Origin of the sequence: Bordetella trematum (genome assembly GCF_900078335.1) — a bacterium.
GTDB lineage: Bacteria > Pseudomonadota > Gammaproteobacteria > Burkholderiales > Burkholderiaceae_B > Bordetella > Bordetella trematum.
This window is the reverse complement of sequence record NZ_FKBR01000035.1, coordinates 57,672-115,342: the sequence shown is the minus strand read 5'-3', so window position 1 is coordinate 115,342 and position 57,671 is coordinate 57,672. Positions and strand designations below refer to the sequence as shown.

Sequence of the window (57,671 nt, the reverse complement as noted above, 5' to 3'; positions counted from 1 at the left end):
TCATGGCGCTGCTGGCAGGCATGTCGGCCAGCGCCATCGGCGCGCTCTCCTCGCTGATGGGCAACCTGACGCTGTTCGCCGTGCTGGTGGCCTTTCTGGTGATCGGCGCCATGCGCAAGGTGCCGGTCTACGAGCAGTTCATCGCCGGCGCCAAAGAGGGCTTCAATATCGCGCGCGACCTGCTGCCCTACCTGGTGGCCATGCTGTGCGCAGTGGGCGTGCTGCGCGCCTCCGGCGCGCTCGATTTCCTGCTCGACGGCATACGCTGGCTGGCCGCCGGCGCCGGCTGGGACACCCGCTTCGTGGACGCGCTGCCCACCGCCCTGGTCAAGCCTTTTTCCGGCAGCGCCGCGCGCGCCATGATGCTGGAAACCATGACCCACTTCGGCGTGGACAGCTTTCCGGCCCTGCTGTCTGCCGTCATGCAGGGCAGCACCGAAACCACCTTCTACGTGCTGGCGGTGTACTTCGGTTCGGTCGGCATCCTGCGCGCCCGCCACGCGGTCGGCTGCGCACTGGCCGCCGACCTGGCCGGCGTGCTGGCCGCCATCGGCGTGTGCTACTGGTTTTTCGGCTGAGCCCGGGGCCGCCCGCCCCGGCCCGCCTCAATTCACGCGCAGGATCTTCATCCCGTTGGTGCCGCCGCTGTCGCGGTGGAAATCCCCCTTGGTCAGAATCACCCAGTCTCCCGAGACCACGCGCCCACGTTGCTTGAGTTCATCGATGGCGGCATCGCTGAGGGTGGCCGCATCGTAGTTCTCGGCATGGAAGGGCACGGTATAGACGCCGCGAAACAGCGCCGCCCGATGCTGGGTGCCCGGATAGGGGCTGTAGCAATAAATCGGCACGCCCGAGCGGATGCGCGACATGATGAGCGGCGTGTTGCCGCTCTCGGTCAGCGCGATGATGGCCTTGACGCCGGGAAAATGGTTGGCCGCGTACATGGCCGCCAGGGCAATCGTCTCGTCGCAACGCGCAAAAGTCTCGCCCAGCCGGTGATGCGATTGCGTGCTGGTCGGATGCTTCTCGGCGCCCAGGCAGATGCGCGCCATGGCCTGCACCGCCTGCACCGGAAACTGCCCGGATGCGCTTTCTCCCGACAGCATCACCGCATCGGTGTAATCCAGCACCGCATTGGCCACATCGGAGACTTCGGCGCGCGTGGGCAGCGGGCTGCTGATCATGGACTCCATCATCTGGGTGGCCGTGATCACCAGCTTGTTGAGCGTGCGGGCATGCTGAATGATGCGCTTCTGAATGCCGACCAGCTCTGCGTCGCCGACCTCCACGCCCAGATCGCCGCGTGCGACCATCACGCCATCGCTGGCGCGGATCAGCGCATCGAGCGCCTCGTCATCGGCCACGGCCTCGGCACGCTCGATCTTGGCGATCAGCCAGGCATCGCTGCCGGCGCCGCGCACCAGCTCCCGCGCCGCCTCGATGTCGCTGCCGTAGCGCGGGAAGGACACCGCCACGTAATCCAGCGCCAGCTCGGCAGCCAGGCGGATATCGGCGCGATCCTTGTCGGTCAGGCTGGGCGCGGAAATGCCGCCGCCCCGGCGGTTGATGCCCTTGTTGTTGGACAGCGCGCCGCCCACCGTCACGATGGTATGCACGGCATCGTCATCGGCGCGCTCGACCTGCAGCACGATGCGCCCGTCATCGAGCAACAGTTCGTCGCCCGGCTTGCAGTCGCGCACCAGATCGGGATAGTCGATGCCCACGATGGTGTCGTCACCGGCATCGCGCGGATGCTGGCGAGACAGCGTGAACGCCTGGCCCTCGCGCAACTGGACCTGGGTGTCGGCAAAGCGCGCAATGCGGATCTTGGGCCCTTGCAGATCGCCCATGATGGCTACGAAGCGACCGCGCTCGGCAGCCAGGCGACGGATCAGCGCGGTGCGAGCGCGGTGATCCTCGGCGCTGCCATGCGAAAAATTCAGGCGGGCCACATCCATGCCGGCATCGATCAGCGCGCCGATCATCTCCGGACTGCTGCTGGCGGGCCCCAGGGTGGCAACGATCTTGGTGCGACGCATCTTGGTCATGAACATCTCCAGGCTATGACGGCGGGCAAGCGCCAATGGTACGCCGTCGCGGTGCACGCGGGTATCATGGCCGCTTGCCGCCCCACAGGAATGCGCACCGTGAAGATCGTCATCGCTCCGGATTCATTCAAGGAAAGCCTCAGCGCCCCCGATGCCGCGCGCGCCATCGAACGCGGCGTCAGGCAGGCCTGGCCTGCCGCGCACACGCTGCGGGTGCCGATGGCCGATGGCGGCGAAGGCACCGTCCAGGCCGTGCTGGCCGCCAGCGGCGGGCAGGCGCGGCAAGTCCGCGTGCGCAACGCCCTGGGCCGCCCGGTCGTGGCCGAATGGGGCGCCCTGCCCGACGGCACCGCCGTCATCGAGATGGCCGCCGCCGCGGGCCTGGAAGCCATTCCGCCCGCCGAACGCGATCCGCTGGTCGCCGACACCCATGGCGTGGGCGAACTCATACGGGCAGCGCTGGATGCTGGCGCCACGCGCCTGATCCTGGGGCTGGGCGGCTCGGCCACCATCGATGGCGGCGCCGGCATGCTGCGCGCCCTCGGCGCCCGTCTGCTGGACGCCCGGGGCCAGGATCTGCCGCCCGGCGGCGCCGCCCTGGCCGACCTGGCGCAACTCGATCTCGACGGGCTCGACCCCCGCCTGGCCGGCCTGGACATACAGGTCGCCTGCGACGTCGACAACCCGCTGTGCGGCGCGCAGGGCGCCGCCCGCATCTTCGGGCCCCAGAAAGGCGCGAGCGCGACGCAGATCCCCCGGCTGGACGCCGCCCTGGCGCGGCTGGCCGACATCACCGAAGCCCGGCTCGGCCAGCGCCATCGCGATACGCCCGGCGCCGGCGCGGCCGGCGGGCTGGGTTTTGCCGCCCACGCCGTGCTGGGCGCGAACTTCCGCCCCGGCGCCGAACTGATCGCCGAACTGGGAGGCCTGGCCCAGGCCCTGGAAGGCGCCACCCTGGCCATCACCGGCGAAGGCCGCCTGGATGCCCAGACGCTGCGCGGCAAGACCCCTGCCGGGGTTGCCCGCCTGGCGCAGCAGGCCGGCGTGCCGGTCGTGGCCCTGGCCGGCGCGCTGGGAGACGGCTACGAAGCGCTGTACGACATCGGCATCCATGCCGCCTTCAGCCTGGTGCCCGGGCCGCACGCTCTCGAAGATGCCCTGGCGAATGCCGATCGCTATCTGGCCGAGCGCGCGCGCGACATCACCCAGCTCTGGCTGGCAGCCGCGCGCCGACGACTCTGATTTCCGTCCACGACAACACTCTGGAGACCCGCATGAACCCTTTGCCCAGCACCACGCTCGCCGTCGACCCGGCCTGGATCGATGCCTACGGCCACATGAACGCCGCGCATTATGTGGGCGTATTCGACGGTGTGGGCTTCAAGCTGCTGCACGAAATCGGCGTGGGCCTGGACTACACCGAGACCACACGCTGCGGTATCTACACGATGAACATCCAGGTGGCCTATCTGCGCGAGGTGCTGGCCGGCGATCCGCTCATGCTGCAACTGCGGGTGCTCGAAGCCGATGACAAGCGTCTGCTGTGCCTGATGGAACTCTGGCAGACGCGCGACAACTATCTCGCCGCCACGATGGAACAGCTCTCGCTGCACGTCGATCTGAACACGCGTCGCGCCACGCCCTTCCCGGCGGAACTGGCTGCCCGCCTGGCCGCCACGGCCCTGGCGCACGCGCAGGCGCCGCTGCCTGCTGGCTACCGCCGCATCCTGCCGCTCAAGCCGCCGCGCTGAGCGCGCCGCGGCCCGGGGCGCGACTCAGGCCGCGATGACGCCTGCGTCCAGCAGGGCGTCGGTCAATTTGATGAAGGCCGGCACACCGACCTCTTCGGCCCGGGCCGTCGGGGCAATGCCCACCGCCTCCCAGGGGACGTGGGCCGCCCAGTCGCCCAGGCCGCGCCGCAACATCTTGCGGCGCTGCGCAAACGCGCGCGCCACCACGGCCTCGAAGGCCGCCTCGCTGCGCGGTTGCGGGCGCTCAGGGCCCAAAGGCACCATGCGCACCACCGCCGACACCACACGCGGCGGCGGATCGAAGGCCTCGGGCGGCACATCGAACAGCTTGGCCATGCGATAACGCGATTGCAGCATGACCGACAGTCGACCGTAGTCGGCCGTGCCGGGCTCGGCCACCATGCGATCGATGACCTCGCGCTGCAGCATGAAGTGCTGATCGCGCACCAGGTCGGCAGCGGCCATCAGATGAAACAGCAGCGGGCTGGAGATGTTGTACGGCAGATTGCCCACCACCCGCATGCCGGCCCCGAACTGGCGGAAATCCACCGTCAGGGCATCGGCCTCGACTACCGTCAGGCGCTCGGGCGGATACTTGCGGCGCAGCCGCGCGGCGAGGTCCCGGTCGATCTCGACCACGGACAGCCGGTCCAGGTGCTCAAGCAGCGGCGCGGTAAGGGCCGACAGCCCCGGCCCGATCTCGACGACGGCGTCATCGCGCGCCGGCGCGATGGCGCGCACGATGCCCTCGACAACGCTGTCGTCGGTGAGGAAGTGTTGGCCGAAGCGCTTGCGCGCCTGGTGTTGCGACATGAGAGGGTCCGTATTCAGCGGTTGTTCTGCTCGATACGTTCCTGCTTTTCCAGGCGATTATCGATAAATGCCTGGCTGCGCAATTGCTCCATCCAGTCCTCGAAGGCCGGGCCGGCACGACGCTCGAACAGGGCCTGGCGGGCACGCATGCGCTGCACCTCGTCGGTGACGTCCTTCTCGCGGCGATCTTCGACCAGGATCAGGTGCCAACCGAAGGGCGACTCGATGGGCTGGCTCACCTGGCCGGGTTGCAGGGCGTTCATGGCGGCCTCGAAGGCCGGCACCATCTCGCCCGGATTGACCCAGCCCAGGTCGCCGCCCTGCGGCGCCGTGCCATCCTGCGAGTACTGCCGCGCCATGTCCTGGAACGTGGCGCTGCCGCTGACGATGCGCTGGCGCACCTGCTCCAGGCGCTGGCGCGCCTGCTCGTCGCTCATGACGGTCGAGGTCTTGATGAGGATGTGACGGGCATGCGTCTGGGTGATGCGCACCGGACCCTGCTCGGCACGCGGCGCGGCGGGTTCGCGTGCCGCCGGAGCCGGGGCCTGTGCGCCACGCGGCGGCGCGCCGGCATCGCTGCGCTGCACGACGCGCAAAATGTGGAAACCGTTGCCCGACTGAATGACATCGGACACCTCGCCCGGCCGCAGGTCGCGTATGGCCTTGACGAACAGATCGGGCCAGCCATCCAGAGGACGCGAGCCCATGATGCCGCCGTTCAGCGCCTCGGGGCCATCCGAACTGGAGGCCGCCAGGCTGGCGAAGTCATCGCCACGACGGGCGCGGGCCAGGATGCTCTCGGCCTTCTGGCGCAACTCGGCCACGGTCTGCGGCGACGAGCCCTCAGGGACGCGCACCAGAATCTGCGCCAGCACGACATCGACCGGGCCATTGGCCATGGGCGGCGGGCTGGCCTGCTGCCCGCCCGCGTAAGCGGGGCGGCCCTGCAAGGCCGGATTGCGCGACTGATCCTTCAGATAGGCATCGACCTCGGCATCCGTGATGATGATGTGATTGTCGATCGTGCGCTGACGCAGACGGTCGGTGCGGATCTCCTCGGCCAGCGACTTGCGGTAGTCATCCCACTTGACGCCGCTCTTCTCGACCTCGGCGCGCAACTGCTGCGCGTTGATCTTGTTGCGTGCGGCCACCATCTCGATGGCCTGGTCGACCTGCCGCGCATCGACGCGGATGCCGAGCCGGTCGGCCTCCTGGCGCTCCAGGCGCTCGTAGATCAGGCGTTGCAGCACCTGCTTCTGCAAGGTGTTGTCGTCGGGCAGCTGAATGCCCCGGCTTTTCAGTTCGCCCTTGGCGCTCGCCGTGGCCTCGCGCACCTCGCGCAAGGTGATCACATCCTTGTTGACGATGGCGGCAATGCCATCGACGAATTGCTCGGCCGGCGCGCTCTGCGCCGGTTTGCCGGCAGGCTTGGCCGACGCGGGCTTTTCGGCCGCGTGCGCCAGAGGCAGCGCCACCCCCAGGGCGAGGGCCAGGAGGCTGCCGCGAAAACGGCGTGTCGATTGCACGCTACGCATCATTCATACCTTTCAAAGGTCGTGCCCGCCGGGGTCGGTTCAGAGACGGGCTGATAGCCCGGAATGCTCTTGTTGAGCAGCTTCAGGGGATCGGTCCCCAGAGCGCCCAGCCCGGTGAGTTCGAGTTGGAAGAAAACTGCCGAGTTGGTGTCGTTGGCCGCCACGGCATACCGCTGGAACACGACCCGGCCGGTCCAGCAGCAATCGCCTTTGTACTCCAGCCCGGCGATGGCCTGCGTGACACGCGGCGAATCGTGGGCGCCAGAGATGCCGCCCGAATCGGTGCTCATCGAATAATCGACGCGACCGACACCATACCAACGATTGGAGAAGGGCCACTGCAGTGCCAGACTGATCTGATTCTGCCCGCGCGGCGCATAGGAAATGTTGTTGACCGGTTCGCGCTGGTAACGATACGCAAGCGCCACCGTGGTCTGGCGCTGCGGCGCCCAGCGCGCGCTGACCATCCCGCGCGACCACTTGTTGTCGTAGGGGTTGTACTGCGCCGCCATGTCGGTGGTCAGGGTGTCGGTCAGGGCTGCGCTGGCCCCCACCAGGAAGTCCGAACGCACGTTCTCGCGCGGCGTCTCGCCAGGCAGGGTGACGCGCTGGTCTTCGAAGTAGATGCGCTGCGCGGCCGACAGGGCCACGCGCTGGAAGCCCGTATTGGCGTCCAGCCAGCGGGTGGTCAGGCCCACGGTCAGCTGGTCGGCATTGACGATGCGGTCCCAGCCGCCGGTATAGATGTTTTCCTGGAAGGCCTGCTCGAAGCTGAAATCGGCCAGGCTGGTGTCATAGACCGGCAGCGCGTTCTGATTGCGGTACGGCACGCGCAGGTAGTACAGACGCGGCTCCAGGGTCTGCATCGACGGCTTGCCAAAGAGCGACGTGTCGCGCTCGAAGGTCATGCCGGCGTCCAGCGAGAAGATCGGCACCGTGCGCGAGGCGTTGCGCTTGTAGGGCGCCAGCCCGCCCAGCCCGTTCCAGTCGCCGTTGTACCAATCGGTGCGGTACTGCGTGTAGTTCACGCCGACCTTGGGCGTGATGTACCAACCGGCGCGCACGATGGGCAGGGCCACGCTGGGGTAGATCTCCAGGCGATCGCCCTGGGGACCGATGCGGTTGCCATTGAACAGCGGACGCCGGAAGCGCACGGCCGTGCCGTCCAGGCGCAGATCCAGGCCGTTCCAGTCGTAGCGGGCGCCCTGCAGGAAGAATTCCGGCACCTTGTCGTAAGGCGGCACGATGGGCGCATCCGGATCCTGCAGCGTGCGGTACTTGTAGACCTGCACATAGGTCTGCCAGTAGTTGTTGGCCCAGCCCACCCGGCCCTGGCGCGGCAGATAGGTGGTCGAGGCGGTGTTCAAGCCCAGCGTGGTCATGTCGCGATAGTAGTTGTCATCGGACACGCCATTCAGGTCCCAGTCGGCATAGAAGCCGTTGCCCAGGAACTGCCGGTGCATGAAGCGATACATGTAGCGGTTGAAGCCGGCATCGCGGTCATTGTGCAGATAGGTGCCGGACACCGAACCCATGTAGGTATCGCCCATGTAGCGGAACTCGCCGCCCATCTGCAGGCCGCGCTTGCCCATGTAGCGCGTGATCAGGGTGGCATCGTAGTTGGGCGCCAGGTTGAAGTAGTACGGGATCGAAAGATCGAAGCCGGTCTTCTTGGAAGTGCCGTAGGTCGGCAGCAGAAAGCCCGACTTGCGCTCCTTGCGCACCGGGAAGGTCAGGTAGGGCGAGGCCAGGATGGGGACATCCTTGAAATACAGCACCCCGCTGCGCGCCACGCCTTCGTTTTCGTCGAAATCCAGGTCGACCGAATCGGCCTTGATGTACCAGGACGGATGCTCGCAGGGACAGCCGCTGTAGACCACCTTGCTCAGGCGCATCTGCGAGCGCCCGAAAATATCGGCATGCTCGGCGCGCGCCGTGCCGCCGCTGGCGCCGATCCAGAAGTTGGGCTCGTCGATCTCGCCGCTGTAGGTGTTCAGGTTCAGGCGCGCGGCCGGGCCGGTCACGACCGTGGCGTCGCGCATGATGCGGGCGTTGCCCTCGATCTTCACGTCGCCGGTGTCATTGCTGTAATGAATGCTGTCGCCCTTGACCACGCCGTCGGCGCGCCGGACCTGGGCATTGCCCTTGAGCAGCACCTCGGAAGACGGCTCGCCCGAGATGTCGTCGGCCTCCATGAAGGCAGGCATCTCGTCGTCGATGAAGCGCCTTTCCCTCAGACCCGGGGAAATACGCAGGCCGGGCATCTGCAACCCGTTCGAGGCCTGCGCCGACCCACCCGCGCCGGCGGTGGTGACATCCGGGCTGCCCTGGGCCTGCACGGCCCCGGCAACGCTGAGAGCGGAGAGGATCAACCACCGGATCATATGCACGAGTAAAAACCAACCTGTCTCTGTGTAGGCATGCCAGCCCGGACGAAGGCTGGATCAACCCGGTATTATAGAGAAGCCTAGACCGCCCGGTTGGCCGGACTGTCCATGGCAGAACACCTGCCTCTGCCAGGCAGGCTCTTCCCTTGAATCGCGCTTCCCGCTAAGACGGCCACCTTGAACTCCCCTCAGACCGACAATCGCCTGGCGGAAATCCACGCCTGGCTGGCCAGCCTCCCCCGCGAGCTGGGCCTGGACCCCGCCACTCTCACGCCGGTGACCGGCGACGCCAGTTTCCGGCGTTATTTCCGCCTGCAGGCCGCCCGCGGCCCGCTGATCGTCATGGATGCCCCGCCGCCGCATGAGGATGTGCGTCCCTTCGTGCACGTGGCCGGCCTGCTGGCCGCCAGCGGCGTGCGCGTGCCCGACATCCTCGCCCAGTCGCCGGACCAGGGCCTGCTGCTGCTGAGCGACCTGGGCGGCCTGAACTACACCCAGCGCATCCGCCAGGGCGTGGACGAGGCGACGCTGCAGCACATGCAGCGCGGCGCGCTGCAATCGCTGCTGCGGGTACAGCAATCCGCCCCCACCGGCCTGGCCGCCTACGACAGCGCCCGCCTGCGCGAGGAACTGGAGCTCTTCCCGCAGTGGTTCGTCAAGGTGCACCACCAGACCGAGCTGGACGACGCCACCCGCCAGAGCCTGCATCAGATGTTCGACCTGCTCTCGAACGCCAACGGCAAGCAACCCGGCGTCCTGGTGCACCGCGACTACCATTCGCCCAACCTGATGTTCAATCCCGACGGCGAACCCGGCGTGATCGATTTCCAGGACGCGCTGTACGGGCCCATCACCTACGACCTGGCCTCGCTGATCACCGATGCGCGCACCACCATCGAAGAGCCGCAACAGTTGGACATGGCCATCCGTTACTGGGAGATGGCGCGCCGGGCCGGCCTGCCGGTGGATCACGATTTTGCCGATTTCCACCGGGCCTACGAGTGGATGAGCCTGCAGCGCAACCTGCGCATCCTCGGCGTGTTCGCCCGCCTGACGCACCGCGACCAGCGCGACAACTACCTGGAGCACATGCCGCGCATGAACGCGTATGTGCGCCAGGTGGCCCAGCGCTATGGCGTGTTCGCTCCCCTGGTGCGCCTGCTCGATCGCCTCGACAAACGCGAAACCACCGTGGGATACACGTTCTGATGCGCGCCATGATTCTGGCGGCCGGCCGCGGCGAGCGCATGCGCCCGCTGACCGACCATACGCCCAAGCCCCTGCTGTCGGTGGCCGGCAAGCCCCTGATCGTCTGGCACCTGGAGCGCCTGGCCGCCGCCGGCTTCACCGACGTGGTCATCAACCACGCCTGGCTGGGCGCCCGGATCGAGGCGGCGCTGGGCGATGGCAGCGCCTACGGCCTGCGGCTGCGCTATTCGCCCGAGTCCCCCGCGCTGGAAACCGCCGGCGGTATCGCCAAGGCGCTGCCGCTGCTGGGCGAGGCGCCCTTTCTGGTCATCAACGGCGATGTCTGGTGCGACTGGGATCCGGCCCAGGCGCGCGCCCGGGTCGCGGACCTGCCCGCCGGCGGCGCCTGGCTGCTGCTGGTGGACAACCCGCCCCAGCATCCCCGGGGCGACTTCCGCCTGCATGCCGACGGCCGCGTCGGCGAGGCGGACAGCGACCGTTTGACCTTCTCCGGCATCGGCATCTACGATCCCGAGTTGTTCGCGGCCCTCCCCGCGGGCGCCGCTGCCCCGCTGGCGCCCCTGCTGCGCCAGGCCATGGCGCAGGGCCGGGTCCACGGCGCCCGTCACACGGGCCGCTGGACCGATGTCGGCACGCCCGAGCGCCTTGCCGCGCTGGCGCAGTCGCTGCAGAACGATTGAACCGGGTCATGGTCTATTTCACAGTATCAACGTCGGAAACCAGAGGTGACCGCCCCGCGGCAGGGCGGGCAGCTCGCGGTATCCTCTGACAATTTGGCTCGCGCACCAGGGCGCGCCGCCGCAGCTGCTATAGGAAGTGTGTTCGCATGGGGATCTTCGGACGATCGCAAAAAACGGTATTCAAACCTTCTCTCTATCAGCCCGGCAAACGCTCGCGGCGCATGCCGCGCTGGCTGGTGCTGCTGCTGATCGGCATTGGCCTGGGCGCAGGCGGCGTGCTGTTCCTGCAGGCCAACTACGGCCCGCAGCGCCTCACAGTCGAGCAATCCGAACAACTGCATTCCGAGCTCAGCGCGGCCAACCTCGACCGCCAGCGCCTGCAGGGCGAGCTCGACAGCACGCAGACCCAGCTCGACAAGACCAAACAGACCCAGGCGCAGAGCAATGAAGAACTGGCCCAGGCGCGCGCGCGACTGGCCGCCCACGACCAGGAGGTCGCGCTGTTCCTCGATGCCATGCCGCCCGACCCGCGCGGCGGCGACATCGGCGTGCGCGCCGCGCGCTTTCAACGCCAGGACGGCAAGCTCGACTACCGGGTGCTCGTGATGCGCGAGAACGACAAGGCGCCGCCCTTCGAAGGCACCATCGATCTTGCCATCGAGGGCACCTATGCCAACGGACGCCGCGACCGCTATACCCCTGATCCGCTGCCGCTCACGCTCAGCAACTACCAGCACGCGGTCGGCGAACTCACGCCGCCCGAAGGCTTCACGCCGCGCACCGTCGTGATCCGCGTGCTCGACGCCCAGAAGCGCCAGCATGCCATGCGCATCTACAACGTGCGCCCCTGAACGGGCGGAGGTGTAACATCTCCGGGATCAGCGCCGCCGCCGGGCGGCGCACCGACCGGAGCCTCCCCGTGAAATACCGCAAACTTGGCCGCACCGATCTGTCGGTCAGCCTGATCGGCCTGGGTACCATGACCTGGGGCGAGCAAAACACCGAAGCCCAAGCCCACGAACAGCTCGACTTCGCCCTCGAGCACGGCGTCAATCTGGTGGACACCGCCGAGATGTATCCGGTGCCGCCCAAGGCCGAAACCCAGGGCCGCACGGAAACCTATATCGGCACCTGGCTGGCCCGGACCGGCCGGCGCCAGGACATCGTGCTGGCCAGCAAGGTCGCCGGGCCGGTGCGCGACGCCAAGCGGCCCAGCCACATCCGCGACGGCAAGACCCACCTGGACCGCAAAAACATCACCCAGGCGCTGCACGACAGCCTGCGCCGCCTGCAGACCGACTACCTCGACCTCTACCAGCTGCACTGGCCGGATCGCACCACCATGACCTTCGGTCGGCCCTTCTACCCCTGGGCCGACGACGCCCATACCGTGGCCATCGCCGAAACCCTGGACGTGCTGCAGGACTTCGTGCGCGAAGGCAAGATACGCCACATCGGCGTCTCCAACGAAACGCCCTGGGGGGTGTCGCAATTCCTCAAGCACGCCGACCAGGACGGCCTGCCCCGCATCGCCACCATTCAGAACCCGTACAGCCTGCTCAACCGCCACTACGAACAGGGGCTATCCGAGTTCAGCCGCTTCGAAGACGTCGGCCTGCTGGCCTACTCGCCGCTGGCCATGGGCATGCTCAGCGGCAAATACCTGGATGGCGCACGCCCCGAAGGCGCACGCCTGACGCGCTACGAGCGCTTCACGCGCTACAGCAACCCGCAATCCGAAGCCGCTACCGCCGAGTACTGCCAGCTGGCGCGCGAGCATGGCCTGACGCCGACCCAGCTGGCGCTGGGCTGGGTCAATGCCCAGCCGTTCGTCACCAGCAACCTGATCGGCGCCACCACGCTGCAGCAGCTCAAGGAGAACATCGGCACCGCCGACGTCAGCCTGTCGCCGGAGATCGTCCAGGCCATCAACGCCATCCACACGCGCTGGCCCAACCCCGCCCCCTAGCGCGGCGCACGCGCCTGCCCGTCCAGGCCTTTCGGCGCCACGCCGAAATGACGCCGGAAGGCGTAGGTATAGGCACTGTGGCTTTCATAGCCGCAGGCCAGGGCCAGCGGCAGGATGGGCTGGCCCGCCACCAGCCCGTCCAGCGACGCCAGCAGACGCGCCCGCAGCCGCCACTGGCCGAAACTCATGCCGGTCTGGCGCTGGAAGTGGCGCTGAAACGTTTTCAGGCTCATGGCCAGGCGTTCGGCCCATTGCGCGGCCTGGCGCTCCCAGGGCGCCTGCCCGCTCGTCAACGCCAGACAGACTTGTTCAATGCGGGAATCGCCGGCCGGCCAGGGCAATTGAAACGCCGGCTCCTGCGGCACGGCCAGTTCTTCACGCAACAGCGCTGCCAGCAGGCGGCCCCGGCGGCTGTGCTCGGCCTGCAAGCCCAGACGGGCCAACTCATCGACCAGCGCCTGCAGCAGCGGCGACACCGGCAGCACCCCATCGCGCTGCGGCAGCCCCCCGGCGCGACGCCCGTCCACAAAGACACAACGCACCCGGGTCGCGCTGCGCATGCGCAGGCGATGCGGCACACCCGGCCCCAGCCAAAGCGCGCGCGAGGGCGGCACCACCCAGCAGGCCTGCGGCGTATCGACCCGCAGCACGCCCGTCATGGTGCACAGCAACTGGCTGCGCCGATGCTCGTGCATGGGCACCAGAGAGCCGGAAGCATAATCCTGCGCCATCCCGGTGATCACAGCGCCGGTGACTTCATGAGCAGCCAGATCGTGAGTCGACAAGCTTGATCCTTTCTCTATAGAAACTGACTCATTCTATTGAAAAAGCCATCGTCGATCTGCCTAAGATGAAGGCTGCCTCCTTCACCGGTTTTTCCCTCGCTTTCCATGTTCGCGCTGCCCCGCCCCGCCCTGCTACCGCTGACCCACGGTCGGGGCTCGCTTGCGCACTGCGCGCCATCGTCTTCCTGATTCCCCCGGGCCCCGACCTCGCACAGCCCCCCCTTTCCGGCAAGGGGAATCAGACCCCACGATTGCGAGGACATCCATGCTGGCCCACCCCCGGAACAAGTACCCCCCTTTCACTCCCGTTGCCCTTGACGCACGCCAATGGCCGGGGCGCACGCTCACCCGCGCACCTGTCTGGCTGTCGACCGATCAGCGCGACGGCAATCAGGCCCTGTTCGAGCCCATGAACCGCCAGCGCAAGCTGCGCCTGTTCGACGAGCTGGTGCGCATCGGCTTCAAAGAGATCGAGGTCGGCTTCCCGTCGGCCTCGCAGACCGACTACGACATCGTGCGCCATCTGATCGAGCACGATCGCATCCCTGCCGACGTCACGCCCATGGTGATCACGCAATTGCGCGAAGACCTGATCCGGCGCACCGTCGACAGCGTGCGCGGCGCGCGTCGGGTCATCGTGCACTTCTACAACGCCATCGCACCGGCCTGGCGCGAGATCGTCTTCGGCATGAGCGTCGGGGAGATCGTGGCTCTGGTACGCCAGCACGTCGCGCTGCTCAAGTCACTGACCGACGCCCGGCCCGAAACCGAGTGGGTGTTGCAGTACTCGCCCGAAACCTTCTGCATGGCCGAACTGGACGTCTCGCTGGCCGTGTGCACGGCTGCGATCGACGCCTGGGACGCCGGCCCGGCACGCCCCATGATCATCAACCTGCCGACCACCGTGGAAGTGACCACGCCCAACGTCTTTGCCGACCAGATCGAATGGATGGACCGGCGCCTGCCTCGCCGCGAGCACCTGATACTGTCGGTGCACCCCCACAACGACCGGGGCACCGGCGTGGCCTGCGCCGAACAGGCCATGCTGGCCGGCGCGCAACGCGTCGAGGGTTGTCTGTTCGGCAACGGCGAGCGCAGCGGCAACCTGGATGTGGTCACGCTGGCGTTGAATCTGTATACCCAGGGAATCGCGCCGGGCCTGGATTTCTCGGACATCGCCGCCGTGGCCCGTATCGCCGAGGAATGCACCGCCCTGCCCATCCACCCCCGCCATCCCTACGTCGGCGACCTGGTCTTCACCGCCTTCTCGGGATCCCACCAGGATGCCATCGCCAAGGGCTTTGCCGCCCAATCCGCCGATGGCCCCTGGCGCGTGCCCTATCTGCCGATCGACCCCAAGGATATCGGCCGCAACTACGACAGCATCGTGCGCGTCAACAGCCAGTCCGGCAAAGGCGGCATCGCCTACCTGCTGGAGCGCGATCACGGCATCGTCATGCCGCGCCGCATGCAGATCGAGTTCAGCGCCATCGTGCAGCGCCACGCCGACGCCAGCGAAACCGAGATCAGCAGCGAGGCCATCTGGCAGTTGTTCCAGCAGACCTACCACCTGCCCCTGATCGAGGGCCCGTTGCGCCATCTGTCCCAGCAACGGGAGGAGCAGCCTGACGGCATGCGCATCCGCTGGCGCCTGCAGGAGGCCGGCGAACGCATCGAACGCGAAGGCGTCGGCAATGGCCCGGTGGCCGCGGCCGCCGCCGCGCTCGACCCCGCCCTGCGCGTGGACAGCTTCAGCCAGCACAGCCTGGGCAGTGGCGCGCAGGCCGAGTCGGTCGCCATCATCGAGGTCGCCCTGCCGGGGCGTGCGGGCACAGCCTTCGGCGTGGGACAGCACGGCAACACCACCACGGCGGCGCTGCTGGCGCTGCTGTGCGCCTATAACCGCGTCTGCGCCTAACGGGTCGCCACGATGAACAGGCGCGGAAACGGCAGCAGCACCGTGCCGTCGGCCAGCGCCGGATAGGCCTGGCCGAGCGCCTGCTCGTAACGCGCCAGGAATTCGCCCTGCTCGGCCTCGTCAAGACGATTGAGATAGGGCAACAGCGCCGTTCCCTTGAACCACTCGACCACCGCCCGTACGCCCGCCAAGGGGTGCAGGTAGGTGGTCCGCCAGACATCGAGGCGGCGGGCCAGCGGCGACAACAGCGCGTAGTACCAGGCGGCGTCGTGACGCGGCGGATGCCCCGCCTGGCCCAGCCTGGCGGCCCAGGGGCCGCTGGCGGCAATCTCGCGCAGCAATTGGTGCGCCGGCTCCTGGAGGTTGTCCGGCGTCTGGATCGCCAGGCTTCCACCGGGCGTCAAGTGCGTCAGCAAACGCGGATAGAGCACTTCGTGGTCTGGCAGCCATTGCAATGAGGCATTGGCGAGAATCACGTCGAACTCACGCTCCGGCTGCCAGCTGGCGATGTCCTGACAGTCGAAGGTCAGGCCGGGAAGCCGGCGCCGGGCCGCCTCCACCATATCGCCAGAACTGTCGATGCCGCTGATCACGGCCTGTGGATAGCTTGCGGCCAGCACCTCGGTGGAATTGCCGGGACCGCAACCCAGGTCCACGGCCTGCCGCACCCGGAACTCGGGAATCGCCGCCACCAGATCACGCACCGGCCGGGTGCGTTCGTTCTCAAAAGCGGAATACTGCTGTGCCGACCAGCTCATGGAAGCTCCAACAAAAGAAAAGGCAGCCCGTCCGGGCTGCCTGGCATCAACATGCCCGAGGGCTCAGGCGGGCGTGCGTGCCACCATCACGCGGCGCACGCATTCGATGGTCCAGATCCAGATTGCCGTGCCGATGATCTCGGAGATGAAACCATCGGTGCCGATCTCCCAGGGCATCGGCCCGGCGCCGATCAAAGGCAGCACGATGCAATGCGCGCCAATCGTGGCCGTCACCCAGGCGAAAGGGATGCCCCACCAGGTGGCGACTTTCGAGCAGGCACGCACCAGAAAACAATACACGATCGCCATCACGATGGAAAACAGGATGTGCACCCCGTTGCCGCCCCAGTTCACTGCCGTCTGGTTGAAGGTGTACACCATGTTGTTGGCATCCGCTCCCATCAGCTCCAGCAGCCGGATGGGAGGCGGCACCGCCGAAGGGGGGCGCGGCACCAGCAAGGTTTCAATGCCCGACTTGACCAGGGCCGAAAAGAACCCCGCCACGATTCCCACCCAGACCAGCCGCCCGCCCGATACGTCATGCCCCGCTTGATGCATCTTCATGGTGTCCCCCAGGATAGAAAAAAAACCCGCCGCGACTGCGGCGGGCCGGTATGAGATGGGGCCGGCGACCCCATCCGCGTTTTAACGACGTCCAGGCTGGCCCTTGGCCTGCTGCTCGCGCGCGTCTTCCTGCGCTTCGAACAACACGCCGCCCATGGCCGCCACCAGCACCATCAGGCCGGTGCCCAGCACCCAGGCCAGGTACCAGGGGCCGTAATCCCCCAGCACCACGCCCAGCAGGATGGCCAGCACGGAGAGGATGCCGGCCAGGATGAACTTCAAGAACAAAGACATGTCGCGTCCTCTCAATAGGCGTGGTCGTCAGATTGAACCTGCTTGACGCTCACCTTGCCGCGCATCACCCAGAAAGCCCAGCTGGTGTAGGCCAGGATCAAGGGGATGAAGACAATGGTGAAGCCCAGCATCCAGCCCTGGGTCAGGGTGCTCGCGCCCGAATTCCAGACCGTCAGGCTGTGCGAAGGATGCGTGACCGACGGCATCAGGAAGGGGAACATGGCAGCGCCCGCGGTGCCGATCACGCAGATCCAGCCCAGCGCGCCCAGCCACCAGGCCAGGATGCGCTGGCGCACGCCCAGCGCCATCATGCCCAGCAGCACCGACACCACCGCCAGGATGGGCAACAGCCACAGCACCGGATGGGCGCTGTAATTGGCCAGCATGCCGCCGGGGCTGCGCTCGACCACCTGCTGCAGCGGCGTCTGCGGCACGCCCGCACCCGGCTGCTTGACCAGCTCGTAGCCGTCCAGATTGGCCGCCCAGAAGCCGCCCACCACGAACAGCACCAGGAACACGCCGCCGCCGATCAAGGCGGCCTTGCGCGCCCGCAACGCCAGCCCCATCTCGGCGCTGCGCATCAGGGTGGTTCCGCCCATGTAGATGGACAGGGCCACCGACGTCAGGCCGCAAAGCACGGCGAAGGGGTTGAGCAGTTCCCAGAAGCTGCCGGTGTAATAGGAGGTCAGGCGCCAGTCGAAATGAAAGGGCACGCCCTGCAGCACGTTACCGATGGCCGCGCCGTAGATCAGCATGGGCAGCGCGCCGGACAGGAACAGCGTCCAGTCCCAGGCATTGCGCCAACGCGGCGACGGCATCTTGCTGCGGTACTCGAAGCCCAGCGGGCGCACGATCATGCTCCAGAGCAGCAGCAGCATGACGATGTAGAACCCCGAGAAGGCCGTCGCATACACCAGCGGCCAGGCGGCGAAGATGGCGCCCCCGCCCAGGATGAACCAGACCTGGTTGCCGTCCCAGTGCGGCCCGATGATGTTCAGCGCCACGCGCCGCTCGTCATCGTTGCGGCCCACGAAGCGCAGCAAGGTGCCCACGCCCATGTCCATGCCGACCATGATTGCCAGGCCCATCAGCAACACGCCCAGCAGCAACCACCAGACTACCGTCAATATCAATGAGAGATCCATGATGGCTTCCTCTTATCCTCAGCGAATGTCGGCCATCGCCACTTGGGCGGTCGGCGCGGCAGGCGGGGGGGCGTCCTCCGGTCCCTTGCGGATCGCACGCAACATGAGGAACAGTTCGACGATGAAGAAAATGGTGTACAGCAGGATGAAACCCACCACCGAGAACACCATGTAAGTCACGCTGTGCGTGGAGGCCGACAGCCACGTGGGCAGCACCTCATAGACGGTCCAGGGCTGGCGTCCCACCTCGGCCACGATCCAGCCGGCCTCGCAGGCGATGAACGGCACGGGAATCATCCATACCGAGAACTTCAGGAAGCGCCTGTAGTGCTGCACCTTGTCGGTCAGCGTCAGGATCAGGCCCAGCAGGAAATAACCCAGCATCACCAGGCCCAGGGCCACCATGATGCGGAACGACCAGAAGATCAGCCAGACCTCGGGGATGGAGTCGCGCGCGGCCTGGTCCACATCGGCCTGGGTCACCCGGCTCAGATCGCCATCAGGCGCATAGCGCTGCACCAGCATCCCGTAACCCACGTCGTCCTTGTGCGCCTCGAACAGCGCCAGGGCCTCCGGATCCTGTGGATTGGCGCTCAGGCGCTCCATGGCCTGCACCGCCGGGATCCCGTTGCGGATACGCTCCTTGGCCTGCAGCTCCAGGGCATCGATGGCCGGCACCGTCCCATCGAGCGAGTGGGTCACCAGCAACGACAGCGCCCCCGGCACCTGCAACTCCCAGAGGTTGCGCTGCTCGCTCTGGGACGGCAGCGCCGCCACGTTGAAGTTCATCGGCGCCTCTTCGGTCTTCCAGAGCGCCTCCATGGCCGCCAGCTTGGTGGGCTGCGCATGGCCGCCGACAAAGCCCAGGGCATCGCCCAGCGTCAGCACACCGGCCGTGCCCAGCACGCCGAACAGCGTCGCCACCCGGAACGAACGGCGGGCAATGTCCAGGTTGCGATTGCGCAGCATGTAGAAGGCGCTCACGCCACAGACGAAAATCGCAGCGGTCACATAGCCGGCCAGCACCGTGTGCACGAACTTGGCCTGGGCATCCGGGTTGAAGAACAGCGTCGAAAAGCTGCTGAGCTCCATGCGCATGGTCACCGGATTGAACACGGCCCCCTGGGGATCCTGCATGAAACTGTTGGCCACCAGAATCCACAACGCCGACAGGTTGGAGCCCAGCGCGACCAGATAGGTCACCACCAGGTGCTGGGCGCGGCTCAGGCGATCCCAGCCGAACACCATCAGGCCCACGAAGGTGGACTCCATGAAGAACGCCATCAGGCCTTCGACCGCCAGCAGCGTGCCGAACGTATCGCCGACGAAGCTGGAGTAATACGACCAGTTCATGCCGAACTGGAACTCCATCGTCAGCCCCGTGGCCACCCCGAGCGCGAAGTTGATCAGCAACAGCTTGCCCCAGAACTGGGCCATGCGGCGATAGACCTCGCGTCCGGTGCTGACGTAGACCGTTTCCATGATGGCAACGATGAACGACAACCCCAATGTCAGTGGGACGAACAAAAAGTGATATAGCGCCGTTGCCGCGAACTGTATTCGCGACAAATCGACGACCAGGTCATTGACGGGCATTATTTAACCTCCCCATGTTGAAACACCGAACCAATCACTGGTCGCGAACGCGCAAGACCCCGCTCTCTGGCGGCAACCCGGCCACGCGGCACGACAAAAGCCGGCCCTTCCTTTACGGAGGCCGGCCATGCAAGACGAAACATTGAGAAAAAACAGAAAATCCCGCGCCGTGCACGGGATGGCGCCGGGGTATGCCTACAGGACGGCAGCGCACGCCAGCCCTGCCAGCCTGCCACGCCGTCGCTGCGAGCAAGCACCGGGCGCGCCAGGCGACGGCACGCGGCACCGTGAAGGCCTGTCACTTTGATGCGAGGTCCCGATGTCGCCGGTTTCGGCATCTGCACTCCTGCTCTACGTGGAAGCGGCACATGCAATACTTGTTCGACACACAAGACAGGCCGGCAAGCTCACGCAGCCTGTGCGTTTGGCATTACCCCAGTATTAAACTACAAAAAACACAAATGAATACGTATGGTGCCCCGGTGCGACATACTCTGAGACAAGTTCGAAAGCCGTATCCTGACTTCCCTCAAGCCCTTATCACGTCAACGACCGCCGATCCCGCACGATGTCACGCGGATCTACTAAGATGAAGACACGGTAAGCACCTCGGACCAGGCGCATGGCGTCGCGGCATCGAAGCAGGACTCGCTCCTGGCCGCCGTCACGTCAATCGCCCCGCATTCGACGGCTCCGGTCCCGGCCCGCGGGCAGTGCCGCTTTGTTTTCCCGTAGCCCGTACCAGCTTGTCCGACCCGAGCACTTCAACGACCCGAAAAGGAAGGCAGATACCATGAGCGACAAACTCTTCGACACCAAGGCCCCGACGACCACCTCGTCCGGCGCACCTGCGGTGAGCGATCGCAACTCCCTGACCATCGGCGCCGACGGCCCCATCGTGCTGCATGACGTCCACTTCCTGGAACAGATGGCGCACTTCAACCGGGAAAAGGTCATTGAACGCCAACCCCACGCCAAGGGCTCGGGCGCATTCGGTGTGTTCGAAACCACGGCCGACGTCTCGAAGTACACCAAGGCTGCGCTGTTCCAGCCGGGCGTGAAAACCGAGATGCTGGCGCGCTTTTCCACCGTGGCTGGCGAGCATGGCAGCCCCGACACCTGGCGCGACGTGCGGGGATTCTCCCTGAAGTTCTACACCACCGAAGGCAACTACGATCTGGTCGGCAACAACACGCCGGTGTTCTTCGTGCGCGACCCAATGAAGTTTCCGCACTTCATCCGCAGCCAGAAGCGCCTGCCCGACAGCGGCCTGCGCGACAACCACATGCAATGGGATTTCTGGACCAGCAATCCGGAAAGCGCCCACCAGGTGACCTACCTCATGGGGCCGCGCGGCCTGCCCCGCACCTGGCGTGAAATGAACGGCTACGGCTCACACACCTATATGTGGGTCAATGCCCAGGGCGAACGCTTCTGGGTCAAGTACCACTTCCACAGCAAGCAGGGCGTGGCCTACTTCAGCAACGCCGAGGCGGCCAACATGGCCGGCGCCGACGCCGACTTCCATCGCCGCGACCTGTTCGAGTCGATTCAGCAAGGGGCCTGTCCCTCATGGGAAATGTCGGTGCAGATCATGCCCTATGCCGACGCGGCCAAGTACCGTTTCAACCCTTTCGATCTCACCAAGACCTGGTCGCACAAGGACTACCCGCTGATCAAGGTCGGCACCATGACCCTGAACCGCAACCCGGAGAACTTCTTCGCCCAGATCGAACAGGCCGCCTTCTCACCGGGCAACACCGTCCCCGGCATCGGCCTGTCGCCCGACAAGATGCTGCTCGGCCGCGCCTTTGCCTACAACGACGCCCAACGCAACCGCATCGGCACCAACTTCCATCAATTGCCCGTCAACCAGCCCAAGGTGCCGGTCAACACCTACATGATCGACGGGCCGATGAACTACCACCACACCGGCGCGGCGCCGGTGTACGTGCCCAACAGCGGCGGGCGCCCGTGGTCGGATGAAACCGGCAAGATCGACAACGGCTGGGAAGCCGACGGCGACATGGTCCGCAGCGCCTACACCCTGCACGCCGAAGACGACGACTTCGGCCAGCCGGGGACCCTGGTGCGGCACGTCTTCTCCGACGCCGACCGCGACGCCCTGGTCGAGACCGTCTCCGGCAGCCTGCTGGCCGGCGTGCGCGAACCCGTGCTCAGCCGTGCCTTCGAGTACTGGAAGAACATCGATCCCACCGTGGGCCAGCGTATCCAGGACAAGGTCACCCAGGCCGCCAAAGCCAAGAAGTAAGCCCGTCTTTGCCGGCCCGCCAGGCGGGCTGGCAAAGCGTGCCGCAAGCCGCCGCGTTCTGGCGACAGCCCCGTGAAGGCGCCATGCGTCTACCCCTCCCCGGCAGGGGCCGGCACCGTGTGCTCGGACCACCCTCCTCCCAGCGCCTTGTAGAGGTCGATCAGGTTGTTCGATCGCGCCAGGCGTGTGCGTATCAGGCTCTGCTGCGCCCCGTAGAGCGAGCGATAGGCATCGAGCACGGAAAGATAGTCGCCCACACCCTCGCGAAAGCGCGACGCCGCCAGCTCATGTGCCTTGCGGCTGGCGAGCACGGCCAACTGTTCAAAGCGGATCTGATCGTCGAGCATGCGCTTGCCCGCCAAGGCATCGGCCACCTCTCGAAATGCGATCTGAATGCTCTGCTCATAGTTGGCGATCTCCAGGCGCTTCTTCACATGCGCGGCGTCCAGATTGGCCCGCAGCGCCCCTGCGCGAAAGAGGGGCAACGTGATCTGCGGCAGGAACGCCCAGGCCCCGGACCCGGAATCGAACAAGCCGTCCAGGGAGGCGCTGGCGGTCCCAGCCGAGCCCGTCAGGCTGATCGCAGGCAGGAAGGCTGCCCGCGCCGCGCCGATGTTTGCATTTGCGCCGCGCAGCATTTGCTCGGCCGCGCGAATGTCAGGCCGGCGGACCAGCAGCCCGGAGGGCAACCCGACCGGCAGGTCGGATGCAAGGATATCCTGCGGCAAGGTCGTCGCGGCATCCAGGCGGCTGGACAAAGCGGGGTCCGGCGGCTGCCCCAGCAACAGCACCAGCGCGTTGCGATCTCTGGACACTTGCCGCGTGTAGACAGACAGCTTGGCCTGCGCATTGAGCAATGCGATCTCCGCAAGACGCAGGTCAAGCTGAGTCGCGTTTCCGGCCTCGGCCAGCTCGGCCGTCAGCGCGTACGAACGCTTCTGCGTGGCAAGGGTTGCTTGCGTCAGCGATAACAGCTCCCGATCCGCCCGCAGCGTGAGGTAGGCATTGGCGACCTCGGCGACCAGGCTCAATTGGGCGGCGATGCGGTTCTCCTCCAGCGCCAGGTACGCAGCCAGGGCCTGGTCGTTGAGGCTGCGGAGACGCCCCCATAGATCCAGCTCCCACGCTGTCGTCACGCCAGCCAGGTCATGGCGCCTCGTGATCCGATCCCCTGGCGAGGTGGCGAGATCCTGCGGCGTGCGCTCCGAGGCGCCACTGGCAGAGACGCTCAGGTTCGGCAACACCGCGGCACGCTGAATCCGGTAAAGCGCCCCGGCCGCTTCGACATTGAGCGCGGCCTTGCGCAGATCCCGATTGTTGTGCAACGCGATTTCTATCAATTGCTGCAATAGCGGATCACGGAAGAAATCACGCCATCCGATATCGGCCGCGGCCCTCTCTTGCGGCTTTGGCTGCATATCCCCGGCCTCCAGGGCGTAGCTCGCAGCGACAGGCGGGTCAGGGCGCTCGTACTCCGGTGCCAGGGAGCAACCCGCAAGCGCAAGCGTCAGCAACGCGAAGGGCAAACCGCGGCAGAAACGGGGGCGAAGGTGTTTCATGTGGAGACTCCTCTTGGCCTTCATGCGTGCTGGCTTTCCGAACGACCGGTATGACGGCGCGCGTGCCGGCGCATGGCCTGCCTGCGCACCACGGCGTAGAACACGGGCGTGAGCAACAGGCCGAACAGGGTCACGCCCACCATCCCCGCAAAAACGGCGATACCCATGGCGTGGCGCATCTCCGCCCCGGCGCCCGTGGCAAGCACCAACGGCACCACGCCCGCGACGAAAGCGAACGACGTCATCAGGATGGGACGCAGGCGCAGCCGCGCCGCCTCCAGGACGGCGGCCAGCGGATCGGCGCCTTCCGCTTCCTTGGTACGAGCAAACTCCACAATCAGAATGGCGTTCTTGGCCGCCAGACCCACCAGCACCACAAAGCCGATCTGCGTAAAGATGTTGTTGTCTCCCCCGGAGAGCCAGACCCCGCCTATCGCCGAAAGCAAGGCCATCGGCGCGATGAGCAGCACCGCAAACGGCAACGACCAACTGTTGTACTGAGCGGCAAGAATGAGGAAAGCCAGCAGCACCGCCAGGGGGAAGATATAGAGCGCCGAATTGCCGGCCTGTTTCTCCTGATAGACGAGATCGGTCCATTCATAGGCCATGCCTTCCGGCAGCGTCTCACGCACGATGCGTTCTATCGCGTCGGTCGCCTGCCCCGAGGAGAATCCCGGCGCGGGACCGCCGCTGATGTCCGCCGCTGGGAAGCCGTTGTAATGCATCACCCTGTCCGGGCCTGAGCCGCGCTCGAGCGTCACAAACGCACTTAGGGGAATCATGTCGCCGCTGCCGCTGCGCACCTTGAGCATCCCGATATCGTCGGCATGCATGCGAAACGGCGCGTCGGCCTGCGCCATGACACGGTAGGTGCGCCCGAAGCGATTGAAGTCATTGACGTAGAGCGACCCCAGATTGATTTGCAGCGTCTCGAACACATCCGTCAGAGACACCCCCAGGGACTTCGCCTTCACGCGATCGATGTCCACCTGCACCTGCGGGGCATTGGTCTGGAAACTGGCCAGCATGTTCGCCAGCTCGGGAGCCTGCGCGGCGCTGGCCATGATCTGGCCTTGCGCCTGCGCCAGCGCCTCGAAACCCAATCCGGCGCGGTCCTCGATCTGCAGCTTGAAGCCCCCCATGGCGCCCAGACCCGGCACCGGAGGCGGCGGGAAAATGCCAACGAATCCATCCGGAATCTGACTGAATTTGCCCATCAGTTTCCCGGCGATGGCATTGGCGGAAAGCGAAGCATCCTGACGCTCATCGAAGGGTTTGAGCATGGCGAACATCAGCGCCGAGTTTGGTACGTTCACCGGGCCATTGACCGACAGCCCGGGAAAGGCAACCACGCTTTCGACGCCCGGCTCGGCCAGGGCGATCTCGGACATCTCTTTTACGACCGCCTCCGTGCGATCGAGCGAGGCGCCGCTGGGCAACTGGGCGATGCCCACCAGGAAGTACTTATCCTGGGCTGGCACGAAACCGTTCGGCACCTGGTGAAAGCCCAGCCAGGTCAGGCCGACGAAACCCACGTACAGCAGCAGTATGATGGCGCTGCCGCGCACCGCCCGACGCACCGTGCCGACGTAGGCATTCGAGGCGCTGTCGAAGAAAATATTGAAGCGCCGGAAGAAACCGCCCAAGGTCTTGCCCATGACGCGCGTCAGCCAATCGGCATTGGCCGTGTCCTGATGCGGCTTGAGCAGGATGGCGGCAAGTGCGGGTGACAGGGTGAGCGAATTAATGGCTGAGAGTATGGTTGAAATGGCGATGGTCAGTGCAAACTGGCGATAGAACTCGCCCTGCAGTCCGGACAGAAAGGCAGAGGGAATGAAAACCGCTGCCAGCACCGAGGTGATCGCGATAATCGGCCCGGTCACCTCATCCATGGCCTTGATGGCGGCCTGCCTGGGTGATTCCCCCAGCGCCATATGCCGCTCGACGTTCTCGACCACCACGATGGCGTCGTCCACCACGATGCCGATCGACAGCACCAGGCCAAACAGTGACAACGTATTGAGCGAAAAACCAAACATGTGCATCAGCGCGAAGGTTCCCACCAGCGATACCGGCACTGCCACCAGGGGAATGATGGACGCGCGCCAGGTCTGCAGAAACAGCACCACCACCAGGACCACCAGGAAGATGGCCTCCAGCAACGTGACCGCCACCGATTGCAGCGAAGCACGCACGAAGACGGTGGGGTCATAGGCGATCCGGTACTCCACGTCCTGGGGAAAGCCTTGCTGCAGCTCCTGCATCCTGGCTCGCACCGCATTGGACACATCGATGGCGTTGGCGCCCGGGCTCTGGATGATCTGAAGAGCGGGCGCCGACTCGCCATTGATCAGGCTGCGCAAGGTATAGCCATCCGCCCCCAACGACACACGGGCGACGTCGCGCAGCCGGGTGAGCTGCCCATCGATACCTGCCTTCACCACGATGTCGCCGAACTGTTCAGCGCTGCTCAAGCGCCCCAGAGTATTGACCGTCACCTGATAGGCCGCCGAAGCCTCCGGCTGCTGACCCACGGCCCCGGCAGCCACCTGCACGTTCTGCTCCCGCAAGGCGGCGACCACGTCACTGGCAGTCAGGCCGCGCGCGGCGACACCGGCGGGATCCAGCCAGACGCGCATGGAGTATTCCCCCGCGCCCCAGACCAGAACATCGCCCACCCCTGGCAGGCGTGCGAGCTCGTCGCGCACCTGTCGAATCGCGAAGTTCGACAGGTAAAGCGGGTCGTAACGCTTCTGCGGCGACACGAGGTGCACCACCATCAATACGTCTGGCGAGGTCTTCTCCGTGACGACCCCGATGCGCTGCACCTCCGGCGGCAGGCGCGGCACGGTGCGGGAGACCCGGTTCTGAACCTGGATCTGCGCCATGTCAGGGTCTGTGCCCTGTTTGAACGCGATGGTCAGCACCATTTTGCCGTCGACCGCCATCTGCGAACTCATGTACAACATGCCCTCGACACCATTGATGACCTGTTCCAGTGGCGCGGCCACGGTATCGGCGATCACCTCCGGATTAGCGCCGGGATAACTGGCCGTCACCTGCACCGTCGGTGGCGTGACGGCAGGGTATTCGCTCAGTGGCAGCTGCCAGAACGCGATCCCCCCCGCCAGCAGCATCAACAGCGACAAAACGATGGCGAAGATCGGCCGGGCGATGAAGAAATGAGGAAACTTCATGGCCGCGCCTCCAGGGCGGCCGCCTGCTGCATGGGCACCAGGCGAGGCGTAATCGTCATGCCGGGGCGCACAAGCCCTTTGATGATGATCTTCTCTCCGGCCTGCAAGCCGCTACTGATGAGGCGCAATCCATCCACCATCTGGCCCAGCTCCACCGCTCGGTACTCGGCCTGATTATCCGGCCCGACAACCAGCACATAGTTCTTTCCCTGGTCTGTGCCGACGGCCTGGTCATCGACCAGAATGGCCGCGCGCGCTGCGCCGGTGGTCAGCCTGGCGCGTGCAAACAAGCCCGGGGCCAGCAGCCCGTCGGGATTTGGCACGACGGCGCGAGCGCGGATCGTGCCGGTGGCACGGTCGATCTGGTTGCCCACGAAATCAAGCCTGCCCCGATGAGGAAAGCCCTGATCCGTCATCAGCGCCACGGCCACCGGCAACGAGGGCTGAGCGCCACGAGCGTCGGGCCGGGCCAGTCTCACGGCATTGAGGTAGGTCGCCTCATCTATGTCGAAGTACACATGCACCGGGTCGATCGACACAATCGTGGTCAGCAGATTGCCTGCGCCCGCCGCAGCGCCGTTGACCAGATTGCCCGGGGTCACCATGACCCGGTCGACACGCCCGGAAATCGGTGCCGTGATACGCGCGTACGACAGATCAAGCCGCGCCGCCGCGACCGCCGCCCTGGCCACAAGAATTTCTGCCTGACGGGCCTTGCGCGTGGAGACGGCATCGTCATAGGTCTTGCGCGACACGGCCCCCGTGGCAACCAGCCGTTGAGCACGCTCGAAGTCGGCTTGGGCCTGGCTGGCCAACGCCTCGGCCTGACGCAGCTGCGCCGTAGCCGCGTCGAGCGCCACCTGGAAAGGCCGCGGATCGATCTGGAAAAGCAGCTCCCCTTTGTGCACCAGGCTGCCCTCGGGCACGCTGACAGCGTCCACAGCCCCGCTGACGCGAGACCTCAGTTCAACCCTCTCCGGGGCCGCCAGGTACCCGGTGAAATCGGCAGACGGGGCGATGATGCGCTGGACCACCTCGGCCACCGGCAGCTGCGGCGCCATCGTTGCGGGCGCGGAAGACGGCGACGCGCTTTCATCCCCGGACGACTCGCCGGCCGCCCACGCCAGGGCGGCGGCGGCCGCGATGGCTCCCGCCACGACTGCAATTCTGAATTTTCGACGCATCGACATTGCCTCTTCGGTACAGCAGGGCTTCGGCCCGTCCGAAGCGCTCTGCAGGAATTTGGCAAGGCTAGGCATTACTACGGCAGGAAGGTCAAGCCTGCGCCTGCAGGTTCTGCAGGCCCTTGACCTTCTGGCGTGGGAAGGAATACCGCTGGTCGCGCGGCCCCATTGACCGCGTCATGCAGCGGGCATCCGCCAGGCGCGCACAAGCGCCGCCCGCTGCCGCAGGCCTGACCATGGTCAACGTCATATTGCAGGCAAGGCCTGCTCGCACGGCGAGCCATTGCGGCCGCTCACGCCACGGAAAATCGGATCTGCGCGAAGACACAATGGCAACGGCTGCCGCACTCGCACCACGCGTTGACGAAAGACGAGCCCTGCGGCCTACATCCTGGCAAGCCGCGCGGCTCCGAGTCCAGACGGACTGCGCCAACCGCCGCCGCGCGGGCGCAAAAAACAAAAAAGCCGCTGGCGAAAACGCCAACGGCTTTTTAAATTCTGGTGGGCTGTGAGTGGCTCGAACACTCGACCTACGGATTAAGAGTCCGCTGCTCTACCAACTGAGCTAACAGCCCGACGCATGCAGTGTTATCACCGAGGAAATGTGCAGGCAACCGATAAACCAATTAGCTTGGACCCTGGGATCCGGAGCTGCCTGGCGTGTCAGGCGCTTGCCTTATTTCGCTGCAGAACCGCTGCAATTGCGAGAGGCCGAATTATACATAGAATTTTCACTTTGTCCAATTCAGGGCAAATTTTTTTGGTTTTTCTTCATTTTTTTTCGGCGTCGGCCGGAACCGGCTCTTTGAGGCGCTGGAACAACTGGCTGCACTGGGCTTCCTGGGGAGAGCTGGGAGCCACCAGCGCCAGCAGGCTCGCCGCAGGCGTGAGCAGCACGCCCAGGGCCACCGCGCCCAGGCCACGGGCCGCCAATGGCAACGCATGCACGCCGACATCGGGATGCTTGAAGCTGCCCTGCACGTACAGCGGCGAGCGCAGCGAGAAGATCCGGAAGCCCTTGCTCTCCGGGGAGATGTTCAGGTCGAGCCGCTCGGTGCGGAAGTTCACCGTGCCATCGATGCTGACCACCGCGTTCTCGGTGTCGAAGACGAACAGACGGGCGGTCATCAGGCCGGACTTCATGCCCAGATCGGCCACCCCGCAATTAATCTTGACCTCATCGTCGTCGAACAGCTTGCTGACGATGTAATTGCCCACATTGAGGCCGGCCAGTTCCATCAGCGCGCGGCTGATGACGCCATCGTTCATGACCATGCGCAGATCGCCACTGGCGCTGCCCAGCAGCGCGGCCACCGAATTGCCGCTGCCCGCCAGGGTGACGTCGCCGTTGAGTTCGCCCAGGGCGCGCTCCATGGCCTCGACGCCGGGGAACAACTGCTTGAGCTGCAGCTGACGCGCGCTCATGCGCACTTCGCCATCCATGGGGGCCTTGTCGCCGTTCAGTTTGATCGCGCCATCCAGGCGCCCGCCCGCCATGTCAAAGCGCAGCGGATCCAGCGTCAGATGGCCGTCCTGCAGCCGCACGCCCACATCCAGCCTGGACAACGGCAGGCGCTCTCCGTGCACGATGCGCTCGGCAGCCAGGCGGACCTCGGCGTCCATGTCGCGCCAGCGCTCGGTGCGAAACTCCTGGACGGGCAACACCTTGTCGCCCGGCTGGACCGCCTCCTTCTCGCCTTCGGCCTGCAGCGTCTTGGCGGTGGTGCCGGCCCCCGACTGCACGCCGATCAGCGGGCCCAGGTCGGCCATGCGCAACTGCCGCGACGACACCTGGCCGCTCAGGCGCGGGCGGGGCGCCTGCAACTGGAAATGCAGATCTCCATGCAGGTCACTCGCGCCGACCTTGCCATTGAAATCACGGTAATGGAACTCGGGCCCTCCCTCGCCATGCAGCCGGGCCTGCAGATGGCCGTCGGTCGCGTAGGGCGGCGTGTCCGGCAAGGTAACGCCGGTCAGGTCATAGAGGTTCGCCATCGAGGCGCCCGACAGGCTCAGCCGCAGGTCCAGAGCTCCCAATTGCAGCGGGTCGGTCAGGGTGCCGGCGATCCTGGCCTCGGTACTGCCCACGCGAACCTCCGCCTGGACCGGAAAAGGACGTGCGCCGTCACGCAACGCCAGCATGCCGCCCATCTTGCCCTCGCCCTTGACGGGCAAGGTTTCATAACGCCCCTTGGCCTGCCAGCGGAAGATGTAGTCGGGTGTCGCCACCTCTGCCTGCCCGGCCTCTTCGCGGCCGACGATCTCGGCAAACGGCACTGGCTTGCCCAGCGCATCGACCAGCACCTCCAGCTCGGCCTTCAGATGGGCATCGCGATAATCGATGCGGCCCTGGTCAAAGCCGATCGCGTTGACGTCCACCCGCCAGGCCGACGGCTCGCCCCCGTCAGGCAGGCGAAAATCCCAGTTTGCCCGCCCATCGGCCTCGCGCTCCAGGTTGACGCTGGGCCGGGTCAGCTGGATCTCCCGGATGACGACGCGCCTGGCCAGCAGCGGCAAGGGCGACAACGTGAAACTGACCTGGGCCAGCCGCGCCAGGTCCGCCCCCTTGGCCCACTCGGCATTGGCGATGCGGATATCCCCGGCATTGACGCGCGGCCAGGGCAGCCAGGCGCGCCAGCCGCTTTCGTCGGGCTGGCGCGCCCAACGTACGCTCAAATCGCCTTCGATGGCGAACGGCCGGCCCAAGGCGGCGGACACCTTCTGGTTGATGGTGGGCCTGAAACGATTCCAGTCCAGGTTGGCCACCACCACTGCCGCGACAATCGGCAGCGCCAGCACCAGAACGATCAGGGAAACCAGAATCTTGCGTCGGGTCGTCATGGGCAATCCGGGAAGAGACATGGCGCCGGCCGCCCGCTGCAGCCGACCTGCCAGAGATCAGGGTAACGTAGTCGCAACAGGCGAGAAAGCCCCGCCGGCCTCAGCGTCCGGGCAGCCTCAGGGCCCGCCTGGCCTGGCTGCACGCGGTGCGACGGCAGCAGCCCGGATGATGATCATTGATCATGCCTGTTGCCTGCATGAAGGCATGCACGGTGGTGGGGCCGACAAATTTCCACCCCAGCTTCTTGAGCGCCTTGGACAAGGCGACCGCCTCGGGCGTGGGTCGACCGTCGCCCATTGCCGCGGGCGCGGCGGCATGGCGCCAGAAAAAAGCCGCCAGCGAGCCCTGTTCGGCGCGCAAACGCCGGGCGCAGGCGGCATTGTGGATGATGGCTTCGATCTTGCCGCGATGCCTGACGATGCCCGGATCGCGCAGCAGACGCTCGACATCGTCGGGGCCGAAGGCTGCCAACGCCTCGATATCGAAGCCCGCGAACGCCTGGCGGTACCCCTCGCGCTTGTTGAGGATGGTGCGCCAGCTCAGCCCTGCCTGCATCCCTTCCAGGCAAAGCTGCTCAAACAAATGCCGTTCATCGACGCTGGGATGACCCCATTCAAGATCGTGGTACTCGCGATAGCTGTCGGAGCTATCCAGCCAGCCGCAGCGCGGCTGACCATCGGGGAAATCCTCACGCAAAGGCATGTCATGGCTCGCCTGAAAAAAAACAGGCCCATTCTCCCGGAGGGCCGCGACGGCGGCAATCCTGCCTGCTAATATTGCCGCCCGGCCGGACACTTACCGCTCGGCCGGGCCTCCACGGACCTCGCCATGACGCGACTCACGCCCGACCCCGTCTCCCTGATTTCGCTGGCCGACCTGACCGGCCAGCCTGACTCCAACCCCTGTCTGAACTGCGGCGCCTGCTGCGCCCACTTCCGGGTTTCCTTCTATTTCGGTGAAGTCGACGGGGCCAACGGCGGCACCGTACCCGAAGCGCTGGTCACTCCGGTCAATGCCTATCGGGTCTGCATGAAAGGGACCGAGCAAGGAGGCCAGCGCTGCGTGGCGCTGCGCGGCGAACTTGGCCAGCCCGGCATCCATTGCGCCATCTACGCGCTGCGCCCGACGCCTTGCCGCGAATTCGATATCTGGCAACCCGACGGCAGCCCCAATCCCGATTGCCAGCGCCTGCGGATGCAACTGGGCCTGCCGGCCCTGCCACGCCGCCCGGAAGCCGAAAACGATCCCCAAGGCCCCGGCACGCCCTCCGACCAGCCCCACGCCGCCTGAGACGACCGCCCTCAGCCACAGCGCGACAGTTCGCGCTTGTTGAGAGGGCGGAAATGGGCGCCCGGCCCTTCTTCGGCCAACACATCGCCAGGGTTGCGCAAGGGGCAATCTTTGAGCGACAGGCAGCCGCAGCCGATGCAGGTCTGCAACTGGTCACGCAATTGGGTCAGCAGGCGGATACGCTCGGTGAGATCATCACGCCAGCGCTGCGACAGCCGGCGCCAGTCCTGAGCGGTAGGCGCGCGCGAAGCCGGCAACGAGGCAAACGCGCCCGCGATCTCGGCCAGGGGCACCCCCGTGCGCTGGGCCGCCTTGATCACCGCCACGCGGCGTAGCATGGCGCGTGCGTAACGGCGCTGATTGCCGCTGGTGCGCACGCTCTGGATCAGGCCCTTGGCCTCGTAGAAATGCAGCGCCGATACGGCCACGCCGGTGCGGGCCGCCAGTTCGCCGACCGACAGATACTCGGGAAATTTTTCCTCGGCGGCCACGGCCCGCTCCTGAAGTTAACTTCAGGTCTGATGCTAGCGGCGGCGGCGCCATGGCGTCAAACCGCCCCCGCGGCCTCAACGCCAGTCGCCCACCGTAGACGGGTCGATCTGGGTGATTTCGTGTTGCATCTTCTTGATGTCGACCCTGACGGCCTGGCCGGCGCGCAACTCGACGAACTCACGCGGGCCGGCCGACTGTGTACGCACTCGCAGCTCGCCCTGCGCCACACGCACCACCAGAACCCCGTCGCGCTTGTCCACGTCGAAAATGACGTCGGGCGTGGCCAGGCGCGAAGCCAGCACATTGACCTCGTTCATGCCCATGCGCACGTTGGTATTGACGCGGTACTTGTAGACCACTTTGAAATAGGCCTGCCCCTTGATCAGGTTCACGTCACGCCGGCGGGGAAACAGCCCTACCGTCAGATCGGTGTCACCGTCGGCCACGATCTCGGTGCCATCCGGCAGGGTCAGGCTGCGCTCCTGTTGCGCGCCGGTTGCCAGGCGCGCGGAGTATTCCGGACTGCTTTCACGCAACACCCAGCTGGCGGTGAATGCCAGGCCCAGGCAAAGCACCCCTCCCACCAGCAGGATGGCCAGGAAATGCTTGCGCCAGAATGGTTTGGCGGCGATTCGGGTATCTGACATGAGGCTCGACGGAAAGAAACGAAGACAGGCAATGCTGCGCAAATTATAGGCAGGCCGGCGCATTATGCCCCGCGACCGGTTGCCGCGCCGCCAACGCCGAGGGCGGGCGACCAAGCACGCGCCGCACCATGGTGGAAAACGCCCCCGGGCTGTCGTAGCCCAGATCCAGCGCCACGGTGGTCACAGGCACCCCCTGTGCCAGCGCAGCCAAAGCCTGGGCCAGGCAGGCGCGCTGCCGCCATTGCGCGAAAGACAGGCCGATGGCCTGGCGGAAACGCCGCTGCAGCGTGCGCTCGCTGACATGCAGGCCGCGCGCCCAGGCCTGCGGCCGTGCGTCGATTCGCGGCGCGGCCAGAAAGCGCTCGCACAGGGCCAGCAAGGCGGCGTCGTCACGGGGCAGCGGAATATGCAGCGGCAGGCTGGGCGCGCGCGCCACCTCGTGCAGCAACAGCGTCACCAGAGCGCCATCGCGGCCCTGCTCGTCGTACTCCGGCGGCATCTCCACTGCCTGCAGCAACAGTTCGCGCAACAGCGCCGAGACGGCCAGCACCTCGCATTGGGCTGCCGGACGCGGCGCGCTGGCCGGCTCTATATAGAGACTGCGCGTGCTCACCCCCAGCATGCGCACCTGATGCGCCATCCCCGCAGGGATCCAGACCGCCTGCCCGCTGGGCACCACCCAGGCCCCGGCGCCCGCTGACACCTGCATCACCCCGGTCGCCCCGTACAGCAGCTGTGCCCGGCGATGGTGATGCCAGGACAGCAACTGGCCATCGGCGTAGTCCGTGCCGATGGCCAGCACGGCGCGATCGAGATGGTCAACGGCATCCAAGGATTGATTCTTCATGTCCGAGACTCAAACCATAATGGCAAGAATTCGAATGTACGCCAAACCTTGCGGCCGTAAGGTAGGGACTCGTCACGGAGGTTTGCATGTCCCTGTATCTCATTCTGGCCGCATTCGGCACGCTGGCCGGCTTCACCACGCTGCTGTTCGGCTTTGGCGGCGGCTTCGTGATCGTGCCGTTGCTGTACCAGGGCCTGCTGGCCACCCATGGCGCCGACAGCGCCGCCGGCGCGGCTGCCATGCATATCGCCATTGCCACCTCCACCTGCGTGATGATGGTCTCGGCCGGCATGGCCACCCGCCGCCGCCTGGCGCAACTGCAATGGAACTGGCTCTGGCCCCTGGCCGCTTACATCGGCCTGGGCGCCTTCCTGGGGGCCGGGCTGGCCACCCTGGCCAGCGGCGAGCTCCTGCGCTGGGCCTTTCTGATCTACCTGGCGATCACCATCGCCGACTGCCTGCTGCGCAAAGGATTCCTGCACGGTGCCGCCCCCCGCCCCCTGGGACGAGGCGCGACGGCGTCGGCAGGGCTGGGCATTGGCGCCATCGCCACCTTTCTTGGCGTGGGCGGCAGCGTCATGACCGTCCCGTTGATGCGCCGCCGGGGCCTGGACATGGCGTCGGCCAGTGCCATGGCCAACCCGCTGAGCCTGCCGGTTGCCGTGGTCGGCACGCTCTCCTATGTCGCGCTCGCCTGGAACCAGGCCACCCCCATTGGTCCCTGGCATGCGGGCTACGTCGACCTGCGCGCCTTTGCCGTGCTGACCGCGGCCGCCTACCTGGGCATCCGGCTGGCGGCACCGCTTGCCGGGCGGATCCCCGATCGGCTGCATGCCCGCATCTATGTCCTGCTGCTGGTGCTGGTGTTCCTGGCCATGGCGTTGCGTTGAGACAACATCTCTCGAATTTGCTTCGACGCGTAACATTACCGTTAGGTGAACGCCGCGGTTGTAACGTCACAGCCAAACTTGAGACGGCGGCCAGGCGCTAACACAATAGGAGCCAGAAGCTTCCACTTCCCTGCGACGCTGCAATGCAGCAATGATTCGCAGCACTGTAACAAGGCGCCCCCACCCTTCCAGGAAACATATAGCCCCACTTTTTCACTGGCCGTATCTCCCGCAATGCGCTAGGCCAGCTACGCTTGCGGCGCTGGGAAGGGAGAAAGTGATAATAAAGAAACAGACGACCGCTAGTGACTCGCGGCACCTGCCTGAACAGGTTTCGGCCCGCGAAGTGCTTCTGCTACGCGCACAACCGACTTACAGCAAGCCCACACCGCACCACCAGGGAGTGGGGGGCATCTGTGCCCATTGCCTGGGGCTCCCCAATAAAGGGGAACAATCGAATTATCACGATGCGTTAAACTGCCCGCGACAAGCGACACCTGCCTTGAAACTTGGCAGAAAGCAGGCTCGAATTCAGCCGCAATCAGGAAGCTCAGCGCTTCCGCCTGAACAACATGATCCAACCTACCACTTCTGGCGTCCGGTGCCAGCCGGGCAATCACCAGTTGCGGGTCTGGCGTCTGTGGCACGGATGCGAGACCGCGCTGCCGCCATCACAGGCAGAACAGTCAGCCGCCCCGCCGCGCCTGGCTGCCGCCTATCCGCCGACGTTTTCGGCAGGCGGCCCGCGGCTCGCCGCGAATGCGTTTCCCCTATAAGTAGTCGCCCTTGTGGCAGCCAGATTCCTGACGTGGCCGTCGCGCCGTCTCGGAGTAGCAAGGACAGTACATGGCAAAGCGTGTAGCAATCATTGGCTTGGCGTTCCGTTTTCCGGGCACCAGCACCGAACAATATTGGCCCGACCTGCTGGACGGCAAGAACCTGATCACCCAGGTCGATAGCGGGCGCTGGTCTGCCGATGCCTATCTGCATCCGGCCAAGGACCAGCCCGGCACTGCCTACACCCAAGCCGCCGGCACCCTGGGTGACATCTCCGGCTTTGACGCCGACTTCTTCGGCATCTCGCCGCGCGAAGCCGAGCTGATGGACCCCCAGCAGCGGCTGCTGCTGGAAATGAGCTGGGAAGCCATGGAAGACGCCGGCGTCAAGCCCTCTTCCCTGCGCGGCAGCAACTGTGGCGTCTACATCGGCATTTCCAGCGCCGACTACGCCTATCGGATCGCCGAAGACCTCTCGGCGATCGACTCCTCGACCGCCACCGGCAACACCTCCAGCATCGCGGCCAACCGCCTATCGTACTTCTTCGACCTGCGCGGGCCCAGCATCGCCATGGACACGGCCTGCTCGTCCTCGCTGGTGGCATTCCATCAGGCCTGCCGCGCCATCCAGGGCGGAGAATGCAGCCATGCCCTGACCGGCGGCATCAGCCTGCACCTGCATCCCTATGGCTTCATCACCTTCTCCAAGGCGTCGATGCTCTCGCGCCAGGGCATGTGCAATGTCTTCGACGAGGCAGGCGACGGCTATGTCCGCTCCGAGGGCGGCGGGATCTTCCTGCTGAAGGACCTTGATCTCGCGCTCGCCGACGGCGACCGCATCCTGGCCGTGGTGGCCGGATCGGCCGTCAATACCGATGGCCGCAAGTCCGGCCTGACGGTGCCCAGCGCCGAAGCCCAGGCCGAATTGATGCGCGGCGTCTATGCCCAGGCGGGTATCTCGCCGGCTGACCTGGACTACCTGGAAGCGCACGGCACCGGCACCCCGGTGGGCGACCCCATCGAGACGCGCGCCATCGGCGCCGCACTGGGTAAACGGCGCGCCAATACGCGCCCGCTGCCGATCGGCTCGATCAAGAGCAATATGGGTCACCTGGAACCGGCCTCCGGCGTAGCCGGCATGGTCAAGGCCATTTATGCGCTGCGCCACCGCATGGTGCCGGCCACCATCGGCATCCGCAAGATCAACCCCAATATCGCGCTCCAGGACTGGAACATCGAGGTCGTCACCCAGAACCTGGCGCTCAAGCCGCAGGGCAAGCTCACCATCGGCGTGAACTCCTTCGGCTTTGGCGGCGCCAATGCCCACATCATTCTGGAAAGCGCGCCGCCGGCCGCCGAAACCTCCACCACCAAGCTGGTGAAGAACGCGCCGGTGCCGCTGGTGGTGACTGGCAAGTCCCAGGCCGCCCTGCGTGCGGCGGCAGCCTCGCTGGCTCAGCGCCTGCGCGCCCAAACCGACCGCAGCCTGTACGACATCGCCTATCAATCGGCCCGACGCCGTGACTGGCATGCCGAGCGCGCGCTGGTGTTCGCCAGCGATCCCTTGCGCGCCGCCGACGATCTGCAGGCGCTGGCCGAGGGCGACGCGCCCAAGTACCGCGTCGCCACCGGCACGGGCCTGCCCCAGGCGCGCGGCCCGGTCTTTGTTTACTCGGGCAATGGGTCGCAATGGGCCGGCATGGGCCAGCGCCTGATGGCCGACCCGGTATTCGCAACCGCCGTCCACGAAGTCGACGCCCTGTTCGCCGACTACTCCGACTTCTCGCCCGCCGCCGAACTCAGTGCGGCCAGCACCACGGATCGCTACGACTACGCGGAAATCGCCCAGCCGACGCTGTTTGCCGTACAGGTGGGCATCACCCGCATGCTGGCCCAGCGCGGCGTGGTTCCGATGGCCACCATGGGACACAGCGTCGGCGAAATCGCCGCCGTGTGGGCCTGCGGCGCCCTGTCCCTGCCGGAAGCCGTCAAGGTCATCTATCACCGCAGCCGCCTGCAAGGCCTGACCAAGGGCCGCGGCCGCATGACTGCCGTGGGCATCAGCGGGGCCGAAACCGAAGCGCTCATCGCCGAATTGAAGCTGGGCCACGGCCTGGCCCTGGCGGGCGCCAACAGCCATCGGGGCGCCACGGTAGCCGGCGACCCGGCTCAACTGGATGCCCTGGAGGCCGTCCTCGAAGAACGCGGCGTCTTCTACCGCCGCCTGAACCTGGATTACGCCTTTCACAGCCCGGCGATGGACAGCATCGAGAGCGGCATCATGCAGTCGCTGGCCGATCTCAAGCCGCGCGACGCCGACCTGCCGTTCTACTCCACCGTCAGCGGCGGCAAACAAGATGGCCGCGCCCTGAACGCCGCTTACTGGTGGCGCAACGTGCGCCTGCCGGTACAGTTCGAGGACGCCAGCGCCGCCGCCATCCATGACGGTTTCAATGTCTTCGTCGAAATCGGCCCGCACCCGGTCCTGCGGGCCTATCTGAAAGACGCGCTGGGCCAGGCCGACCGCGAAGGTCGCGTCCTGATCACCGCATCGCGCGGCGGCGACGACCCGGAAAAAATCCACGACATCGCCGGCCAGCTCATCCTGAGCGGCGCGCACGTCAACTGGGAAACGCTGTTCCCGTGGCAGGGCGACTATGCCGCGCTGCCCAGCTATCCCTGGCAGCGCGAGCGTCACTGGCATCCCATCACCCCCCAGTCTCCCGGCCTGCTGATGCGCCAGCGGGTGCACCCGCTGCTGGGATACGCCCATGGCCAGCAGGACGGTCTGTGGGAGAACACCCTCGACACGCAGCAGCATCCGCTGCTGGCCGACCACGTGGTCGGCGACGCGGTGGTGTTCCCCGGCACCGGTTTTGCCGAGATCGCCCTGGCCGCCGCCACGCAATGGCAGCCCGGCGAGTACGCGGACATCGAGGAACTCGAGATCCGTGCCCCGCTGCTGCTGGCTCCCTCTCCCAGCAAATGTCTGCGCATCGAGCTCGAGAAACGCGATGGCCGCCTGTGGATACAGGCCCGCGAACTCGGCAGCGAAACGCCCTGGACGCTGCACGCCGGCGGCCGCATCCGCCAGGAGGCCGATGGAGCGCTGCTGGCGACCGGCGATGCCCTGCTGCTGCCGGCCCGCGCGCCGGACTTCGACGCTGCCGAACACCAGCGGCTGACCACCAGCGTCGGCCTGGACTATGGCCCGGCCTTTCGCGCCGTGGCGCATGGCTGGAACGAAGCCCCCGACAGCGTACTGGCCGTCCTGCAGCCGGATGACAGCCTGACCGACGAACTGCCGCGCACACACCTGCATCCGGCCCTGCTGGACTGCACGTTTCAGCTCATCATCCAGCTGCTCAAGGACGACCCGGCCATGGGCCGCGGCATCGCCTTCGTGCCGGCCAAGATCGGCCGGCTCTGCCTGCATACGGGGCAGGGGCAGCCCAAGTATGCCCGCGCCCGCCTGCGCCGCCGCACGCCGCACTCGCTGACGGCTGACTTCGACCTCTTCGACGCCGCCGGCAAGCGCATCGCCTGCGTGCGCGAAGCGCGCTTTCGCAGCATCCGCCTGCGCAAGACCGGCAGCGAACACCTGGACTTCGTCGACGCCATCCTGACGCCCTGCCCGCATCCGGATGCCGCGCCGCGAGCCAACCTGCTGCCCGCCGAAAGGCTGATGCGCACGCTGCAGCAGGTTGCCCGGGCCGAAGGCCCGACCGACGACGACCGCTACACCCAGGAAGTCGACCCCCTGCTTGAAAGCCTGTGCGACCGCCTGGCCCTGGAAGCCTTGCGCGCCGTCAGCAGCAGCGGTCAGGCCCTGTCGGCCGCCCAGGTCGAGCGCCGCCTGCGCCAGCATCCCGAAGCAGCCACCCTATTCAACCTGACGATCAACCGCGCACTCGCCGCGGGCCTGGCCACCGCCTCGCCCACCGGCTGGACCCTGCTGCAAGAAGACAGCGATGACGCCGCCAGTGCGGAAGACATCTGGAACAGCCTGCTGCGCGAGTACCCGGACTACTTCCCGGCCATCTTTGCCGCAGGACGCATCGGCCTGCACCTGGCCGAGCTGCTGCAAGGCAGCGCCGACATCGAGCAGGTCGCACCCAAGGCCGTCACCCCGACCGTCATCAGCCGCCTGGTGCTGGGCGCCGAACGCGGCCAGGCGCTGGCCAGCGCGCTGGCTCAGGCCCTGCAGCAGGCAGCGGCCCAGCGTCAGCCCGGCCAACGCCTGGGCCTGCTGGAGATCGGCCAGGGCGCGCCCCTCTTCGGGCCGGCCTGCTGCGCGACGCTGGATCTGCGGATCGCCGACTACTGTTATGCCTCGCTCGACAGCCAGGCCGTCGAAGATGCGCGCCACGCACAACTGGACCGCTTCCCCGATGCCAGCGCTGCGCTGATCGGCGAGCCCGCCGAAGGCCCGGCCAAGCGCTACGACCTGGTCATCCTGCATCACGAGTTCGACTCGCCGCAAGCAGGCCGCGAAGCCCTTGACTACGCGGTGGCGCACCTCAAGCCGGGCGGAACGCTGCTGATCCGGGGCACCCATCCGTCTGCCTGGATGAATTTCATCTTCGGCGCGCGCGCCTCCTGGTGGCAACAGGACCATGAACAGCTCCTAAGCGCCCTGCCGCAGCAGACCGACTGGCAAGCCCTGCTGCAGCCCATGGGCCTGAACTGCGAGCCCCTGCTGGAGTTCGCCCCGGGCAGCCAGTCCGGCGCCTATCTGCTGCTGGCCAGCTCCACCGCCCAGGCCATGGCGGCCCCCGCCTGTGAGCCGCGTCAGTTGCTGCTGCTCACCGGAGCGGCTGACGCCCCTGACACCCGATTGGCCCAGGCCCTGCAGGCCGGTCTGCAACAGGCCGGGCAGTCATGCCAGATTGCGCCGGCCGCTCCGGCCGCGCACCTGGACGCGCTGATCAACGACATGCGCGTCCAGCATGGCCCCGTGCACGACATCGTGCTGCTGGCCGGCTGGGGGCAAGACGGCGACGACGACGCCCAGCGCCTGCAGCAGCAAGTGCAGCGTTGCGCCCTGGCCGCCGCGCTCATCCAGGCCTGCGAACGCACCGATACCCCCGCCACCGTCTGGCTGCTGACCCGCAACGCCGGCGTCACCATGGGCGGCGGCGATCCGGCCAGCCAACTGCTGGCCGACGCCGCGCTGTGGGGCTATGGCCGCACGCTCGCCAACGAAGCTTCCAATTACCGCATCCGCCTGGTTGACCTCGCCGACAGCGAAGCCGCCACCCGGGCCTTGCTACTGGATCTGCTGCGCCCGGATGCCGAAGACGAAGTGCTCATCGATGCGGCCGGCGAACGCCTGGCCCCGCGCCTGTATGTCGTACCGCGTCCCGCGCCGCAGCGCCCGGATGAAGAAAGCCAGGCGTATCGCCTGGGCTTTGACTTCCCGGGCCAGCTGCGCAATCTGCGCTGGGAAGCCTACGACGCGCCACAGCCGGCCGACGACCAGATCGAAGTCCGCATCCATGCCACGGGCCTGAACTTCCGCGACGTGATGTACGCGCTGGGTCTGCTGTCCGACGAAGCCATCGAAGATGGTTTCGCCGGCCCCACTCTGGGCCTGGAATTCTCCGGCGTGGTCACCCGCGTGGGCAGCGCCGTGCAGGACTACCGTCCTGGCGACAGCGTGGTGGGATTCGGCCCGGCCAGCTTCGGCGACCGCGTATTGACGCGCGCCAGCGCCATCTCGGCCATCCCCGACGGCATCTCCTTCGAAGCCGCCGCCACCATTCCCAGCACCTTCTTCACGGTCTACTACGCCCTGCATCACCTGGCGCGCCTTGAAGAAGGAGAAAAAATCCTGATCCATGGCGCCGCCGGTGGCGTCGGCATCGCCGCCATCCAGTTCGCCCAATGGCGTGGCGCCGAAATCTACGCCACCGCCGGCTCGGAAGAAAAGCGTGACTTCCTGCGCATGATGGGCGTGCAGCATGTCTACGACTCGCGCTCCTTGGTCTACGGCGACGCCATTCTGGCCGACACCGACGGCCAGGGCGTGGACGTGGTGCTCAACTCGCTGGCAGGCGAGGCGATCAACCGCAACCTGCAAGTGCTGCGCCCCTTCGGACGCTTCCTGGAACTGGGCAAACGCGACTTCTACGAGAACACCCGTATCGGTCTGCGCCCCTTCCGCAACAACATCAGCTACTTCGGCATCGATGCCGACCAGCTGATGTGCGAACGCCCCGACCTGACACGCCGCCTGTTCGGCGAGATGATGGAGCTGTTCAGCGAAGGCGTGCTGCATCCGCTGCCCTATACCGTCTTCGATGCCAATGAAGTGGTCGACGCGTTCCGCTACATGCAGCAGGCGCGCCAGATCGGCAAGATCGTCATCACCTATCGCGACGGCATCCAGCAAGTGCAGCAGCGCCAGCCTCAGGCTGCGCCGCAGTTGCAACTGCCTGCCGACGCGAGTTATCTGGTGACGGGCGGCCTGGGTGGTTTCGGCCTGCGCACCGCGCAATGGCTGGCAGAGAAAGGCGCCCGCCACCTCGTGCTGATCAGCCGCAGCGGGCCGTCCACCGACAGCGCCCGCGAAGCCATCACCGCACTGACCGCCGCCGGCGTGCAGGTGCATGCCGCGGCCTGCGACGTCACCGACCGGCAGGCCCTGGCCCAGTTGCTGGCGAAGCTGCCGGCCGGCATGCCGCCGCTGCGCGGCATCGTCCACGCCGCAGTCGTCATCGATGACGGCCTGGCCCGCAGCACCAGCGCCGCGCAGGTCGAACGCACCATGGCTGCCAAGGTGCTGGGCGCCTACCATCTGCACGCGCTCACGCAGGACCTGCCGCTGGATTTCTGCATCTACTATTCGTCGGCCACCACGCTTTTCGGCAATCCCGGCCAGAGCAACTACGTCGCGGCGAACCATTGGCTCGAAGCCCTGGCCGCACACCGGCGCGCACTGGGCCTGCCCGCCACCTGCGTGCGCTGGGGGGCCATCGACGATGTCGGCTTCCTGGCCCGCAACGAGAAAATCAAGGACGCCCTGCAAAGCCGCATGGGCGGCGCAGCACTAGAGTCCGCCGTCGCCCTTCAGGCGCTGGAACGCATGCTGCTGGCCGACGCCAGCGGCCTGGGCGTGCTCGAACTGGACTGGAATGCGCTCAGCCGCTTCCTGCCCAGCGCGGGCGCCCCCAAGTTTGGCGCCCTGGCACGCCGCAGCGGCGAACATGCCAGCGATGAAGACCACGGCAACGACATCGCCCATCTGCTGGCTACGCTGGACGACGACGCCCTGCATGCCGCCTTCGGCGACATCCTGAAGACCGAGATCGGCGAAATCCTGCGCGTGTCGGCCGACAAGATCGACGCCGACCGCTCCATTTACGATATGGGGCTGGACTCGCTGATGGGCGTCGAGCTGATCGTGGCGCTGGAGAACCGCTTCGGCATCCGCCTGCCGGTCATGGCCCTGTCGGAAAGCCCCACGGTCAACAAACTCGCCAGCCGCCTCATTCCGCTGCTGCGTGGCGAAAACACTCCCGAAGGGGCAGACCCGATGGCTGCCACCGTGGAGAAACTGGTGGCGGACCACGCGGCCGATGTTTCGCCGACCGCCATCACCGAGTTCGTCGAAGAACTCAAGAACGGCGAAGGCGGCGCTGCGCAGCGCATGATCCCGTAACCCCAGGGGCCGCGGCTCGGCGAGCCGCGGCCCACGCATGGCAAGCAACGTGACGAAATCGAAACTTCCCGGCCTGGCTGCCGGCCTGAAAGACAAGCTCATCCAGCAAGCCCTGGAACGCAAGCTGCGCCAGGCTGCCGTCCAGCCGCCCGAAGCGGCCGCGCCGATGCGCCCGTCCGGCAGCCGCAATGCCATTCCGGAGGCCTTCTACCGCTTCCACCTGCATCCCAGCTACCAGCAGCTGCGCATTCTCAACGACGGCGCGGCCAAGCTCGGCCTGCAAAATCCGTTTTTCAAGCTGCATGAAGGCACGGCCACCGATCGCACCCGCATCGACGGCAAGCCCTACATCAACTACTCCAGCTACAACTACCTCGGCATGTCCGGCGACCCGAAAGTCGTACAGGCCGCCAAGGATGCCATCGACCGCTATGGCACGTCGGTATCGGCCAGCCGTCTGGTCTCGGGCGAGCGCCCCATCCACCGCCAGCTCGAAGAAGGCCTGGCAAAGCTGTACGGCGTGGACGACGCCATCACCTTCGTCAGCGGCCACGCCACCAACGTCTCCACCATCGGCCACCTGTTCGGACCGCGCGACCTCATCCTGCACGATGAACTGATCCACAACAGCATCCTGCAGGGCGTGCAGCTTTCCGGCGCGCGCCGCCTGCCCTTCCCGCACAACGACTGGAGCACGCTGGACAATATCCTCGACGAACAGCGCCATCAGTTCGAGCGCGTGCTGATCGTGCTCGAAGGCATCTACAGCATGGACGGCGACTACCCGGATCTGCCGCATTTCGTGGAAATCAAGCGGCGCCATCGCTGCTTCCTGATGGTCGACGAAGCGCACTCATTGGGCGTGATGGGCGCCACCGGCCTGGGCATCCGCGAACACTTCGGCCTGGATGGCAGCGACGTGGACATCTGGATGGGCACGCTGAGCAAAACGCTGGCCGGCTGCGGCGGCTACATTGCCGGAGAAAGCGCCCTGGTCGAACACCTGAAGTTCCTCGCGCCCGGTTTTCTGTACAGCGTAGGCATGCCGCCGCCAGTGGCGGCGGCCTCGCTGGCCGCGCTCGAGCGCATGCTGGAAGAGCCGCAACGGGTACAAGCCCTGCAGGCGCGCGGCCGGTATTTCCTGGAACGCGCCCAGGCCGCCGGCATCGACACCGGCACCAGCACGGGCCTGGCCGTCGTGCCTGCCATCGTGGGCAGCTCGCTGAAGGCGACGCGCCTGTCGGCGAAACTGTTCGAGCAGGGCATCAACGTGCAGCCCATTCTGTACCCGGCCGTCCCGGAGAAAGCGGCGCGCCTGCGCTTCTTCATCTCCTGCACCCATACCGAAGCACAGATCGACCACACCATCGATGTGCTGCAACGCCTGCTATAGCATCGCCTCCGACACTGCCATGACTCAGAACATCTCCATCACGGACACCATCAGCTGCGGCAATGACCTGCCCTTCGTGCTGTTTGGCGGCATCAATGTCCTCGAATCGGAAGACCTGGCGCTGCGCGCCTGCGCCGAGTATGTGCGCGTCACGCAGAAGCTGGGCATTCCCTATGTGTTCAAGGCCAGCTTCGACAAGGCCAACCGCTCCTCGATCCACTCCTACCGCGGCCCCGGCATCGAAGAAGGCATGCGCATCTTCGAAAAGGTGAAACAGGAGTTCGGCGTACCGGTCATCACCGACGTGCACGAGCCCTGGCAAGCGCCGATCGTCGCGCAGACGGTCGACGTGCTGCAACTGCCGGCCTTCCTGGCCCGCCAGACCGACCTGGTGTCGGCCCTGGCCAAGACCGGCAAGGTCATCAACATCAAGAAGCCCCAGTTCCTGAGCCCCTCGCAGATGTCGCACATCGTGGAGAAATTCCGCGAAGCCGGCAACGAGCGCCTGATCCTGTGCGATCGCGGCACCTGCTTCGGCTACGACAATCTGGTGGTCGACATGCTGGGCTTCGACGTCATGAAGAAAAGCACCGGCGATCTGCCGGTGATCTTCGACGTCACCCACGCCCTGCAGCAACGCGACCCGGGCGGCGCCGCCTCGGGCGGACGTCGCCAGCAAAGCGCCCAGCTGGCCCGCTCGGCCATGGCGCTGGGCTTGGCTGGCCTGTTCCTGGAAGCCCACCCCGACCCCGCCAAGGCCCTGTGCGACGGGCCCAGCGCCCTGCCGCTGGACCAGCTCGAGCCGTATCTGGCCCAAGTCAAAGCCGTTGACGACCTGGTCAAGTCCTTTGCGCCGCTGTTGATCAACTAGCTGCCAACCCCACCTTGCGTATCCGGCCTGAGGAAACCACTGTGTTAGGAACGTTTTCCCGCAAACTCTCACGCTTGCCGGGGCTCGCTACGTTACTGGGCGAGCCTGTCGAGCATCTGCGCTTTGCGGGAGACATTCGTAGAAAAAATGTGCGTGCGATCATCGGCTGGGGCATGCGCTCGACCACCCGCCGGCCCAGAAAAACCGCTGACAGGGCAGGCTTGCCATTCATTGCCCTTGAAGATGGATTCCTGCGATCTTTCGGCAGCGGCCCAGGCCAGCCTACGCTCTCTTTGGTGATCGATACCCAAGGTATCTATTACGATGCCAGCCGACCTTCCCTACTGGAAGAGATGCTCGCATCGGAACGCGACCTGCTCAGCGGCCCGGGCGCCGATACTGCACGCGCCCGGGCACTGATACAGGAACACCGCCTGGGGAAGTACAATGCTGCGCCCGATAGCCCGCCACCTCTGGCGTCCGGAAAACGTGTCCTGATCGTTGACCAGACCCGCAATGATGCCGGCATCCTCTACGGCAACGCCTCGGCGGAAACGTTCCAAACCATGCTTCGGACCGCCCGCGCGGAACATCCGGATGCCACGCTCTATATCAAGACTCATCCCGAAGTCACCCATGGGCGCAAGCGGGGCTATTTCCAGCATCTGCAAGCCGATGAGCGAACGATACTGATCAGAGAGGCCGTCTCCGCCCACAGCCTGCTGGAACACATGGATCATGTTTATGTGGTGACCTCTCAGCTGGGTTTCGAAGCCCTGCTCCAGGGCAAACCGGTAACCTGTTTCGGCTCTCCCTGGTATGCCGGCTGGGGTGTCACCGATGACCGCCAGCCCTTGTCTCGCCGCCAACGCCAGCGCAACGTCGACGAACTATTTGCCGCCGCGTACCTCCACTACACCCGCTACCTGAACCCTTATACCCACCAGAAGGGCAATATTTTCGATGTGATCCATTGGCTGGCCCATCAGCGCGATATGCAGCGCCAGCAAACCGGCCGCAGTATCGCCATCGGCATACGCCACTGGAAAGCCAGGCTTCTGACGCCGTTTCTGGGGCGGGATACATCGCGCACCTATTTCGTGGCAAACGCCGCTGCCGCTGCCGCTCTGCGGCCCACGGCAGCCGACCGACTCTGCGTCTGGAGTTCGCCGGCCCATGTCGACGTCGAGATGCTGGCGCACGACAGCAAAGCACGGCTGGTACACATGGAAGATGGCTTTGTGCGCTCTGTCGGGCTGGGGTCGGACTTCGTTGCTCCGCAATCGCTGGTCTTGGACGAAGTTGGGATTTACTTTGATGCAAGCCGGCCCAGCGGCCTGGAAACCTTGCTGAACACTCATCGTTTCAGCCAGGAAGAATGCGAGCGCGCCCAATTCGTACGAGAATTAATAACGCGAAATCAAGTAACCAAATACAATATCGAGCCCAACGACGCCCCATCCTGGGCTCCAGACAAACGGACGGTGGTGCTGGTCCCCGGGCAGGTGGAGGATGATGCCTCCATACGACTCGGATGCGGCCCTGAACTGCACGACAACCTCGCACTATTGCAAGCAGTGCGCGAAGCTCGTCCGGATGCTTTCATCGTTTACAAGCCCCATCCTGAAGTATTGGTTCGTAATCGCCGTGGACGGCTGCATGGCCGCGAAGCGCTTCGGTATGCGGACCACATCGAAACGCAGATCTCCATCGTGAGCTGCGTCGCGGCAAGTGACGAAATCCACACGATGACATCGCTCACAGGGTTCGAAGGCCTGCTCAGGGGGAAACACGTCGTTACGTATGGCCTTCCTTTTTATGCCGGGTGGGGCCTAACAGAGGACAAAATAGCAGCGCAGCGGCGCACGCGTACGCTAACGCTGGATGAATTAGTGGCAGGAACCCTCTTGCTCTACCCCACATATTGGGACTGGACCTTAGGCGGGTTCACCTCATGCGAAGCAGCTTTGGACCAGATCATCCGGCAGCGTGACCGGCTGCTAGCAGAAAATCGGTTGAGTCGAGTGCAGAAATCCTATCTTGAACGCCTGTTTCTGAAGGCCAGCCTTTGGGTTCGGGGCGAATTTATGGTGCGACGATGAGCGGACAGCAGCGCTTCCTTTTCCTGCAAGGTGTCTGCTCGCCCTTTTTCCCGCAATTGGCACAGGCATTGCGCGACCTGGGCCATCGGGTGCGCAAAGTGAATTTCACCGTGGGCGACCGTGTTTACTGGCGCCTCGGTGAAGCCTCATCGTACCGGGGGCCGATGGCTGGTCTCGCCGACTTCTATCAGCGTCAATACAGCGCCTATGGAATTACCGACATCGTGCTGTTTGGCGATTGCAGGCCAGTACATAGGCCCGCAATCGAAGTAGCGCGGCAACATGGCATACGCGTGCACGTGTACGAAGAGGGCTATTTCCGCCCTCACTGGATCACTCTGGAGAAAGACGGCGTCAACGGCCATTCCCGCCTCCCTCGTGACCCCGTTTGGTTTCATGAAGAAGCCCGCCGTTTACCACGAGCTGGCGGAGGGGCTGGCTTTTCCGCGCCCTTCTGGAAGCGCGCTGCCTACGACGTAGGCTACAATTTTTGGGCCGGCCTAAATCCTCTGCTTCACCGCGGAGTAAAAAGCCACGTCCCCTACAGCCCCCTGACAGAATATCTAGGGTACGCTAAACGCGGGATGCGACTCCAGCTGCTGACCCGTCAAGTGCGCAGCATCGAAGCCAAACTTCTTGAAGAGGCCTCGAACCATCCGTTCTATCTACTGCCGTTGCAGTTGAACAGCGACGCCCAGATCGTTCATCACTCTCCGTTCGTCAGCATGGCCGACGCCATGCGCTTCACTCTCGATTCCTTTGCCGTCCATGCTCCGCAAGGCACTCGCCTGGCGGTCAAGATCCACCCCCTGGATCCTGGCCTCATCAACTACGCCAAGATCCTAAAACGGCGTGCGCGCGAGCTGGGCATCAGCCACCGCGTGTTTTATCTCGAGGGAGGCAAACTGCCTGCCCTACTGAGCGCCGCACAAGGCGTAGTCACCGTCAACAGTACCGTCGGTGGCTCCTCCCTGATCCACGGCAAACCTACTATTGCCTTGGGCACCGCGCTCTACAACATGCCTGGTCTGACATTCCAGAATGGTCTGGATGCATTCTGGGAACATGGACGCAAACCCAAAGGCAGTCTGGTGCGTGACTTCCGTGACGTGGTCATCTACCACGCCCAGATCAATGGCGGTTTTTACAATCGGCACGGCATCGAACTTGCGGTCACAAATAGCCTGCCTCGCTTGCTAGTCTCGCGCTCCCGGGCTCAAGAAATGCCACGCCCTATATACCAGTCAGGAACGCTCAACGAGCGCAGCGCACAATAAAAAACTGCCTGGAGATCCAGGCAGCTTTTTACATCCGGCCAAGAGATCCTCTCGGCCCGTCCTATCAGTCCAGCATATCGTCAGCGCGCACCGGGGTGTTGGCAGCGACATCGCGGCCCACACGCTTGCCGATCACTGCATCCCAATGCTTAGGCGCCAGCCCGAACCCCGGGCGCACAGAGCGGATTGCGCTCTCGGTGATGATCTCACCCGCCTTGAGCGGCTTGACGAAGTAAAGCGAACGTCGGAACTGGGCATTACCCTGCTCGCTCGACTTGCGCCCGTAGTCCACCTTGCCCAGCGCAGCCCAGGCTGTATGGCAACTGCGACACAGATCCGCCAGATCAGCCGGCTCGAGCGAGAAACTGTCGTCCGGACCGCCGCCACTGCGATCCAGCGTAAAGTGCTTCTCGATGACCGACGCACCCAGCGCCACACTGGTGACCGCCGTGGTGTTATCCAGCGTGTGATCAGAAAGCCCCGTAACCAGGCCGAAGCGCTCGATCATATCAGGCACGGTGCGCAGGTTGTAATCATGCGCCGGCGCCGGATAGCCGCTTACACAGTGCAAAATCGCGAGTTCCTTGCACCCGCCGGAACGTGCGGCATCGATAGCCTCCTGAATTTCCTCGTCATCTGCCATCCCTGTGGAGATGATCATCGGCTTGCCTTTGCTCGCCACATACCTGATCAACGGCAGATCAACCGCCTCGAAAGATGCAATTTTGTATGCTGGCGCGTCAAGGCGCTCCAGCAAGTCGACCGCGCTGCGATCAAACGGAGAACTGAAAATCGGGATACCGATCTTGCGAGCATGGGCGAACAAGGGCTCATGCCACTCCCAGGGCATCTGGGCTTCCTTGTACAGCTGATAAAGCGTCTTTCCATCCCACAGGCCGCCGCGAATCTGAAAATCTTCGCTATCAGCATTCAGCGTAATGGTATCGGCCGTATACGTCTGCAGTTTGACGGCGTCAGCGCCCGCTTTCTTGGCCTCATCGATCAACTGCAAGGCCACTTCCAGCTTTCCGTTATGGTTTGCAGAAACCTCAGCAATCACGTACGGAGAATCTTCCTGGGAAATGCGCCGACCGGCGATGGTGATCCGGGGAATGCTCATAATTTCTCTACTCACAAAGAATGCCACTCATGCCTGAGCATGCCAAAGGCTACTATCGAATGATAGCGTTCTCCATCGAAGTGCTGATCACGCAGCACACCTTCGCGCACAAAACCCAACCCCTCGTGGAATTTGATCGAACGCTCGTTGAACGCCAGCGCCTGCCCTGCCACCTTGTGCAAGGCCGCCGGGCCGAATGCATAGTCCAGCACGGCCTTTCCTAACCTGCGCCCCATTCCTCTTGGAGCATCGGGGGCAATATAGAAACCCCAGTCGGCAACGCCTCCACTGGCCTGAACACTCAGGTTGGAGAAGCCGGCAGGAACACCGTCGGCTTCAAAAATCAGCAAATGCTTGGCCGGGTTCTGCGAAGCATGGGAGAACCAAGCCGTATGCTCGGCCAGCCCGATTTCATGCGTCGTATACATGTACTTGCGGATTTCCGGATGATTACGCCAGCTCAGCACCAACGCCAGATCATCCTCGCGCATGCGGCGCACGCGATCCCCATTTCGCTCTTGCGTCAAAAATGCCTCCATCAAACTCACCAGCCGCTGGACGCCCTGCCCATCGCACACTTCGCTTGCCGCCTGTACCGCCTGCCTCAGAACTTCGCTGTTGCTGAAAGCGGCCAGCACGCCAGGCAATTGCTCGCCGACGTCTGCAGGGCCGCCAACCAGACGCGCTGCTCCGGCTTCTCTCAGGGCGCTGGCACTCGGAACCTGATTGTCAGCCAGCACCACCATCGCGGTCGGCAGACCCAGGCAGCAACGCTCCCAAGAAGTGCTTCCTGCTGCACCGATCGCTAGATCACTCGCTGCCATTCGGGCCGCCATGTCAGACACGCCAACAGCGACCTCCGTCGGCAAGCGCATCACAGCGGCCCGCGCCCGTACGGCGTCAAGCCACTGAGCCGTGCTGCCCATTACGACACTGATGCGACAACCCGGCTCCAATGCCGGACACGCATCCAGCACGTCCAGCACGGTCTCCGTCACGTTGAACTGATCTACGCCGCCCATGGTCACCAGGATCTGGCGCAATTCCGCACCTGCACGCCGCTGCAAAGAGGCTTCCCGCATTTCTGCGAATTCCGGGCGCAACAGAGCATAAGAGCTACCCGCCAGCACCCGGCACCCGGGCGGGACCAGATCCTGATAGTCGGCAGCGGCACGCCCCAGTGTCTGGTCTAGCAGCAGATCACACTGGTGTGTCCGATCCGCTAGATCATCGATGACCAGCTTGGCGCGCGCCGGAATCAACGCCTCCCAGCGCGCATCCAGACCATAATGGTCGACCACCAACCAATCAGGGATATCTTCTCCCAGCGCCTCGCGGGTCTGACGCGCATCTTCCACCTGCGACACACCCAGCCAGGCGGCATGAGCAAGGCCGCCTTCGGGGGCCTTGCGCGTCGTACCGACCAGGGGGTGCACCAGGAAGCCTTCGGCCCGGATGAACTCGACCAGGTGGCCTTCATGCTCCCGGCAGACAAAGCGGCACTGGGCGCCATTGGCACGCAAGCGACGCGCCAGAGTCAGGCAACGCATCACATGACCGGTTCCGATCTGCCGTGACGCATCTGCTCGAAAGACCACCCGCAAGCTCATAGACCGTTCCTCATCGCCTTAAATAGCCACTCGGCCCGCTCCCAGTCCTCAGGAGTGTCTATATCTTGCACCCGATGCCGCGGCAGAAGCACTGCAGCCGATGCCGGACTGAAGATCACACGGCCATCCAGCCAGGCCGACGCTTTCCCCCAATAGAACTGCCCTGCATCATGGAAGGCTTCTTCCAGATCCTGGGAGCGCCGCTGGAAGTTATCGGGCTGGAACATCTCGACACGGCCGTTCTCATGCAAACGCAAGGCGCGCTGTATCGGAAAGCCGTAGCTGGTCACGGAAAAGGCATAGTCGGAGTCGCTTTCCTGAAGGATGGCCTGGCCGCGCCGCAAATCCTCGGCCTGCACGAACGGAGCCGTCGCATAGAGGCAGCAAACCTGCTGTGGAGTACGGCCCCGGTCCAGGAACCATTGCGTCGCATGCCGAATCACCGGGATGGTGCCAGTATGATCATCTGAGAGCTCCGCCGGGCGCATGAACGGCAGCGAAGCGCCGCAGCGCTTCGCCACCTCGGCGATCTCCGGGTCATCGGTGGATACGATGACCTCGTCGAAGCAACCGCTTTCCAATGCTGCCTGGACGGACCAGGCCAGCATAGGACGCCCGCAAAATTCACGGACATTCTTGCGCGGTATCCGCTTGCTCCCACCACGAGCGGGAATGACGGCCAGCCTCACGCGAGTACCGCCTTGCGCAAGGCAGCCACCACCGCATCCTGCTGCTCATCCTGCATGGCATGGAACATAGGCAGGCTGATGGCCTCGGCGTAATAGCGCTCCGCCTCGGGGAACTGCCCCGGCTTGAAACCCAGGCCTTGGTAATAGGGCTGAGTATGGACCGGGATATAGTGCAGATTCACGCCGATACCCTGCTCACGCAACGAATCAAATACTTCGCGATGGCTGCGACCGATCTCCTGCAGACGCAAGCGGATGACATACAGATGCAGTCCGGAATAACCGTCGGCATGCTGCCATGGCGTCACGACAGGCAAGGCTTTCAGCAACTGATCGTAGCGCTTGGCTAAACGGTGGCGCGAGGCCACGTAATCATCCAGGCGCCGCATCTGACTGACACCCAATGCAGCCTGCAGTTCGGTCATACGGTAATTGAAACCCAGGCCGATCTGCTGGTAATACCAGCCGCCGTCCGGCTCATGCGTCATCAATGCCGGATCACGGGTAATCCCGTGACTGCGCAGTAGCGCCAACGCATCCGCTACGGCCGGATCATTGGTCAGCGCCATGCCTCCCTCCGCAGTGGTGATGATCTTCACGGGATGGAAACTGAATACCGTGATGTCGCTGTAACGGCAACTGCCAACGAACTCGCCCTTGTACTTACCACCGATCGCGTGCGAAGCGTCCTCAATGATCTTGAAGCCATACTTCTGACCCAGCGCGTGGATCGCCTCCATGTCGCAAGGCTGACCGCACAGGTGCACCGGCACGACGACCTTGGGAAGCTTCCCTTCGCGCTCTGCCACTTCAAGCTTGGCCTGCAGTGCCTCCACGCTCATGTTATAGGTCTGCGGATCGATATCGACGAAGTCGACATCGGCACCACAATACAAGCCACAATTAGCGGAAGCCACAAACGTGATCGGCGTCGTCCACAGAATATCCCCCGGACCGAGGCCCAGGGCCAGGCAGGCGATATGCAGCGCAGACGTCGCACTACTGACCGCGAAAGCGTGCTTGGCGCCCACGTGCTGCGCAACACTCTGTTCAAACTGGGGAACCTTCGGACCCTGCGTCAGGAAATCCGACTTCAGAACCTCGACAACCGCATCAATATCCGCTTGCGTGATCTCTTGCCGGCCGTACGGAATCATGTCAGATGCTCCCGATCTTTTCGCGGTTGATGTCAATCCATTCACCCAATTGGGCATCCGTCATCCACTCAGTGTTGTTGTCGCTGGCATAGACGAAGCCCTCTGCGACTCGCTTGCCATCCTTAATACGCTCCGGCGACTCGGACCAACCATTGATAGCGGGCAGAATCTTGTAGTGCTCCGGGTATTCGTAGGTGTGGAACGAATCTTCGGCGCCGATCATCTGCTCATGCAGCTTCTCGCCCGGGCGAATGCCAACCACTTCCTGCTTGGCCTCCGGGGCAAGCACGCGGGCCAGGTCGGTCACCTTCATCGACGGAATCTTCTTGACGTAGATTTCGCCGCCGATCATGTCCTCGAATGCGTGCCACACCAATTCCACACCCTGCTCCAGCGAAATCATGAAGCGGGTCATACGCGGATCTGTGATCGGCAGAACACCCTTTTCGCGAATAGACATGAAGAAGGGAATGACCGAACCGCGCGAGCCCATCACATTGCCGTACCGGACCACAGCAAAACGGGTGCCGTGCTCACCCGAATAGGCGTTACCGGCCACGAACAACTTGTCAGAAGCCAGCTTGGTAGCACCGTACAGGTTGATAGGACTGCTGGCCTTGTCGGTCGACAGCGCCACCACACGCTTTACGCCCTTGTCGATGCACGCATCGATCAGATTCATTGCGCCGTCAACGTTGGTCTTGACGCATTCAAACGGGTTGTATTCGGCGGTCGGCACGATCTTGGTGGCAGCCGCGTGCACAACATAATCAACACCATCCAGCGCACGGTACAGACGCTCGCGGTCGCGCACGTCACCGATGAAGAAACGCACACGCGGATCATTGTGGAACTTCTTCGCCATGTCCCACTGCTTCATCTCGTCGCGCGACAAAATGATGATTTTCTTCGGGTTGTACTTGGCCAGCGTCATGGGCACAAAAGTATTACCGAAGGAGCCAGTGCCACCAGTAACGAGGATAGTTTTATCTTGCAACATCGCTTTATTCCTATTAATACGAAACCAAATATTTTCTTGCAAACATATCAATATAGGGAGCCACGACCCCCTTATATTTACTGTCTATAAAATCAAAAACCTCTTGATATTCAGAAAACCGAGTTGAAATCTGTCGATCAAGAAAAACCTCAATTTCTTCAGCCGTTGTCTTGCCTACCTCATCCAACTCAACATCCATAACATCTAAGCAACCATATGACGTCCCGCGGGTCCGAGAAAAGCCAAATGAACGTGCATCCTCTACAAGAAGAACGGACGGCTTTCTGCGCCGCAGAAAATAAATGTGCCCGTGCAACCGATATCCGACATGAAGATCGATATCATCATAGAAGGACAGATTATTAACATCACCAGAAAGCTCTTTCGGTATGAACCCTAAGCTCACTGCAAACTCAGCAACTTTCTTTGAACGACGATTTGGTCGGCTATGATATGCCACGTAACGCGTTGCATTCGCAAATTTTTTCGAAAGCATCTGCAACACGGAAAAGGATTGTTCATCGTATTTATCGTGATGCTGAATAGTAAAAACGAGAGACGATATAGAATTTGGCGCAATAAACTCTGACCCAACTTTCTCCTCGTCATATATAGCCAAATCACCGAAGTATTCGGCAGCTATTCCGTTTCCTAACAGCATTTTGACGATCAACTCATCACGACACATCAACGGACCAATATTCTCCACAACAGACGACAAAAACTCTTTTGTCTCAGACGAGTATTGATGCCCAGCGAAGGTCGACTCATCCGGGCGGATACCTTGAAAAGAACAGCCGATAGGAAAAAAATTTCTCAACCTACGGACATCTGAATACAAAGAAAATAAGTTCGGATAAGTCCCATCGACAACAGAAAATCCTGGCGCAACAATACTTTTTATCGCTTCAGGATCGATATCGTCCAAGCTTTCTTCACGAAACCGGATAATAGGATCATAGGCAGGAAAACGAGATCGAAACATTTTCAATAACGAAAATGTAATGAGCTGGTCCCCAACGTTCCCGGACCGATGAGCAGGAAAAGTTGTCAGAAGTATGTCTTTCATAAATCCTCTTATCAGCCCAGATTTGGAACTCGGACCCTCTACGTGAGCCAGAGGGCCCTTCCGGCCACATCAACCTCTATTAGCCAAAGAAAACCTCTTCAACTCAGAGTGGAGTTTCTCTACTAAAGTAGACTTATCACCCAGAACCGAGCCCTCTATATGCTTAGTATTCTCATGCCAAGCATCATCGCCATTCTCATTTATTCTCCGCCAATGCAATTCTGCAGAATTCGAGAGCAGCCACGTTGGACATCCTAATGCTCCGGACAGCTCTACAACAGTTGTCGCGGGCGCGATGATGAGATCCATACATTTCATAAGCGCAGCAACTGAATCGAAATCATTGTAATGATCGACACTTGCTATATTCAACAACTTTCCTGGATAACGCTCCTCGACCCAAGCCAGTTCATCTGAGCATTCGTCATACTGAAAATTGACAAATTGAATTCCTTCAATCTGAAAAATAGAATCCAGCTCTTCGATCGACAAATAATGAGAGTTCCGCGAGTGAGTAGTCAAACTGCTACGCCAGCTCAATCCAACTAAGGGTTGTCCAGCCGGGAGCTCTTCCTTGAAGCGTGACACGATAGCCTGGTCGACAAACAAATAAGGCTCCCGTTCAAAACTGTCGTAGTCCGGCAAACAAACATGCAGAAGATCCGTGATCAGCATCACCTGATCAGCATCATTCAGCGCTTTCACTCCATTATTATCAAGAGCACCTATCAAATCCGATCCGGGGACTAAGCTATATTGTTCAAAATCAACAATCTCATGAAATCTACGGCGTGCTACTGGCTGGAATTCAATCTTAGGGAAGGATCTAGTGAAAATATCAAATAGCCTAGGATCACAACTTACTTTATAAGAGGGATGCGGCAAAATGCTCGGGAGACGATTGTATATCGAAGAAAATCTAATTTCATCACCCGGCCCGTAAATAGCCAGCCCGAGCAAACTATCGCCATGCTTATCAGGCTCATCTACATTAAAATATTTATCCTTGTAATAAGAATAAAACAATTTCCTAAACGGAATTTCAGTGTATACACGATGAGCCTCCTTGACCTTCCTGCTTCCAAATAATGTTTTAGTACGCAACATATCAGAAACAGGAATCTTCTTTAACTCAGCCCTCTTAATCAACCGATAGGCTCGCTCGAAGTCACCACTAATAATAAGAAGACGAATAGCTTCGTCATACAGAATTTTACTATCCCGTTTTTCAAGGTACGGCAAAACGATAGAAAGCGCGCGATCTACCTCATTTGCAAACGACAAACATTGAGAGTAGTAAAGGATAGCAGAATCAGAGTTGTTCCCAGACGCTATAACTGACTCCATAACCTCTATAGCGCGCGAATTATCACCAATAGCCTTATATGCTAGCGCCTTATCAGAACTGATATCATTATCCAGATATATAGTTCTCAGAAATATTTCATCCAGACCATCAATTTCAATATGGTTTTTATATTTCTTTAATAGCAGCAATACGGCTTCTATCTGATCTGGCTTTAGAGCAGAAAAAAGAGCCATTTCTGACATGTATGAAATATCCGCATCGGCATCTAATTGGTTCAGCTCTAAAGTTTTATTTTTAATATTTAAAGCGGCACTCCGCATGGCGAACGGATCAATCTGCATGCAAACATCTGCCAAACCGTAAGCAGAGCGTAAATCGAACTTCAATTCAGCCAAACGTGCCAGGGAAAGCAACAATGCATAATCCGCACAGCCTGCAACCAAGAGGATGCCCGCAATCAAAATCGCCTGGTCAAAATTCCTCTCCGAATAGTAGACATCGTAGAGATTCCGTAATAGCTGTTGTTGATCTGGACTCAGCGCATGCTCTTGAGTTGTTGTAGCCGCTTCCTCGACGTCAAATTGTTCATCTTTCGGCTTCGACCTCTCTGAGCGCAAAGCCTCTTTTAGCAACTCTGCTGCGGACTGATACTCGTCAGATTCCAGCAACAACCAAGACATCTGCTTGTGCACATAGGTACCAGAAGCATGCTCATGCAGAAGGAGAACGACCTTGTTATATATTTGCGGGTCGATATAGTTTCTCACTTTATTAAGAAACGCATCACGCACAGATGAATTCGTTATCTTTCCACAAACCGCAAGAAGAAGGGAATACTGCAACAAGGGCCCGGGAGCATTATTAAGGAATCGGGCCATATCCATAGATGGAATTAGCGATTCCAAGCTAGCAGGCACAACTCCCGGATTTGAAAATAGAATCTTTGGCCAAAAATCCGACTTA

The 57,671-nt window shown here is 63.8% G+C and carries 41 protein-coding genes and 1 tRNA gene (2 of these 42 cut by a window edge); 16 read left to right on the top strand and 26 right to left on the bottom strand.

The features are described from left to right. Positions 1-578, top strand: partial view of a nucleoside recognition domain-containing protein gene (locus A7V84_RS15265; protein ID WP_025517064.1) — the end only. 652 nt of this gene lie to the left of the window's left edge; only the last 578 of its 1,230 coding nucleotides appear in the window; its start codon lies beyond the left edge, outside the window; its stop codon occupies positions 576-578. Between the two features lie 27 nt (positions 579-605). Here A7V84_RS15265 and pyk read toward each other — a convergent pair whose 3' ends face one another. After that, entirely contained in the window at positions 606-2,048 is a 1,443-nt protein-coding gene (gene pyk / locus A7V84_RS15260) for a pyruvate kinase (protein WP_025517065.1), read from the bottom strand. A 99-nt stretch (positions 2,049-2,147) separates the two neighbouring features. Between pyk and A7V84_RS15255 the strand changes: the two genes are divergently transcribed. Then, a complete protein-coding gene (locus tag A7V84_RS15255; protein WP_025517067.1) occupies positions 2,148-3,290 on the top strand; it encodes a glycerate kinase in 1,143 nt (380 codons plus the stop codon). Between the two features lie 32 nt (positions 3,291-3,322). Continuing rightward, positions 3,323-3,799 carry a thioesterase family protein gene (locus A7V84_RS15250; protein ID WP_025517068.1) on the top strand — a complete coding sequence of 159 codons (477 nt, stop codon included), beginning with the start codon at positions 3,323-3,325 and terminating at the stop codon, positions 3,797-3,799. A 24-nt stretch (positions 3,800-3,823) separates the two neighbouring features. Here the strand turns inward: A7V84_RS15250 and rsmA are convergent, their stop codons facing one another. The 3 genes from rsmA to A7V84_RS15235 are packed head-to-tail and all read right to left on the bottom strand — an operon-like array spanning position 3,824 to position 8,537. Further along, the gene (gene rsmA, locus A7V84_RS15245) at positions 3,824-4,612 is read right to left on the bottom strand and encodes a 16S rRNA (adenine(1518)-N(6)/adenine(1519)-N(6))-dimethyltransferase RsmA (RefSeq protein ID WP_033535323.1); all 789 of its coding nucleotides are present in this window, start codon (positions 4,610-4,612) and stop codon (positions 3,824-3,826) included. 14 nt (positions 4,613-4,626) lie between these two features. Then, positions 4,627-6,150 carry a peptidylprolyl isomerase gene (locus tag A7V84_RS15240; protein WP_025517072.1) on the bottom strand — a complete coding sequence of 508 codons (1,524 nt, stop codon included), beginning with the start codon at positions 6,148-6,150 and terminating at the stop codon, positions 4,627-4,629. Next, on the bottom strand, positions 6,147-8,537 hold the full coding sequence (locus tag A7V84_RS15235; RefSeq protein ID WP_025517073.1) for an LPS-assembly protein LptD: 2,391 nt from the start codon (positions 8,535-8,537) through the stop codon (positions 6,147-6,149). The genes A7V84_RS15240 and A7V84_RS15235 overlap by 4 nt, the downstream gene beginning before the upstream one ends. Positions 8,538-8,711: 174 nt before the next feature. Here A7V84_RS15235 and A7V84_RS15230 point away from each other — a divergent pair, with 174 nt between their 5' ends. The 4 genes from A7V84_RS15230 (at position 8,712) to A7V84_RS15215 (ending at position 12,392) form a co-directional block, all read left to right on the top strand. Further along, positions 8,712-9,743 (top strand): aminoglycoside phosphotransferase family protein, encoded by a 1,032-nt coding sequence (locus A7V84_RS15230; protein WP_082832925.1) that lies wholly within the window; start codon positions 8,712-8,714, stop codon positions 9,741-9,743. Then, the gene (murU, locus tag A7V84_RS15225; RefSeq protein ID WP_025517077.1) at positions 9,743-10,423 is read left to right on the top strand and encodes an N-acetylmuramate alpha-1-phosphate uridylyltransferase MurU; all 681 of its coding nucleotides are present in this window, start codon (positions 9,743-9,745) and stop codon (positions 10,421-10,423) included. The genes A7V84_RS15230 and murU overlap by 1 nt, the downstream gene beginning before the upstream one ends. Positions 10,424-10,569: 146 nt before the next feature. Then, positions 10,570-11,274: a DUF6776 family protein gene (locus tag A7V84_RS15220; protein WP_033535326.1), complete on the top strand. Its 705-nt coding sequence runs from the start codon at positions 10,570-10,572 to the stop codon at positions 11,272-11,274. Between the two features lie 68 nt (positions 11,275-11,342). Further along, entirely contained in the window at positions 11,343-12,392 is a 1,050-nt protein-coding gene (locus A7V84_RS15215) for an NADP(H)-dependent aldo-keto reductase (protein WP_063491507.1), read from the top strand. Here the strand turns inward: A7V84_RS15215 and A7V84_RS15210 are convergent. Continuing rightward, the gene (locus A7V84_RS15210; protein ID WP_025517082.1) at positions 12,389-13,177 is read right to left on the bottom strand and encodes an AraC family transcriptional regulator; all 789 of its coding nucleotides are present in this window, start codon (positions 13,175-13,177) and stop codon (positions 12,389-12,391) included. The two genes, A7V84_RS15215 and A7V84_RS15210, sit on opposite strands and share 4 nt — an antisense overlap. Before the next feature lie 265 nt (positions 13,178-13,442). Here A7V84_RS15210 and A7V84_RS15205 point away from each other — a divergent pair, with 265 nt between their 5' ends. Further along, positions 13,443-15,095, top strand: coding sequence for a 2-isopropylmalate synthase (locus A7V84_RS15205; protein WP_063491509.1), 1,653 nt, complete (start codon positions 13,443-13,445; stop codon positions 15,093-15,095). On the opposite strand, the gene tam is transcribed toward A7V84_RS15205, so the two are convergent. The 5 genes from tam to A7V84_RS15180 all read right to left on the bottom strand — a co-directional run bounded on the left by tam (position 15,092) and on the right by A7V84_RS15180 (position 19,452). Continuing rightward, positions 15,092-15,853, bottom strand: coding sequence for a trans-aconitate 2-methyltransferase (tam, locus tag A7V84_RS15200; protein ID WP_025517085.1), 762 nt, complete (start codon positions 15,851-15,853; stop codon positions 15,092-15,094). The genes A7V84_RS15205 and tam overlap by 4 nt on opposite strands. Positions 15,854-15,916: 63 nt before the next feature. Next, the gene (locus tag A7V84_RS15195; protein WP_052125814.1) at positions 15,917-16,417 is read right to left on the bottom strand and encodes a DUF1440 domain-containing protein; all 501 of its coding nucleotides are present in this window, start codon (positions 16,415-16,417) and stop codon (positions 15,917-15,919) included. An 81-nt stretch (positions 16,418-16,498) separates the two neighbouring features. Next, positions 16,499-16,711: a membrane protein gene (locus A7V84_RS15190; protein ID WP_025517087.1), complete on the bottom strand. Its 213-nt coding sequence runs from the start codon at positions 16,709-16,711 to the stop codon at positions 16,499-16,501. 11 nt (positions 16,712-16,722) lie between these two features. Continuing rightward, complete coding sequence (cydB, locus tag A7V84_RS15185; RefSeq protein ID WP_025517089.1) at positions 16,723-17,856, bottom strand: cytochrome d ubiquinol oxidase subunit II; 1,134 nt, start codon at positions 17,854-17,856, stop codon at positions 16,723-16,725. Between the two features lie 18 nt (positions 17,857-17,874). After that, positions 17,875-19,452, bottom strand: coding sequence for a cytochrome ubiquinol oxidase subunit I (locus A7V84_RS15180; RefSeq protein ID WP_025517091.1), 1,578 nt, complete (start codon positions 19,450-19,452; stop codon positions 17,875-17,877). Between the two features lie 793 nt (positions 19,453-20,245). On the opposite strand from A7V84_RS15180, the gene A7V84_RS15175 reads away from it, so the two are divergent. Then, complete coding sequence (locus A7V84_RS15175) at positions 20,246-21,724, top strand: catalase (protein ID WP_033535329.1); 1,479 nt, start codon at positions 20,246-20,248, stop codon at positions 21,722-21,724. Positions 21,725-21,813: 89 nt separating this feature from the next. Here the strand turns inward: A7V84_RS15175 and A7V84_RS15170 are convergent, their stop codons facing one another. From A7V84_RS15170 to A7V84_RS15145, 6 genes are all read right to left on the bottom strand, one after another. Then, positions 21,814-23,283 (bottom strand): efflux transporter outer membrane subunit, encoded by a 1,470-nt coding sequence (locus A7V84_RS15170; protein ID WP_063491511.1) that lies wholly within the window; start codon positions 23,281-23,283, stop codon positions 21,814-21,816. Between the two features lie 20 nt (positions 23,284-23,303). Continuing rightward, a complete protein-coding gene (locus tag A7V84_RS15165; RefSeq protein ID WP_063491512.1) occupies positions 23,304-26,480 on the bottom strand; it encodes an efflux RND transporter permease subunit in 3,177 nt (1,058 codons plus the stop codon). Further along, positions 26,477-27,664 (bottom strand): efflux RND transporter periplasmic adaptor subunit, encoded by a 1,188-nt coding sequence (locus tag A7V84_RS15160; protein WP_025517098.1) that lies wholly within the window; start codon positions 27,662-27,664, stop codon positions 26,477-26,479. The genes A7V84_RS15165 and A7V84_RS15160 overlap by 4 nt, the downstream gene beginning before the upstream one ends. A 499-nt stretch (positions 27,665-28,163) precedes the next feature. Next, positions 28,164-28,239: transfer RNA gene (locus A7V84_RS15155), tRNA-Lys, on the bottom strand. Between the two features lie 196 nt (positions 28,240-28,435). After that, positions 28,436-30,505, bottom strand: coding sequence for an AsmA family protein (locus A7V84_RS15150; RefSeq protein WP_025517100.1), 2,070 nt, complete (start codon positions 30,503-30,505; stop codon positions 28,436-28,438). Positions 30,506-30,605: 100 nt separating this feature from the next. Continuing rightward, positions 30,606-31,208, bottom strand: a complete 603-nt coding sequence (locus tag A7V84_RS15145) for a DNA-3-methyladenine glycosylase I (protein WP_033535333.1) — start codon at positions 31,206-31,208, stop codon at positions 30,606-30,608. A 126-nt stretch (positions 31,209-31,334) separates the two neighbouring features. Between A7V84_RS15145 and A7V84_RS15140 the strand changes: the two genes are divergently transcribed. Then, positions 31,335-31,796, top strand: coding sequence for a YkgJ family cysteine cluster protein (locus A7V84_RS15140; RefSeq protein ID WP_025517104.1), 462 nt, complete (start codon positions 31,335-31,337; stop codon positions 31,794-31,796). Positions 31,797-31,807: 11 nt separating this feature from the next. Here A7V84_RS15140 and soxR read toward each other — a convergent pair whose 3' ends face one another. From soxR to A7V84_RS15125, 3 genes are all read right to left on the bottom strand, one after another. Further along, positions 31,808-32,287: a redox-sensitive transcriptional activator SoxR gene (soxR, locus tag A7V84_RS15135; RefSeq protein ID WP_025517107.1), complete on the bottom strand. Its 480-nt coding sequence runs from the start codon at positions 32,285-32,287 to the stop codon at positions 31,808-31,810. Between the two features lie 75 nt (positions 32,288-32,362). After that, the gene (locus A7V84_RS15130) at positions 32,363-32,935 is read right to left on the bottom strand and encodes a FecR domain-containing protein (RefSeq protein WP_025517109.1); all 573 of its coding nucleotides are present in this window, start codon (positions 32,933-32,935) and stop codon (positions 32,363-32,365) included. Positions 32,936-32,978: 43 nt separating this feature from the next. Continuing rightward, the gene (locus A7V84_RS15125; protein ID WP_063491513.1) at positions 32,979-33,782 is read right to left on the bottom strand and encodes an AraC family transcriptional regulator; all 804 of its coding nucleotides are present in this window, start codon (positions 33,780-33,782) and stop codon (positions 32,979-32,981) included. A gap of 86 nt (positions 33,783-33,868) precedes the next feature. On the opposite strand from A7V84_RS15125, the gene A7V84_RS15120 reads away from it, so the two are divergent. From A7V84_RS15120 to A7V84_RS15095, 6 genes are all read left to right on the top strand, one after another. Further along, positions 33,869-34,672, top strand: a complete 804-nt coding sequence (locus A7V84_RS15120; protein WP_063491514.1) for a sulfite exporter TauE/SafE family protein — start codon at positions 33,869-33,871, stop codon at positions 34,670-34,672. A gap of 846 nt (positions 34,673-35,518) precedes the next feature. Continuing rightward, positions 35,519-43,111: a type I polyketide synthase gene (locus tag A7V84_RS15115; RefSeq protein ID WP_063491515.1), complete on the top strand. Its 7,593-nt coding sequence runs from the start codon at positions 35,519-35,521 to the stop codon at positions 43,109-43,111. A gap of 49 nt (positions 43,112-43,160) precedes the next feature. After that, positions 43,161-44,504 carry an aminotransferase class I/II-fold pyridoxal phosphate-dependent enzyme gene (locus A7V84_RS15110; RefSeq protein ID WP_025517117.1) on the top strand — a complete coding sequence of 448 codons (1,344 nt, stop codon included), beginning with the start codon at positions 43,161-43,163 and terminating at the stop codon, positions 44,502-44,504. A 19-nt stretch (positions 44,505-44,523) separates the two neighbouring features. Then, a complete protein-coding gene (gene kdsA / locus A7V84_RS15105; protein WP_025517118.1) occupies positions 44,524-45,375 on the top strand; it encodes a 3-deoxy-8-phosphooctulonate synthase in 852 nt (283 codons plus the stop codon). Between the two features lie 41 nt (positions 45,376-45,416). Next, entirely contained in the window at positions 45,417-47,477 is a 2,061-nt protein-coding gene (locus tag A7V84_RS15100) for a capsular polysaccharide biosynthesis protein (RefSeq protein ID WP_231940143.1), read from the top strand. Continuing rightward, a complete protein-coding gene (locus A7V84_RS15095; protein ID WP_063491516.1) occupies positions 47,474-48,754 on the top strand; it encodes a capsule biosynthesis protein in 1,281 nt (426 codons plus the stop codon). Before A7V84_RS15100 ends, A7V84_RS15095 begins: the two co-directional genes overlap by 4 nt. A gap of 64 nt (positions 48,755-48,818) precedes the next feature. On the opposite strand, the gene pseI is transcribed toward A7V84_RS15095, so the two are convergent. The 7 genes from pseI to A7V84_RS20800 all read right to left on the bottom strand — a co-directional run. Next, positions 48,819-49,874, bottom strand: a complete 1,056-nt coding sequence (gene pseI, locus A7V84_RS15090; protein WP_063491517.1) for a pseudaminic acid synthase — start codon at positions 49,872-49,874, stop codon at positions 48,819-48,821. Positions 49,875-49,885: 11 nt separating this feature from the next. After that, positions 49,886-51,484, bottom strand: a complete 1,599-nt coding sequence (gene pseG / locus A7V84_RS20810) for a UDP-2,4-diacetamido-2,4,6-trideoxy-beta-L-altropyranose hydrolase (RefSeq protein WP_231940154.1) — start codon at positions 51,482-51,484, stop codon at positions 49,886-49,888. Continuing rightward, positions 51,481-52,173, bottom strand: coding sequence for a pseudaminic acid cytidylyltransferase (gene pseF / locus A7V84_RS15080; RefSeq protein WP_063491519.1), 693 nt, complete (start codon positions 52,171-52,173; stop codon positions 51,481-51,483). Before pseF ends, pseG begins: the two co-directional genes overlap by 4 nt. Continuing rightward, positions 52,170-53,330, bottom strand: coding sequence for a UDP-4-amino-4,6-dideoxy-N-acetyl-beta-L-altrosamine transaminase (gene pseC, locus A7V84_RS15075; protein WP_063491520.1), 1,161 nt, complete (start codon positions 53,328-53,330; stop codon positions 52,170-52,172). The genes pseF and pseC overlap by 4 nt, the downstream gene beginning before the upstream one ends. Before the next feature lies 1 nt (position 53,331). Beyond that, positions 53,332-54,330, bottom strand: a complete 999-nt coding sequence (pseB, locus tag A7V84_RS15070; protein ID WP_063491521.1) for a UDP-N-acetylglucosamine 4,6-dehydratase (inverting) — start codon at positions 54,328-54,330, stop codon at positions 53,332-53,334. A gap of 13 nt (positions 54,331-54,343) precedes the next feature. Further along, on the bottom strand, positions 54,344-55,399 hold the full coding sequence (locus A7V84_RS20805; protein WP_082832929.1) for a polysaccharide pyruvyl transferase family protein: 1,056 nt from the start codon (positions 55,397-55,399) through the stop codon (positions 54,344-54,346). A gap of 69 nt (positions 55,400-55,468) precedes the next feature. After that, positions 55,469-57,671, bottom strand: the 3' portion of a protein-coding gene (locus A7V84_RS20800; protein ID WP_147297402.1) for a capsular polysaccharide export protein, LipB/KpsS family. It continues 1,295 nt past the right edge of the window; 2,203 of the gene's 3,498 nt are visible here — the last part of the coding sequence; its start codon lies off the right edge, out of view; it ends in the stop codon at positions 55,469-55,471.

Bases quoted from the DNA above. Each gene is read 5' to 3' on its own strand.
- A7V84_RS15130 (WP_025517109.1), bottom strand. From the start codon at position 32,935: ATGTCAGATACCCGAATCGCCGCCAAACCATTCTGGCGCAAGCATTTC.
- A7V84_RS15145 (WP_033535333.1), bottom strand. From the start codon at position 31,208: ATGCCTTTGCGTGAGGATTTCCCCGATGGTCAGCCGCGCTGCGGCTGG.
- A7V84_RS15095 (WP_063491516.1), top strand. From the start codon at position 47,474: ATGAGCGGACAGCAGCGCTTCCTTTTCCTGCAAGGTGTCTGCTCGCCC.
- A7V84_RS15120 (WP_063491514.1), top strand. From the start codon at position 33,869: ATGTCCCTGTATCTCATTCTGGCCGCATTCGGCACGCTGGCCGGCTTC.
- pseI (WP_063491517.1), bottom strand. From the start codon at position 49,874: ATGAGCATTCCCCGGATCACCATCGCCGGTCGGCGCATTTCCCAGGAA.
- rsmA (WP_033535323.1), bottom strand. From the start codon at position 4,612: ATGTCGCAACACCAGGCGCGCAAGCGCTTCGGCCAACACTTCCTCACC.
- A7V84_RS15195 (WP_052125814.1), bottom strand. From the start codon at position 16,417: ATGAAGATGCATCAAGCGGGGCATGACGTATCGGGCGGGCGGCTGGTC.
- A7V84_RS15180 (WP_025517091.1), bottom strand. From the start codon at position 19,452: ATGCCCGTCAATGACCTGGTCGTCGATTTGTCGCGAATACAGTTCGCG.
- pyk (WP_025517065.1), bottom strand. From the start codon at position 2,048: ATGACCAAGATGCGTCGCACCAAGATCGTTGCCACCCTGGGGCCCGCC.
- kdsA (WP_025517118.1), top strand. From the start codon at position 44,524: ATGACTCAGAACATCTCCATCACGGACACCATCAGCTGCGGCAATGAC.
- A7V84_RS15125 (WP_063491513.1), bottom strand. From the start codon at position 33,782: ATGAAGAATCAATCCTTGGATGCCGTTGACCATCTCGATCGCGCCGTG.
- A7V84_RS15150 (WP_025517100.1), bottom strand. From the start codon at position 30,505: ATGACGACCCGACGCAAGATTCTGGTTTCCCTGATCGTTCTGGTGCTG.
- A7V84_RS15205 (WP_063491509.1), top strand. From the start codon at position 13,443: ATGCTGGCCCACCCCCGGAACAAGTACCCCCCTTTCACTCCCGTTGCC.
- A7V84_RS15165 (WP_063491512.1), bottom strand. From the start codon at position 26,480: ATGAAGTTTCCTCATTTCTTCATCGCCCGGCCGATCTTCGCCATCGTT.
- pseG (WP_231940154.1), bottom strand. From the start codon at position 51,484: ATGAGCTTGCGGGTGGTCTTTCGAGCAGATGCGTCACGGCAGATCGGA.
- pseC (WP_063491520.1), bottom strand. From the start codon at position 53,330: ATGATTCCGTACGGCCGGCAAGAGATCACGCAAGCGGATATTGATGCG.
- A7V84_RS20805 (WP_082832929.1), bottom strand. From the start codon at position 55,399: ATGAAAGACATACTTCTGACAACTTTTCCTGCTCATCGGTCCGGGAAC.
- pseB (WP_063491521.1), bottom strand. From the start codon at position 54,330: ATGTTGCAAGATAAAACTATCCTCGTTACTGGTGGCACTGGCTCCTTC.
- A7V84_RS15160 (WP_025517098.1), bottom strand. From the start codon at position 27,664: ATGCGTCGAAAATTCAGAATTGCAGTCGTGGCGGGAGCCATCGCGGCC.
- A7V84_RS15190 (WP_025517087.1), bottom strand. From the start codon at position 16,711: ATGTCTTTGTTCTTGAAGTTCATCCTGGCCGGCATCCTCTCCGTGCTG.
- A7V84_RS15170 (WP_063491511.1), bottom strand. From the start codon at position 23,283: ATGAAACACCTTCGCCCCCGTTTCTGCCGCGGTTTGCCCTTCGCGTTG.
- A7V84_RS15140 (WP_025517104.1), top strand. From the start codon at position 31,335: ATGACGCGACTCACGCCCGACCCCGTCTCCCTGATTTCGCTGGCCGAC.
- tam (WP_025517085.1), bottom strand. From the start codon at position 15,853: ATGAGCTGGTCGGCACAGCAGTATTCCGCTTTTGAGAACGAACGCACC.
- A7V84_RS15115 (WP_063491515.1), top strand. From the start codon at position 35,519: ATGGCAAAGCGTGTAGCAATCATTGGCTTGGCGTTCCGTTTTCCGGGC.
- A7V84_RS15240 (WP_025517072.1), bottom strand. From the start codon at position 6,150: ATGATGCGTAGCGTGCAATCGACACGCCGTTTTCGCGGCAGCCTCCTG.
- murU (WP_025517077.1), top strand. From the start codon at position 9,743: ATGCGCGCCATGATTCTGGCGGCCGGCCGCGGCGAGCGCATGCGCCCG.
- A7V84_RS15220 (WP_033535326.1), top strand. From the start codon at position 10,570: ATGGGGATCTTCGGACGATCGCAAAAAACGGTATTCAAACCTTCTCTC.
- A7V84_RS15175 (WP_033535329.1), top strand. From the start codon at position 20,246: ATGAGCGACAAACTCTTCGACACCAAGGCCCCGACGACCACCTCGTCC.
- cydB (WP_025517089.1), bottom strand. From the start codon at position 17,856: ATGGATCTCTCATTGATATTGACGGTAGTCTGGTGGTTGCTGCTGGGC.
- A7V84_RS15250 (WP_025517068.1), top strand. From the start codon at position 3,323: ATGAACCCTTTGCCCAGCACCACGCTCGCCGTCGACCCGGCCTGGATC.